General features: G+C 58.3%; 51 protein-coding genes (1 of these 51 running past the window's edge). 23 read left to right on the top strand and 28 right to left on the bottom strand.

Annotated features, from left to right (window positions below; translation table 11 throughout):
- The 6 genes from AFK24_RS19160 to ligD form a co-directional block, all read left to right on the top strand.
- Nucleotides 1-792, top strand: the 3' portion of a protein-coding gene (locus tag AFK24_RS19160) for a hydroxymethylglutaryl-CoA lyase (protein WP_065834727.1). The gene continues 147 nt to the left of window position 1, outside the view; only the last 792 of its 939 coding nucleotides appear in the window; its start codon lies beyond the left edge, outside the window; it ends in the stop codon at nt 790-792.
- Nucleotides 793-894: 102 nt separating this feature from the next.
- Entirely contained in the window at nt 895-2,232 is a 1,338-nt protein-coding gene (locus AFK24_RS19155; RefSeq protein ID WP_065834726.1) for an MFS transporter, read from the top strand.
- Between the two features lie 20 nt (nt 2,233-2,252).
- Entirely contained in the window at nt 2,253-2,630 is a 378-nt protein-coding gene (locus AFK24_RS19150; protein ID WP_240500416.1) for a type II toxin-antitoxin system HigB family toxin, read from the top strand.
- Entirely contained in the window at nt 2,627-3,109 is a 483-nt protein-coding gene (locus AFK24_RS19145) for a helix-turn-helix domain-containing protein (protein WP_205884875.1), read from the top strand. Before AFK24_RS19150 ends, AFK24_RS19145 begins: the two co-directional genes overlap by 4 nt.
- 121 nt (nt 3,110-3,230) lie before the next feature.
- Nucleotides 3,231-4,136: a Ku protein gene (locus tag AFK24_RS19140; protein ID WP_065834725.1), complete on the top strand. Its 906-nt coding sequence runs from the start codon at nt 3,231-3,233 to the stop codon at nt 4,134-4,136.
- A gap of 26 nt (nt 4,137-4,162) precedes the next feature.
- Entirely contained in the window at nt 4,163-5,743 is a 1,581-nt protein-coding gene (ligD, locus tag AFK24_RS19135) for a DNA ligase D (protein ID WP_065834724.1), read from the top strand.
- On the opposite strand, the gene AFK24_RS19130 is transcribed toward ligD, so the two are convergent.
- Nucleotides 5,731-6,075: a hypothetical protein gene (locus tag AFK24_RS19130; protein WP_065834723.1), complete on the bottom strand. Its 345-nt coding sequence runs from the start codon at nt 6,073-6,075 to the stop codon at nt 5,731-5,733. The two genes, ligD and AFK24_RS19130, sit on opposite strands and share 13 nt — an antisense overlap.
- Before the next feature lie 193 nt (nt 6,076-6,268).
- On the opposite strand from AFK24_RS19130, the gene AFK24_RS19125 reads away from it, so the two are divergent.
- Together AFK24_RS19125 and AFK24_RS19120 are read left to right on the top strand one after the other, a co-directional pair.
- A complete protein-coding gene (locus AFK24_RS19125) occupies nt 6,269-7,537 on the top strand; it encodes an NTP/NDP exchange transporter (RefSeq protein WP_065834722.1) in 1,269 nt (422 codons plus the stop codon).
- A gap of 10 nt (nt 7,538-7,547) precedes the next feature.
- Nucleotides 7,548-8,522, top strand: a complete 975-nt coding sequence (locus tag AFK24_RS19120) for an aldo/keto reductase (RefSeq protein WP_080482212.1) — start codon at nt 7,548-7,550, stop codon at nt 8,520-8,522.
- Nucleotides 8,523-8,775: 253 nt separating this feature from the next.
- Here AFK24_RS19120 and AFK24_RS19115 read toward each other — a convergent pair whose 3' ends face one another.
- Nucleotides 8,776-10,089 (bottom strand): MFS transporter, encoded by a 1,314-nt coding sequence (locus AFK24_RS19115; RefSeq protein WP_065834720.1) that lies wholly within the window; start codon nt 10,087-10,089, stop codon nt 8,776-8,778.
- A 354-nt stretch (nt 10,090-10,443) separates the two neighbouring features.
- On the opposite strand from AFK24_RS19115, the gene AFK24_RS19110 reads away from it, so the two are divergent.
- Both AFK24_RS19110 and AFK24_RS19105 read left to right on the top strand, forming a co-directional pair.
- Nucleotides 10,444-10,932: a (2Fe-2S)-binding protein gene (locus AFK24_RS19110; RefSeq protein WP_065834719.1), complete on the top strand. Its 489-nt coding sequence runs from the start codon at nt 10,444-10,446 to the stop codon at nt 10,930-10,932.
- A gap of 13 nt (nt 10,933-10,945) precedes the next feature.
- Entirely contained in the window at nt 10,946-14,500 is a 3,555-nt protein-coding gene (locus AFK24_RS19105) for a molybdopterin cofactor-binding domain-containing protein (protein ID WP_065834718.1), read from the top strand.
- 84 nt (nt 14,501-14,584) lie between these two features.
- Here the strand turns inward: AFK24_RS19105 and pssA are convergent, their stop codons facing one another.
- Together pssA and AFK24_RS19090 are read right to left on the bottom strand one after the other, a co-directional pair.
- Complete coding sequence (gene pssA, locus AFK24_RS19100; protein ID WP_065834717.1) at nt 14,585-15,928, bottom strand: CDP-diacylglycerol--serine O-phosphatidyltransferase; 1,344 nt, start codon at nt 15,926-15,928, stop codon at nt 14,585-14,587.
- 384 nt (nt 15,929-16,312) lie between these two features.
- Nucleotides 16,313-17,470 (bottom strand): glycerophosphodiester phosphodiesterase, encoded by a 1,158-nt coding sequence (locus AFK24_RS19090; protein WP_065834715.1) that lies wholly within the window; start codon nt 17,468-17,470, stop codon nt 16,313-16,315.
- A 248-nt stretch (nt 17,471-17,718) separates the two neighbouring features.
- Between AFK24_RS19090 and AFK24_RS19085 the strand changes: the two genes are divergently transcribed.
- Nucleotides 17,719-19,062 carry a sensor domain-containing protein gene (locus AFK24_RS19085; RefSeq protein WP_065834714.1) on the top strand — a complete coding sequence of 448 codons (1,344 nt, stop codon included), beginning with the start codon at nt 17,719-17,721 and terminating at the stop codon, nt 19,060-19,062.
- 12 nt (nt 19,063-19,074) lie between these two features.
- On the opposite strand, the gene AFK24_RS19080 is transcribed toward AFK24_RS19085, so the two are convergent.
- Both AFK24_RS19080 and AFK24_RS30065 read right to left on the bottom strand, forming a co-directional pair.
- A complete protein-coding gene (locus tag AFK24_RS19080; protein ID WP_065834713.1) occupies nt 19,075-19,524 on the bottom strand; it encodes a DUF2442 domain-containing protein in 450 nt (149 codons plus the stop codon).
- Nucleotides 19,521-19,949: a DUF4160 domain-containing protein gene (locus AFK24_RS30065; RefSeq protein ID WP_080482211.1), complete on the bottom strand. Its 429-nt coding sequence runs from the start codon at nt 19,947-19,949 to the stop codon at nt 19,521-19,523. Before AFK24_RS30065 ends, AFK24_RS19080 begins: the two co-directional genes overlap by 4 nt.
- A gap of 317 nt (nt 19,950-20,266) precedes the next feature.
- Between AFK24_RS30065 and AFK24_RS19075 the strand changes: the two genes are divergently transcribed.
- The 3 genes from AFK24_RS19075 to AFK24_RS19065 all read left to right on the top strand — a co-directional run bounded on the left by AFK24_RS19075 (nt 20,267) and on the right by AFK24_RS19065 (nt 23,023).
- Nucleotides 20,267-21,202 carry a 2-hydroxyacid dehydrogenase gene (locus AFK24_RS19075; protein WP_065834712.1) on the top strand — a complete coding sequence of 312 codons (936 nt, stop codon included), beginning with the start codon at nt 20,267-20,269 and terminating at the stop codon, nt 21,200-21,202.
- 128 nt (nt 21,203-21,330) lie between these two features.
- On the top strand, nt 21,331-22,026 hold the full coding sequence (locus AFK24_RS19070; RefSeq protein ID WP_065834711.1) for a fumarylacetoacetate hydrolase family protein: 696 nt from the start codon (nt 21,331-21,333) through the stop codon (nt 22,024-22,026).
- Between the two features lie 82 nt (nt 22,027-22,108).
- The gene (locus tag AFK24_RS19065; RefSeq protein ID WP_065834710.1) at nt 22,109-23,023 is read left to right on the top strand and encodes a helix-turn-helix transcriptional regulator; all 915 of its coding nucleotides are present in this window, start codon (nt 22,109-22,111) and stop codon (nt 23,021-23,023) included.
- A 268-nt stretch (nt 23,024-23,291) separates the two neighbouring features.
- Here the strand turns inward: AFK24_RS19065 and AFK24_RS19060 are convergent, their stop codons facing one another.
- The gene (locus tag AFK24_RS19060; RefSeq protein ID WP_065834709.1) at nt 23,292-24,221 is read right to left on the bottom strand and encodes a LysR family transcriptional regulator; all 930 of its coding nucleotides are present in this window, start codon (nt 24,219-24,221) and stop codon (nt 23,292-23,294) included.
- A gap of 52 nt (nt 24,222-24,273) precedes the next feature.
- On the opposite strand from AFK24_RS19060, the gene AFK24_RS19055 reads away from it, so the two are divergent.
- From AFK24_RS19055 to AFK24_RS19045, 3 genes are all read left to right on the top strand, one after another.
- Nucleotides 24,274-24,999: a CTP synthase C-terminal region-related (seleno)protein gene (locus AFK24_RS19055; RefSeq protein WP_065834708.1), complete on the top strand. Its 726-nt coding sequence runs from the start codon at nt 24,274-24,276 to the stop codon at nt 24,997-24,999.
- A gap of 214 nt (nt 25,000-25,213) precedes the next feature.
- Nucleotides 25,214-25,780 (top strand): YbhB/YbcL family Raf kinase inhibitor-like protein, encoded by a 567-nt coding sequence (locus AFK24_RS19050; RefSeq protein ID WP_065834707.1) that lies wholly within the window; start codon nt 25,214-25,216, stop codon nt 25,778-25,780.
- A gap of 99 nt (nt 25,781-25,879) precedes the next feature.
- A complete protein-coding gene (locus AFK24_RS19045) occupies nt 25,880-26,374 on the top strand; it encodes a MarR family winged helix-turn-helix transcriptional regulator (protein ID WP_065834706.1) in 495 nt (164 codons plus the stop codon).
- 63 nt (nt 26,375-26,437) lie between these two features.
- On the opposite strand, the gene AFK24_RS19040 is transcribed toward AFK24_RS19045, so the two are convergent.
- The 3 genes from AFK24_RS19040 to AFK24_RS19030 all read right to left on the bottom strand — a co-directional run bounded on the left by AFK24_RS19040 (nt 26,438) and on the right by AFK24_RS19030 (nt 29,444).
- Entirely contained in the window at nt 26,438-27,856 is a 1,419-nt protein-coding gene (locus tag AFK24_RS19040) for a short-chain fatty acid transporter (protein WP_065834705.1), read from the bottom strand.
- 158 nt (nt 27,857-28,014) lie between these two features.
- Nucleotides 28,015-28,671: a CoA transferase subunit B gene (locus AFK24_RS19035; RefSeq protein ID WP_065834704.1), complete on the bottom strand. Its 657-nt coding sequence runs from the start codon at nt 28,669-28,671 to the stop codon at nt 28,015-28,017.
- Between the two features lie 71 nt (nt 28,672-28,742).
- Nucleotides 28,743-29,444 carry a CoA transferase subunit A gene (locus tag AFK24_RS19030; protein WP_065834703.1) on the bottom strand — a complete coding sequence of 234 codons (702 nt, stop codon included), beginning with the start codon at nt 29,442-29,444 and terminating at the stop codon, nt 28,743-28,745.
- Nucleotides 29,445-29,571: 127 nt separating this feature from the next.
- Here AFK24_RS19030 and AFK24_RS19025 point away from each other — a divergent pair, with 127 nt between their 5' ends.
- From AFK24_RS19025 to AFK24_RS19010, 4 genes are all read left to right on the top strand, one after another.
- Nucleotides 29,572-30,480: a LysR family transcriptional regulator gene (locus AFK24_RS19025; protein ID WP_065834702.1), complete on the top strand. Its 909-nt coding sequence runs from the start codon at nt 29,572-29,574 to the stop codon at nt 30,478-30,480.
- Nucleotides 30,481-30,601: 121 nt separating this feature from the next.
- Entirely contained in the window at nt 30,602-31,972 is a 1,371-nt protein-coding gene (locus AFK24_RS19020) for a gluconate:H+ symporter (protein WP_065834701.1), read from the top strand.
- Nucleotides 31,973-32,192: 220 nt separating this feature from the next.
- A complete protein-coding gene (locus tag AFK24_RS19015) occupies nt 32,193-32,468 on the top strand; it encodes a hypothetical protein (protein ID WP_065834700.1) in 276 nt (91 codons plus the stop codon).
- Nucleotides 32,469-32,602: 134 nt separating this feature from the next.
- Complete coding sequence (locus AFK24_RS19010; protein ID WP_065834699.1) at nt 32,603-33,208, top strand: LysE family translocator; 606 nt, start codon at nt 32,603-32,605, stop codon at nt 33,206-33,208.
- Nucleotides 33,209-33,216: 8 nt separating this feature from the next.
- On the opposite strand, the gene ssuE is transcribed toward AFK24_RS19010, so the two are convergent.
- The 16 genes from ssuE to AFK24_RS18930 form a co-directional block, all read right to left on the bottom strand.
- Entirely contained in the window at nt 33,217-33,798 is a 582-nt protein-coding gene (gene ssuE, locus AFK24_RS19005) for an NADPH-dependent FMN reductase (RefSeq protein ID WP_065834698.1), read from the bottom strand.
- A gap of 272 nt (nt 33,799-34,070) precedes the next feature.
- On the bottom strand, nt 34,071-35,159 hold the full coding sequence (locus AFK24_RS19000) for a polysaccharide biosynthesis/export family protein (protein WP_065834697.1): 1,089 nt from the start codon (nt 35,157-35,159) through the stop codon (nt 34,071-34,073).
- Nucleotides 35,160-35,314: 155 nt separating this feature from the next.
- Nucleotides 35,315-36,727, bottom strand: coding sequence for an undecaprenyl-phosphate glucose phosphotransferase (locus AFK24_RS18995; protein ID WP_065834696.1), 1,413 nt, complete (start codon nt 36,725-36,727; stop codon nt 35,315-35,317).
- Nucleotides 36,728-36,740: 13 nt separating this feature from the next.
- Nucleotides 36,741-37,958, bottom strand: a complete 1,218-nt coding sequence (locus AFK24_RS18990; protein WP_065834695.1) for a glycosyltransferase family 4 protein — start codon at nt 37,956-37,958, stop codon at nt 36,741-36,743.
- A 138-nt stretch (nt 37,959-38,096) separates the two neighbouring features.
- Nucleotides 38,097-39,215: a glycosyltransferase family 4 protein gene (locus AFK24_RS18985; protein WP_065834694.1), complete on the bottom strand. Its 1,119-nt coding sequence runs from the start codon at nt 39,213-39,215 to the stop codon at nt 38,097-38,099.
- 124 nt (nt 39,216-39,339) lie between these two features.
- A complete protein-coding gene (locus AFK24_RS18980) occupies nt 39,340-40,650 on the bottom strand; it encodes a hypothetical protein (RefSeq protein ID WP_065834693.1) in 1,311 nt (436 codons plus the stop codon).
- 79 nt (nt 40,651-40,729) lie between these two features.
- A complete protein-coding gene (locus AFK24_RS18975; protein ID WP_065834692.1) occupies nt 40,730-41,992 on the bottom strand; it encodes a glycosyltransferase family 4 protein in 1,263 nt (420 codons plus the stop codon).
- Entirely contained in the window at nt 41,989-42,990 is a 1,002-nt protein-coding gene (locus AFK24_RS18970) for a glycosyltransferase (RefSeq protein WP_065834691.1), read from the bottom strand. Before AFK24_RS18970 ends, AFK24_RS18975 begins: the two co-directional genes overlap by 4 nt.
- 84 nt (nt 42,991-43,074) lie before the next feature.
- A complete protein-coding gene (gene rfaH, locus AFK24_RS18965; protein WP_065834690.1) occupies nt 43,075-43,590 on the bottom strand; it encodes a transcription/translation regulatory transformer protein RfaH in 516 nt (171 codons plus the stop codon).
- Between the two features lie 4 nt (nt 43,591-43,594).
- Entirely contained in the window at nt 43,595-44,395 is an 801-nt protein-coding gene (locus tag AFK24_RS18960) for a WbqC family protein (RefSeq protein WP_240500415.1), read from the bottom strand.
- A gap of 37 nt (nt 44,396-44,432) precedes the next feature.
- Complete coding sequence (locus AFK24_RS18955; protein ID WP_065834688.1) at nt 44,433-46,649, bottom strand: polysaccharide biosynthesis tyrosine autokinase; 2,217 nt, start codon at nt 46,647-46,649, stop codon at nt 44,433-44,435.
- Nucleotides 46,650-47,102, bottom strand: coding sequence for a low molecular weight protein-tyrosine-phosphatase (locus AFK24_RS18950; protein ID WP_065834687.1), 453 nt, complete (start codon nt 47,100-47,102; stop codon nt 46,650-46,652).
- Nucleotides 47,092-48,027: a glycosyltransferase family 2 protein gene (locus tag AFK24_RS18945; RefSeq protein WP_065834686.1), complete on the bottom strand. Its 936-nt coding sequence runs from the start codon at nt 48,025-48,027 to the stop codon at nt 47,092-47,094. Before AFK24_RS18945 ends, AFK24_RS18950 begins: the two co-directional genes overlap by 11 nt.
- Nucleotides 48,028-48,030: 3 nt before the next feature.
- Nucleotides 48,031-49,545, bottom strand: coding sequence for a lipopolysaccharide biosynthesis protein (locus AFK24_RS18940; protein ID WP_065834685.1), 1,515 nt, complete (start codon nt 49,543-49,545; stop codon nt 48,031-48,033).
- 5 nt (nt 49,546-49,550) lie between these two features.
- Entirely contained in the window at nt 49,551-50,672 is a 1,122-nt protein-coding gene (locus AFK24_RS18935) for a DegT/DnrJ/EryC1/StrS family aminotransferase (RefSeq protein ID WP_065834684.1), read from the bottom strand.
- 66 nt (nt 50,673-50,738) lie between these two features.
- The gene (locus AFK24_RS18930; RefSeq protein WP_080482210.1) at nt 50,739-51,527 is read right to left on the bottom strand and encodes a hypothetical protein; all 789 of its coding nucleotides are present in this window, start codon (nt 51,525-51,527) and stop codon (nt 50,739-50,741) included.
- Nucleotides 51,528-52,584: 1,057 nt separating this feature from the next.
- Here AFK24_RS18930 and AFK24_RS18925 point away from each other — a divergent pair.
- Both AFK24_RS18925 and AFK24_RS18920 read left to right on the top strand, forming a co-directional pair.
- Nucleotides 52,585-53,763 carry a cysteine desulfurase family protein gene (locus tag AFK24_RS18925; RefSeq protein ID WP_065834683.1) on the top strand — a complete coding sequence of 393 codons (1,179 nt, stop codon included), beginning with the start codon at nt 52,585-52,587 and terminating at the stop codon, nt 53,761-53,763.
- A gap of 57 nt (nt 53,764-53,820) precedes the next feature.
- Nucleotides 53,821-55,629 carry an aminopeptidase P family protein gene (locus AFK24_RS18920; protein WP_065834682.1) on the top strand — a complete coding sequence of 603 codons (1,809 nt, stop codon included), beginning with the start codon at nt 53,821-53,823 and terminating at the stop codon, nt 55,627-55,629.
- A gap of 58 nt (nt 55,630-55,687) precedes the next feature.
- Here the strand turns inward: AFK24_RS18920 and AFK24_RS18915 are convergent, their stop codons facing one another.
- Both AFK24_RS18915 and rhtA read right to left on the bottom strand, forming a co-directional pair.
- Entirely contained in the window at nt 55,688-55,981 is a 294-nt protein-coding gene (locus AFK24_RS18915) for a hypothetical protein (protein ID WP_065834681.1), read from the bottom strand.
- 179 nt (nt 55,982-56,160) lie between these two features.
- Complete coding sequence (gene rhtA, locus AFK24_RS18910) at nt 56,161-57,048, bottom strand: threonine/homoserine exporter RhtA (protein WP_065834680.1); 888 nt, start codon at nt 57,046-57,048, stop codon at nt 56,161-56,163.
- Between the last annotated feature and the right edge of the window lie 623 nt (nt 57,049-57,671).

Below are 57,671 nucleotides of genomic sequence, written 5' to 3'. Positions count from 1 at the left end.
GGATCTTTCGTTTCTCCCAAGGCGATTCCGGCCCTGCGCGATGGCGATGAAGTGTTTCGTGGCATTCATCGTCAGGCGGGCGTCACCTACGTCGCGCTGATTCCCAACCTCAAGGGCGCGCAACGTGCGCTGGATGCGGGCGCCGATGAGCTGAATCTGGTGATGTCCGCCAGCCAGACGCACAACCAGGCGAACATGCGCATGCGTTGCGAGCAATCCCTTGCAGCATTTGGCGATGTGGTGGCGTTGGCTCGCGGTACTTCGCTGAGCCTCAATGGGTCAATCGCCACCACCTTTGGTTGCCCGTTCGAAGGACCGATCAGCGAAGACCGTGTGCTGCAAATCGTCGATGCCTATCTGGAACTGGGCATGCAAGGCATCAGCCTGGCGGACACCACCGGCATGGCCAATCCACGTCAGGTCCATCGGCTGGTCCAGCGGGTGTTGACCCGGATTCCGGCAGCGGCGTTGACCTTGCACTTTCATAACACGCGGGGTCTTGGCCTGAGCAATGTCCTGGCCGCGTATGAGGCTGGCGCACGACGATTCGATGCGTCCCTCGGCGGCCTCGGCGGTTGCCCGTTCGCGCCGGGTGCATCCGGGAATATCTGCACCGAGGACCTGGTAAACATGTGCGAGGAAATGGGTATCCAGACCGGTATCGATTTGCCGCACCTTTTGCAGCTTTCCCGGCAATTGCCGGACCTGCTGGGCCATGAAATGCCCGGTCAGGTCGCTAAGGCAGGACGCAACAGCGACCTGCATCCAGCGCCGACCAACCTGCCGGGTTGAGTCAACGCACTACCGTTAGCGCTTGAACGGGGCCAATGCCCCTTCCTACCAGACAACAAAAACAAACGGCCTCCTTAGAAGGGGCCGCCTGGAGACACGCACATGACCGTTTCTGTTTTGAACGCAGGCAGTACGCCCGCGCAGATCGCCGACGCCGAGAAATCGCTGGTTCGCAAAGTGGCATGGCGGCTGATGCCCCTGATCATGGTGTGCTACCTGTTCGCCTTTTTCGATCGCATCAATATCAGCTTCGCCAAGTTTCAGTTACAGGCGGACCTCAGCCTTAGCGATACTGCTTATGGTCTGGGCGCCGGGTTGTTTGTGGTCGGTTATGTGCTGTTCGAAGTGCCGAGCAACATCATGCTCTACAAGGTCGGCGCGCGGCGCTGGATCGCTCGGATCATGATGTCGTGGGGTGTCGCGACGGCCTTGATGGTATTCGTCAACACCGAATGGCAGTTCTATGTGCTGCGTTTCATTATAGGCGCCATGGAAGCCGGTTTCGCTCCGGGCGTTTTGTATTACCTGACCTTGTGGTTCCCGCAGACCTACCGTGGGCGAATCACCTCGATCCTGTTCCTGGCGTCGGCGTTCGCCGGACTGGTCGGCGCGCCGGTTTCGGGCCTGGTGTTGGGGCACATGGACGGCTTGCTCGACATGCGCGGCTGGCATTGGCTGTTTCTGTTGGGCGGCTTGCCATGCATCGGCCTGGGCCTGTTGGTGCTGCTGGTGCTCAAGGACAAAATCGCCGATGCCCATTGGCTGACTTCCGAAGAAAAAACCTACCTCTCCAGCCGCATTGCCCAGCATGAACCGAACAAGCATGGCGGCTCACTGCTCAGCGCGTTGAAGATGCCCGGCTTCCTCATGCTGGGGCTGATTTACTTCCTGATCCAGGTGGCGTCCTACGGCCTGAACTTCTGGGCACCACAGCTGATTCGCAGCGCAGGCACGGAAAGCCCTGTGATCATCGGCTTGCTGACGGCGATTCCATACATCTTCGGCGCGATCAGCATGATAGTGATCGGTCGCTTGTCCGACTCCAGCGGCGAACGGCGTAAATACGTCTGCGGGCTGGTCGTCCTCGGTGCCGTGGGTTTCTTCAGCGCCGGCATTTTCGCCCAGCACACGGTGTTCCTGATCATCTCCCTGGCCATGCTGGGTGCAGGCATCGTCGCCTCGATCCCGGCATTCTGGACCTTGCCACCAAAACTGCTGGCCGGCGCAGGTGCCGGTGCTGCCGGTGGCATCGCCCTGATCAACACCCTGGGCCAGTTCGGCGGCATCGTCAGTCCGGTCATGGTCGGGCGCATCAAAGACCTGACCGGCAGCACCACGCCAGCACTCTACGTCATTGGCGTCTCCACGCTGCTTGCCGCCGCGCTGCTGATGTGGGGCTTGCCGGCGAAGTTGCGGACGCTGGATAAGAGTGAGGGCTAGCGATTCGGGATTTCGAGTGGTTGACATTTTGGCAACTCGCCGTTAGGGTTGCCAAAACTTCAACAGGGATGCTGATGCGAATTTTCAAGAAGATTGCTTTCGATGAGGCGGCCAGACGTCATCCGAACGATGCTGCGAACCTGGACGCCACCTATCGTCTGCTTCATAAATCGGTAGCTGAAACTTCTGTCGAATTGAAAAGGACATTCAACACGCTTGATCGCTTTACCCACAGAAACGGGTGGTACGTGATCGATATTGGTGGAAATAATCTGCGGGTTATTGCAGCGATTGAGTTCACCAAACAGCTGGTTTTCGTTAAACATATCTATACCCATGCCGAATACACGAAGGCCAACAAGTGGTATCAAACGCAGAAAACGGGGGTTAGACCATGAGTGCTGCAATAGCCGAACGTATCGTAGATAACGCTGCCATACGCGAATTGGCTCAACGCATGGCAACGCTCCGCCTGGACATGGATCGCCACGGCGCGCATTTCATCCACCACATCGAAAATCCGGCCGAGTATCAGAAAGCGCTGGCATTGATGGATGAGTTAACCGACGGTCAGGCCCTGACTCCAGTCGAAAGCAACTTGCTTGATATCTTGTGTGACACAGTTGAGCTCTACGAAAACAGGGCACCGCAGCTGTCTGCGTTCAATGCGCGTGTTGAAGGGCTGAGCGAAGTGGACCTGATCAAGGCGTTGATGCTGCAGAACAAGCTGACAGGTGCCGATCTTCCCGAGATCGGTGATAAAAGCGTGGTGTCACGGATTCTCAATGGGGAACGAAAACTGACCGTCGAAATGGTTGCTCGCCTGGCGGCCCGTTTTCATATCGATCCCGGTGCGTTCATTCCTCGCGCCGCTTGAGGCCTGTTTCAGCAAACCCGCTCCGGCGGGTTTTTTCTTGTCTGTGACGCCTGTCGTTCCTTCGAAACTTTTGCCGCGCCGCGCCTGTCACTTTTAAACACCTCAGACAGGGAATCAGGCGATGGCAAGGGCAATCTGGAAAGGCGCGATCAGTTTTGGGCTGGTGCATATTCCCGTCGCGCTGGTGTCGGCGACGTCTTCGCAAGGCGTTGATTTTGACTGGCTCGACAAGCGCAGCATGGAGCCGGTGGGCTATAAACGCATCAACAAGGTCACCGGCAAGGAGATGACCAAGGAAAACATCGTCAAAGGCGTGCAGTACGAGAAGGGCCAATACGTGGTCCTCAGCGAAGAGGAAATTCGCGCGGCGCACCCCAAGTCGACCCAGACCATTGAAATCTTCGGCTTTGTCGACAGCAAGCAAATCCCTTTGCAACACATCGAAACCCCGTATTTTCTCGCCCCGGACAAACGTGGCGAGAAAGTCTATGCGTTGCTTCGCGAAACCCTGAATGAAACCAAAAAAGTCGCCTTGGCCAATGTGGTGCTGCACACCCGCCAGCATCTGGCGGCGGTGATGCCGCTGGAGTCGGCGATGGTTCTGGTGATCCTGCGCTGGCCCTCGGAAGTGCGTGGCCTGGACACGCTCGAACTGACCGATGCGGTCACCGACGTCAAACTCAGCAAGGCGGAGCTGAGCATGGCCAAGCGCTTGGTTGAGGACATGAGTGCTGACTGGCAGCCGGAGGATTATCGCGACACCTTCCAGGACCAGATCATGCATCTGGTGGAAACCAAGGCCCGGGAAGGCAAACTTGAAACGGTGGAAACCGATACCGAGGACACCGAACGTAAAAGCGCTGACGTCATCGACCTTACCGAGCTGCTCAAACGCAGTCTGGCGGGTAAAAGCGCGGGCAGTAAAAGCGCGGCCAAACCGGCCGGCAAACCCGCGACCAAGACGGCCGCCGAAGCCCCGGCCAAACGTCGGGCGCCTGCGCGCAAGAAAACCACCAAGGCTTCCTGACAACAGGCTTGAACGGAGGATCGACCATGGCCCAACCGGTGAGTGAATACGCACGCAAGCGCAACTTCGACATCACTTCCGAGCCAGCGGAGTCGCCTGCCCGCGCCAAGGGCAAGGACGCCGCGAAGGCGTTGAGCTTCGTCATTCACAAACACGACGCGCGTAATTTGCATTACGATTTTCGCCTTGAGCTGGGCGGTACTCTCAAAAGCTGGGCAGTGCCGAAAGGCCCGAGCCTCGATCCGGCCAACAAGCGCCTGGCGGTGCAGGTTGAAGACCATCCGCTGGGTTACGCCAATTTCGAAGGCAGCATTCCCGAAGGGCAATACGGCGCCGGAGATGTGATCGTCTGGGACCGGGGGATCTGGCAACCTCATGGCGATCCCCGTGACACCTATAAACAGGGCAAGCTCAAATTCACGCTGGTCGGGGAAAAGCTTACCGGTGACTGGACGCTGGTCCGCACCCGGCTCAAGGGCAGCAGCGACAAGCCGCAGTGGCTGCTGATCAAGGAAAAGGATCAGGTTGCCCGCTCTGGTGATGAATACGACATCGTCCAGGATCAGCCGCAAAGTGTGGTAAGCGGCGCTTTGGTGGGCAAGGAAAAATCAGTCGAACATCCACCCGGACAGCCAGCCAAAGCCAAGCGCAAAACGTCGGCCGCTTCACCGAATAAGACAGCCAGCGCAAAACCAGCTAAATCAGCGAAAAGCCGCATCGACGTGGCGGGTGTCAGCATCAGTCATCCAGACCGGGTGATCGACGCCGAAAGCGGCATCCACAAAGTGGACCTTGCCCACTATTACGCAACCGTCGCCGACCGGATCCTGCCGCACTTGAAGAACCGGCCGGTAGCCTTGCTGCGCTGTCCCGAAGGCGTGGAGGGCGAACAGTTTTTCCAGAAGCATGCCGAGCGCCTGAAGATTCCCAATATCAAGCAGCTCAAGCCCGGACTGGACCCCGGTCATGCGCGACTGATGGAGATCGACACAGTGCAGGCTCTGGTGGGCGCTGCGCAGATGGGTACTATCGAACTGCATCGCTGGGGTGCCAGCAGTGATCGGATCGAAACGCCGGATCACATCGTGCTGGACCTCGATCCCGACGACAAGCTGCCGTGGCGCAGCATCATCGAAGCGACGCAAATGACGCTTTCGGCGCTCGACGAATTGGGACTCGAAGCGTTCATCAAAACCAGCGGCGGCAAGGGTATGCACATCATCGTGCCCCTGGCGCGGCAGGCGGACTGGGACACCGTAAAAGCCTTCGCCAAGGCCATCGCCGAGTTCATCAGCCAACAATTACCCGAACGCTTCACGGCAACCATGGGCCCGAAAAACCGGGTGGGGAAAGTGTTTATCGATTACCTGCGCAACACCCGAGGCGCAAGTACGGTGGTTGCCTATTCGGCCCGTGCCCGGCCAGGTTTGCCGGTTTCGGTGCCGGTCGCCCGTGATGAGCTGGAGGGTTTGACGTCAGCCCGGCAATGGAATGTCAGCAACCTGCAGGAACGTTTGAGGGCGCTGAAAACTGACCCGTGGGCCGGATATCAGAATCGTCAGCGCATCACTAAAAAAATGTGGGTGCAGCTGGGTCAGCAGCCCTGACCCGGCTGCCCGTGAGTATCAGCCTGTTCTGCGGGATAAAATTCACCCGTCATATCCATTAATGCCAAGCGCTGGCGAATGGCTTCTTCGATGCTGCGAATCGTGGTCTGGTCATCGATATTCTCCACGTGCAGCCATAAACGATTGACGTTCTGCCCATGGGTGCCTTCGCTCATCATGTCGTGAGTGAATAGCTGCTCGCCGCGCCACAGGCACAGCTTCGGCTGATGAGCGTCTTCTACTTGCGGGACTTCAGCAGACGATAGCCAGATTTCATTGATCATGCGCAGATCAACCGTGGCCAGTTGCTCGGTGGAAATGACGTTGCTCATAAGGGGATGCGCTCTTGAGGGCCGATGCAGGTCTGACGTGCGTGTCCGGCAGTCGTTCAACATGCTTGAGCTGAACCGGACGACCGTGTTTTGAACCGACCCGCTCAGGCACGGTCGACCAATCAGTAGCCGCACGGGAGAACGCGATGCCAATCCACGAATCTTTGCCCGATATGTACGCCGGATTGTCGTCATGCCCGTTGCCGCCACGTTGAAGTGGGTCAAGGTAGAACCTGCTGAGAAGGTCGCCTTGCTGCTGGGTTTCGCCTTTCATTTCTGCGTGCTGGCCAGCTATTACCTGGTCCGGCCGTTGCGCGATGCGCTGGGGCTCGAAGGCGGCGCCGATAAATTGCAATGGCTGTTCACCGCGACGTTCGTGGCAATGCTGGTGATGGTGCCGCTGTTTGGCGCGCTGGTTTCCCGATTGCCGCCGAGACGCTTTGTCCCTTTGCTCTATCGCCTGATCGCGTTGTCGATGCTGGTATTCGGAGTGCTGATCGCCAATCACATTGCCCCCGTGGCAGTCGGCCGGGTGTTCTTCGTCTGGATCAGCATTTACAACCTGTTCATCGTCTCCATTTTCTGGAGTGTGCTGGTGGACCGGTTTTCCAGCGAGCAAGGGCGACGGCTGTTCGGCTTCATTGCGGCGGGGGGCACGCTTGGCACCTTCATCGGGCCCTTGCTCGCGGCAACCATGGCGACCCGTCTTGGCCCGATTGCCTTGACCTTCGCCGCCGCACTGCTGCTTGAAGCGGCGGTGCAGTGCTATCGGGCGCTGCTGAGTCGGACCCAGACGCAGGATCGGGACGTGACCAAGGATGAGCAGCGCATGGGTGGCAGCATGCTGGCGGGCGTGACGCTGATCATGCGCTCGCCGTATCTGTTCGGGATGGTGCTGTTTATGTTGCTGCACACCAGCGCGGCGACCCTGTTGTATTTCGAGCAGGGTCGGATTGTCGCTGGCAGCTACGCTGATGTGGCGAGCCGCACGCAATTTTTTGCGACGGTCGACCTGATTGTGTCGGCATTGACGCTGGTCTTTCAGTTGGTGCTGACGGCACCGTTGATCCGCTTCGTTGGCATCGGCGGTGCGCTGGTGGCGCTGCCTTTGGCGACGGTGGCGGCTTTCACCGCAATGGCCCTGGCGCCAGCGCCCGCTACCGTCGCGCTGGCGCAAGGGCTGCGTCGTGCTGTGGAGTTCGCCATTGTCCGGCCCGGTCGCGAAGTGCTATGGACTGTGGTGAGCCGGGAGGAAAAGTACAAGGCCAAGAATGTCATCGAAACCGTGGTGTATCGGGGCGGCGACGCCGCGAGTGGCTGGTTGTCCGTTGGTTTGACAGCGCTGGGTACGGGTTTCGGGCTGTTGGCTATGGTTATCGTGCCCTTTGCCGGGCTTTGGGCCTGGCTGTGTTTCTGGCTGGCAAAGCGACAGGCGCACCGGGCGACCACGAACGACAGATAAGGGGAAACTCATGTCCGACCCTGCTGTTTTCACACGCAGAAGAATTCTCACGCTGGCGGCTGGCCTATCAGCGGCTTTCGCGTTCGACACGGCAGCTGGCGAGTCCAGGCCACCGACCATTCCTTCGCCGACTTCACCTTCGACCTTGCCGACAGGAGCCAGAAAAATGCTGACCCGCGCCATTCCCTCCAGCAACGAGCCGCTGCCTATCGTCGGTTTGGGCACGTATCGCGGTTTTGATGTGGCAACCTCGAGCGCGGCCTATAAAAGCCTGCCCGCCGTCATCGATGCACTGTTCGCCGCCGGCGGCACGCTGATCGACAGCTCGCCCATGTACGGTCGCGCGGAACAGTCGACTGGCGAGCTCTTGTCTATTCATCAACCCCGTTCGCCTGCATTTCTCGCCACCAAGGTCTGGACGCGCGGTCGCAAGGAAGGGATCGCGCAGATGGAAGAGTCGTTCAGGTTGCTGCGCACCGAGCGCATCGACCTGATGCAGATTCACAATCTGCTCGACTGGAAAACGCATCTGCCGACTCTGCGTCAGTGGAAAGAAGAAGGCCGCATTCGCTACATCGGCATCACCCATTACACGTCGTCGGCGTATGCCGATGTCGAAGCGGTGCTCAAGGCCGAGCAGCTGGATTTTCTGCAGATCAACTATGCGCTGGACGACCGGGCCGCCGAAGCGCGTCTGTTGCCCCTGTGTCGCGAGCGCGGCGTCGCGGTGATCTGCAATCGGCCGTTCGGCGGCGGTGGTTTGCTGGGTCGACTCAAGGACAAACCGTTGCCGGGCTGGGCGGCGCAGGTTCAAGTGACGAGTTGGGCGCAGCTGGCACTCAAGTTTCTGCTCGCCCATTCGGCGGTTACCTGCGTCATTCCGGGCACTGGCAATCCGCGTTATATGGCGGAAAACGCCGGCGCCGGATTCGGCCCGATGCTGACCGATGCCCAGCGGCAGCAGTTGATTGCGTTGGTGGGGTAGGGGCAGGTAACGCCGTCGTAGATAGCTGCGATTTGAGCACATCAGACACTATGTGCAGCAAACATAGAACATTAGGTAGGAGGGGACTTGTCCCCGAAAGGCGGTAGTTCAGACAGCGTTAATCTTCCGGATTTTCGTTGTCAGGACCATCGCCTTTCGGGGACAAGTCCCCTCCTACCGGTCGTTAGATTTTCATTAGCGAACGTGTTCGCGAGGCAATCTGCGTCTCGCCAACAAGTTGGCCCCACAACCTTCAGCGATTTACCACCTTCGCCGGCAACGCCACCACCAACAAGCTGCTCATGACCAGGCAAGCGGCGAAGAACCACATGACGCCAGCACTGCTGCCGGTGACGTCCATGGCGATGCCCATCAGTGAATTGCTCACCAGGCCGGCGATGTTCGCCAATGAGCAGGCCAGGGCGAACCCGGTTGCGGCGGCGCGGCCTTTGAGAAAGGTCGCCGGCAGGCTGAAGAATGCTGGCAATGCGCCGAATATTCCCGCTGAGGCGATCGCGAACAGCAGCACGGTTGCCACCACGTCGTGGGTGAAAAAGGTGCTGCCGGCCATGGCCGCCGCGCCAATCAGGTACGGCACAATGATGTGCCAGCGCCGTTCCCGATGCCGGTCCGAACTGGCGCCGATAAACAGCATGCCCAGTAGCGCGGCAATGCTCGGCAGCGCGGTCAGCACACCGATATGGAAGGTTTCAGTCACGCCCGCATTGCGGATGAACGTCGGCATCCAGAAGCCCATGGCATAGGCGCTGAGCAGCATCGAGAAGTCGATGCCGCCGAGCATCCAGACCTTGAGATTGAAGAAACCGTCGCGAAAGCTGTATTTGCTGCCCTTTTCATCGGCGGCATCCAGGGCCAGTTCGCTTTCCAGCAGGCGCTTTTCCGTGTCGTCCAGCCAGCGGGCCTGGCGATGATTGTTCGGCAGCAGCCAGAAGGTCAGCACCCCCAACAGGACGCTCGGCACCGCTTCGAGCAGAAACAGCCATTGCCAGCCGCGCAGTCCGGCGGCCTGGTCGAAGTGGCTCATGATCCAGCCGGACAACGGGCCGCCGATGATGCTCGACAGCGGCAGGCCGAGCATGAACAGCGCAATGATGCGGCCCCGTCGATACGTGGGAAACCAGGTGGTCAGGTAAAACAATACGCCCGGCAGGAAGCCGGCTTCGGCCACGCCAAGCAGAAATCGCAACACATAGAACTGCGTGGTCGTGGTGACCAGCATCGTGCATGCCGAAAGCAGACCCCAGGTGATCATGATCCGGGCGATCCAGATCCTCGCGCCGATCCTTTCCAGGACCAGATTGCTGGGCACTTCGAACAGGATGTAACCGACGAAAAACAGCCCGGCGCCCAGACCGAATGCGGTCTCGCTGAAATGCAGTTGATCGAGCATCTGCAATTTGGCGAAACCGATGTTGATCCGGTCCAGATAAGCCGCCAGATAACAGAAGCACAGGAACGGGATCAGCTTCCAGGTGATTTTTCGGTACAGCGCTTTGATGGGGTCGTTGACGTTGGTCAATGTGCTTTTTACATCTGCTGGGGGCATGGATTTGTCCTGGAAGCGGCGGGGGTGATCAGCAAGTGGCCGCCGAAGATAGAAGGATTGTTGAACAAAGGTGAGAAGAAATGTACTCGCGGTTTGAGTGATGCGTCCTTAAAAGAAGTAGGAAGCGTCTGTAGTAACAATGTTAATACCCGTAAGTAGCGGCTTGAGGCCAGGAAACTCACCCGAAAGCTTGGGCTTGCCGCTCAGGCGCCTGAAAAAGTACAGGGCGATCTGGGTTTAAATAGCGGCTTTCATCAGAGCAACTTCTATCAAATGCTCCATCGCTGCTCATATTTCATGAAGTAACCACTTCACAAACGCCACGGAGGGCTTTTTGAAAAGGGAGAGCAATCCATGGGCGAGCCCGTCATGGCACCTGAAAGGACCGTGACCTTGCGGGTCAATGGCCAGACCGCTGCTGTCACCGCCATGCTTGATACACCGCTGTTACTGGTGTTGCGCAATGACTTGCAACTCAACGGCCCGAAATACGGCTGCGGGTTGGGGGAATGCGGCGCGTGCACGGTGACCATCGACGGGATTGCCGCGCGCGCTTGTGTGTTTCCCCTGAGCGGCGCCCAAGGGCGGGAAATCACCACCCTGGAGGGCCTCGGTAACCGCCAGCGTCCACATCCGGTGCAACAGGCATTCATCGACGAGCAGGCCGCGCAATGCGGCTACTGCATGAACGGCATGATCATGACCGCCAAGGCGCTGCTTGATCGTATCCCCCAGCCTACTGACGCAGAGATTCGCCACGAGCTGTCGGGCAATCTCTGCCGCTGCGGCACCCACCTTGAAATACTTCGTGCGGTGCGGCGTGCCGCGCGCCAGACGTCTTGAACGGATCACCCTCATGCCTCAAGCCTTGCTGAACCGTGACCAATTGCTGGCCAAGACCGGCGTGCTGCTGATCATCGACACCATCGAACCGTCCTCGGCACCGCTGGCCAAAGGCGGTGTGCCGGTGCTCAAACCGCCAGAGAAGGCGCTGTTCATCGCGGTCAACGATGACGGCCATGTCTATGCATTCAATGGTCATGTCGACCTTGGCACCGGGATTCGGACCGCGTTGGCGCAGATCGTCGCCGAAGAACTGGATGTGGCGCTGGATCAGGTGTGCATGATCCTGGGCGACACCGCCAATGCACCGGATCAGGGGCCGACCATTGCCAGCGCGACCATCCAGATTGCCGCGATCCCCTTGCGCAATGCCGCAGCAGAAGCGCGCCGCTTTCTGCTGCAACGCGCGGCTGAGCGTCTGGACGTCACGCTGGAATCGTTGAGCATCGAACGTGGAGAGGTGACGGCGGGTGATGGCAGGACGCTGAGCTTTGCCGAGCTGGTATCGAATGAGCACGACGAACTGGGTATTTCTGGTACTGCACCGCTGAAAGATGTCGCGACCTATCGTCTGGTTGGCAAGGGTGCGGCGCGGCTGGATATTCCCGGCAAAGCCACTGGCGAGCTGACCTACGTGCATGACATGCGCTTGCCGTACATGCTTCACGGTCGAGTGATTCGTCCGCCTTATGCGGGCCTGGACAGTGGCGACTTCGTCGGTAACAGCCTGCTGGAAGTTGACGAAGCGTCGATCGCCCAGGTTCCGGGTGTAGTCCGGGTGGTGGTGATTCGTGATTTTGTCGGCGTGGTTGCGTTGCGTGAAGAACAGGCCGCCAAGGCTGCGCAGCTGCTCAAGGTCACCTGGAAAGACTGGAATCACAAGTTGCCGGACATGGATGATGTTGCCCAGGCGATCCGCGCCAACCCCCGCGTGCAGCGGGTAGTGCTGGATCAGGGCGATATCGAAAACGCACTCGCCCAAGCCAGCCAGCGCATGCCGCGTCGCTATGTCTGGCCGTACCAGATGCATGCCTCCATCGGCCCATCGTGCGCGCTGGCGGATTATCAGCCAGCGGGCTTGCGCGTCTGGTCCGGCACGCAGAACCCGCACCTGCTGCGCGCTGACCTGGCCTGGCTGCTGGAATATCCCGAGGAGCGCATCGAGATCATCCGCATGGAAGCTTCTGGCTGTTACGGGCGCAACTGTGCCGATGATGTGAGCGCTGACGCCGCTTTGCTGTCCCGCGCCGTTGGTTTGCCGGTGCGCGTGCAGCTGACTCGCGAACAGGAACATGTCTGGGAACCCAAGGGCGCGGCCCAGCTGATGGAAGTCGATGGCGGCTTGAACGCCGACGGCGGAGTGGCCGGTTATGACTTTCAGACCAGCTATCCGTCCAACGACGCGCCAACTCTGGCGTTGTTGCTGACCGCTCGCGTCGAGCCGGTGGCGGCGTTGTTCGAGATGGGCGATCGCACTTCGGTTGCGCCTTATGATTTCGAGCATATGCGCGTCACCATCAACGACATGGCGCCCATGGTCCGCGCGTCGTGGATGCGTGGGGTGTCGGCGCTGCCCAACACATTTGCCCACGAATCCTATATCGATGAGCTGGCCTTCGCGGCGGGGGTTGATCCTGTCGAATATCGTCTGCGTTATCTGCATGACGAGCGCGGCGCAGAGTTGGTCAGGGCCACCGCAGCCCGCGCACAGTGGACACCACGCATCGAGCCTAAGTCGATACCTGAACAGGACAACGTGTTGCGCGGACGCGGCTTTGCCTACGCGCGTTATATGCACAGCAAATTTCCCGGTTCCGGCGCAGCGTGGGCGGCGTGGGTGGCCGACGTTGCAGTGGACAGGCTGAGCGGCGAAGTGTCGGTGACGCGCGTGGTGGTGGGGCATGACGCTGGCATGATGATCAACCCGGCGGGGGTGCAACATCAGATTCATGGCAATGTCATCCAGGCCACCAGCCGCGTACTCAAGGAGCAGGTGACTTTCGAACGATCTACGGTCGCCAGCAAGGAGTGGGGCGGTTATCCCATCCTGACCTTCCCGCAGGTGCCGGACATCGATGTGTTGATGATGCCGCGCCAGAATGAGTCGCCGCTGGGGGCGGGGGAGTCGGCCGCGGTACCCAGCGCGGCCGCCATTGCCAATGCGATCTACGACGCCACCGGAATCCGCTTTCGCGAACTGCCGATCACTGCCGAGCGGGTGCTGGCTGCGCTCAACGGTGCAGATGCCAAAACCGAGGGCCATGCACCTGTACCTCTGAAAGCCAAACGCTTCAGAGGATTGTTTGGTTCGATCATTTTGGCATTCGGCGCATTGCTGGGCAGCGCATGGCCCTGGCGAGCGGAAATTGCACCCATCGCGCCACCCGACCCGGGCACCTGGTCAGCCGCTGCTCTGGAACGTGGTCGATTGCTGGCGGCGGCGGGGGACTGCGCGGTCTGTCACACCGCGCCAGGCGGGGCAAGTAATGCGGGCGGGCGAGCCCTGCAAACACCATTTGGCACCCTTTACACCCGCAACATCACTCCGGACGCGCAAACCGGGATCGGTAACTGGTCGTATCCGGCCTTCGAGCGGGCCATGCGCGAGGGTATCAGCCGCGATGGCAAGCATCTGTATCCGGCATTCCCTTACACCGCATTCAGAACTATCACTGATGCCGACATGCAGGCGCTCTACGCCTGGCTGATGGCGCAGACACCCGTCAGCCAGCCGGCCAGAAGCAACGAGCTGCGTTATCCGTGGAACTTGCGCCCTATGCTGGCTGGCTGGAATGCGTTGTTTTTGCGCAAGGGGGAGTTCAAGGCTCAAGCCGATCGCAGCGAGCAGTGGAATCGCGGTGCGTATCTGGTCAACGGCCTTGGGCATTGCGCGGCCTGTCACTCGCCGCGTAACGCGCTGGGGGCGCAGAAAGACGGTGCGTGGTTTCTGGCTGGTGGCACAGTGGATGGCTGGCAAGCGCCAGCGCTTAACGGCCTTTCGCAAGCACCGACGCCCTGGACCGAGGAGCAACTGTTCACCTACCTGAGCACCGGCTATTCCGAGGCCCATGGCGTGGCGGCCGGTCCCATGGGGCCGGTGGTCAGCGAGCTGGCCAGGTTGCCCACCGCTGACATTCGCGCCATGGCTGATTATCTAGTTTCGCTGGATGCATCGGCCTTGTCCCAGCGGCAGCCTGACGACGCATTGATGCCCAAGCCGACGCTGGCGTCATTGAACCGGGGCAAGCGCATTTTCGAAGGCGCCTGTCAGGGTTGTCATGCGGATGGAAAAGGGCCGAAGTTGTTTGGTGTCAGTCCATCACTGGCCAGCAATACCAACCTGCACAGCCAGCAACCCGACAACCTGCTGAAGATTATCCTGAACGGCATTCCGACCCCGGCGACTCAGGATCTGGGATACATGCCGGGCTTCAAGGACAGTTTGTCGGATACGCAAATCAGCGAATTGACGGCGTACCTGCGCAACCGATTTGCGCCGAATCAGCCCCAGTGGCTCGGCGTAAGGGCGAAAGTGGCCCAGTTGCGGGCCAATCCGGGAACGCATTGAACGCATGACCTGAATGACTCCGGTTTCACGGACTTACCTCCGACAGGTAGGAGGGGACTTGTCCCCGAAAGCTTCAGGCGCGCCTCACAGGATGCGATACAGCAACCGCTCGGCACGCACCCGGCTAACCCGGCGCAGAAAGGTTCTGACAGCGACCGGATATTCCATGAGGGTATCCAGTTCGTCGTATTTGCCGACGCGTTGGGTGTTGCGCATCAGGCTTTCGATTTCGGCTTGCCGTGCGCCGGTCCATTGGCCTTTGGGGTCGTCAATCAGCAGGCCGTTTTCCAGGTCCAGATTGAAGGCCCGCGGGTTCAGGTTATTGCCGGTCAGCAAGGTGTAGCGGTCGTCGATCCACATGCCCTTGAGGTGAAAGGTGTTATCGCCTTCCTTCCACAGATGCAGATTCAATTGGTGACGGGCGATGGAGGTTTTGTGCTTCTGGGCAAAGCGCCGCAAGCTGATTTCGTAAAGGTACGGCAGCGCGGAAATGACCTTGAATGGCTCATCAGGCGGGATGAAGAAGTCATTGGCCTTCTTGTCGCCAATGATGATGTCGACTTTTACGCCACGCTTGAGCGCGCGGTTGATTTCCCGCGTCACCGCCAGCGGCACGTTGAAATAAGGCGTGCAAATGGTCAGCTGGGTTTTGCTGGCCGCGATCAGTTCGAGGATCGTGCGATTGAGCGGGTTGCGTGGGCCGACTCCCAGCAAGGGAATGATCCGCAACTCACCGTTCTCCGCGACGCCGGCTGAAGTGTCGTATACGGCGCGCTTGAGATGGTTGCGAAAGGCACGGATTTCGCCACGCAGGCTACGGGACGTCGGTGGCGAAGGCAGGTCCAGGCGATGCACCGCGCCGGACGGCAGAATGTCGCGCTGCACCATATCCTGAAACGAGTCGGCCAACGGCTTGCTGTCCACTACGTGATAGCGGTCCAGACGGTATTTATCAAGCTTGTGCAGGTACACATTATTGATGCTGGCGCCGCTGTAGATCACCGCGTCATCGATCACGCTGCCTTTCAAGTGCAGGACTCCAAACAGCTCGCGGGTCTGCACCGGCACACCGTAGATCGGCACTTCCTCGTCATATTCCAGATTCTGCGCCTGATACCAGGTGGAATTGCCCGGCTGGCGTCCCGCGCCGATCAGGCCACGCTGCGCTCGGAACCAGTCCACCAGCACCACCACATCCAGCTCGGGCCTGGCGGCTTTGGCGGCGTACAGTGCGTCGAGTATTTCCTGGCCGGCTTCGTCCTGCTGCAAGTACAAGGCGATGATGTAAATACGCCGGGTCGCCGAGGCGATTTTCTCCAGCAGGCAGCGACGGTAATCAGCGGCAGTGGGCAGAATCGTGAGGGCATCGCCGGGCAAGACAAAACCGCGCAGCGCTGCAAGGGTAGAGCGTCGGAAGTTGGACCGCATAAGCCTCTCGAAGGGGTAAACCAACAGCGCACGAGCTTACACCAGAGTCGAGGTCAGGTCGTGGATGCTCTGCCGATGATCGCCAAACCTCTGCTTCGTGGGAGCGAGGCCGGCACATCTGCCGAAGCTCCAAACCAGAACCGACGCCTTCGCGAACAAGTTCGCTCCCACAGTTGCGTTCCGGTGAATCTGTGGGAGCGAGGCTTGCCCGCGAAGAGGCCGGTACATGCGCCGAGGTTCCAAACCAGAAACGACGCCTTCGCGGGCAAGCCTCGCTCCAACGGGCCGTAGACAATCTGGAATATTGCCTTCGCGAGCAAGTTCGCTCCAAAGAATCGCATTCAACCAGTGGTTTATGCGTCGTCAGATGAGCGCACCAGCCCCTCAGTAGCCGTTGCGCTTCAAGATTGCATCCATGCTTTCTTTCGCCGGCCGACCATAGAACTTCAGCAACTGCGAAGCACGGTTGGTAAAGAAACCATCCACGCCGTCATCGCTGACTTTCTTGAAATCCATTTCGTCATCGACGGTATAGGGATGCACCACCAGCCCCTTGTCGTGGGCCATCTTGTTCATCCAGGGTTTGACCAGATCCATGTAGCTCTGATCGCCACCGTGGGTGAGCTTGGTTGAAGGACCGGTGCCAATCGCGCCATGGGCCTTGGCCCAATCCATCCAGGCGGCAAACTCCGCTTCGGATTTGACCTCCTGCGCGCCGTAGTAGCTGGCCTTGTCCTTGAAGCCGGAATCCTTGAATGCCACGCTGGATTTCGGTTCGATCGATCCTTCACCGATCCACAACAGCAGTACTTTCGGTACTTGCGGCATTTCTTGTTGCAGCAGTTCCAGACTTGGCTTCTCGAAAGTCTGCAACACCACACGGCCCGGCATGTGCGCCACGTTGACATGACCTGCGCCTGCTGCCGGCCGCGAAGTCAGCCAGCCACGCTTGTCCAGATTCTTTTTCAGGTCGGCTTCAATGCCGGGAAACTGCGCAGGAACTTTGGTTTCGATATACAGGCCGGGCTTGTTGCTGCCACCTTCGGCGATGTCGATCACTTCATCCAGGGTCAGGATCTGCAACCCGGCATAGCTGGCGCGCGCTCGGTCGGGGTAGGCCTTGTTGAACCAGGATCCAGCGTCGAGCTGCTTGAGTTCGGCGAGGGTAAAGGTGCTGACCGGATCCTTGGCGCGCGCGGGGAAAACTTCGGCGACGTTGGTGGTGCGTACCAGTGTGTCGTCATGCAAGGCGATCAGCACGCCGTCCTTGGTGCGCTGAATGTCCATTTCGAGATAATCCGCCCCCAGTTCACGGGCCAAGGTATAGGCCGGAATGGTTTCTTCCGGCGCGTCAAACGAGGCGCCGCGATGGGCAATGACCGCAGGCCATGGCAAACCGATTTTTTCGCTCAATGCCTTGCCCGGTGCTTCGGCCGAAACCGCAACTGCCGATGACAGCATCAAGCTTGTGAATACACTCGCGGCCAACAGGTGGACAATCGGCGTTTTACGGAACAGGTTGTTCGACATTCCTTTCAACATGGGCGTGTAATTCCTTCTGATCGTCATGGATGACTGTCTTGATCCGCGCAAAGCTTTAACAGCATCAGGCAGGCCCAGCAAGGCGCCTGTCGCTTACGGATGAGTCATGTCGCACTCAAACGCAGGGTTTTCGAGAGGGTTGTAGCTCATTGGCACGCATTTGGGCACTATGAACCTTCATTTGTTATCAGCTTGCATGGCAAATGAGTCCACCCCGTGAACGCGAGATCTTCCAGGCAGTCTTTTTTATGGAAACCAATACTTACGCGGCGCTGGTGGGTTTCGTCGATATGCTCATGGACGCCATTTGCGTAGTCGACTCGCGAGGCCGTTATGTGTATGTCAGTGCCGCCAGCGAGCGGATTTTCGGCTATTCACCCGCCGAGCTGGTGGGCAAGCAGATGCTCGACCTGGTTCACCCGGATGACCGGGAGCGCACGTTAGCTGCGGCTCGGGATATCATGACCGGCCAGCCCAAGTTGCATTTCGAGAATCGCTACATTCATAAAGACGGGCATGTCGTTCACATCATGTGGTCGGCGCGTTGGTCCGAGGTGGACCGTTTACGGATTGCGGTAGCCCGTGATATCACTGAGCTAAAGCGTTCAGAGGCCTTGCGCCAGGCACTGTTCGATATTTCCGAAGCGGCTCATACGGCGGGGGATCTGGTCGAACTGTTTCGGCACATGCATGAAATCATCGGCACATTGCTGCCTGCGCAGAATTTCTCGGTAGCGCTGTTCGACCCGCTGCGTGCGCAGTTGAACTTCCCCTATCACATCGATGAACAGGACCCGTTGCGGCAAAGTCCGGTGGCACAAACCCTGGCCCTGGAAATAGCTGCCACGGGTGCCGCTGTGCTTTTTTGTGGGCAAAAGAAAGCTTCGCTGTCGCAAACCCTGATCAGCCTGATGGACGACAATTCATCATGCTGGCTCGGTGTGCCACTCAACGCGCAAAGCGGAACCATTGGCGCGTTGATGGTTAAAGGCCACAGCGGCGAAGGACACTACAGCGAACAGGATCAGGAGCTTTTGCAGTTCATCGCCAATCAGGCAACCGCCGCCATCGAGCGTCAGCGGATGCACGAGCGTCTGCAGCAGATGGCGCAATTCGACCCGTTGACCCACTTGCCCAACCGGATGTTGTTGCATGAGCGGCTGCTCGGTTCCCTGGAACACGCACGGCTTAGCGACGGAAAGCTGGCGGTACTTTATCTGGACCTGGATAAATTCAAGCTGGTCAACGACACGTTCGGACATGCCGCAGGTGACGCACTCTTGCAGGAAGTCGCCCGGCGCCTTATTCAATGCGTCCGTGAAACGGACACGGTCGCGCGGATTGGCGGGGACGAATTCATCGTTTTGCTGGACCGTATCAACAAGGAAGAAGACGCCAATATCGTCGCCCGCAAAATCCTCGTCGGCCTCAATGAACCGATTAATTTCAACGGCGTTGACTGGCCGATAATGCCCAGCATCGGCGTCGCCCACTTCCCGGACGACGGCGCGGACCTCGCGCAGCTGTTCAAATACGCCGACGAGGCGATGTATCTGGCGAAGAAAAACGGCGGCAACCGGTTTCAGGGATGAAGCCAGTGCTCATCAGCCGGTAACCAGCTTGCGGGGTCGCCCGCCTTTCGCGCCGTTTTGCCGGGCGGCCTGAGCTTTGGCGCTGCTGCTGCGGCTGCCATTACGGGCGGCGATCATGCAGGCGGCCATCTCCATCAGCGGCACGCTGGCGGAAATCAGCCCGGCGATCGACACATGCAGATCACGTGCTTCCAGACACACAGCACTGCCACCGAAACCCAACTCCAGGCTTTCAAGCTCCTGAATGCTCAAGTGGGCCAGTTCTGGGTAATTCCTGACCGGCAACGCGATTGCACACTGATCGGCAAACCCGATCAGCAAGGCTTTCTGTGCTGGCAGGAACTCCACCGTGGATGCCAGCAGGCCGGCATTACGCCGCTTGCGCCCTTGTTCCCTTGCCTGTTGCAGCCCTTGTTCGGTGATCACTTCATCGAACAGATCGACGGCTTTCACTGTTTTCATAATTCAATCTCCAAAAATGCAGGCTCGCCTGCCAGTCGTAAGCGGGTTCGATAAGCGCTGGCGTCGAAGTCTGCCGACAAGATCGCCAATGCTTGAGCCGGTTGCATTTGCGGGCTTACCACTTGCGCCGAGTTCATGTCCCACTGCTGATTCTCCAGGCAAAGCGTCTGTCGACTTCGCCACCAACATTCCCTTGCCTTGCGCAGAACATCTCGGCGGCGTATGAGCCGCCGAAGCTCTTCAAGCTCCGCGACACAGGGTTCGTTTTGCGCCGGTACCACATCCCAAAGCCGAACGCCGTTATGCCAGAAGCTGAACAGGAAACGTGCGTCCCACTCATGATTCCCGACATGCACATGAGGAGGGCAATGTTCGTTTCGGGTTAATACCGCGATGGTCAGTCCTTTGTGTTTGCCTATGCGCATCAATAACCCATCTGTTAGGTTTAGAGTTTACGCCCAAAAAAAAGTGACGCAAGGGGGGGCTGCTGTCCTTGCAGGGATTGAGCGCAACCAGAGTTCAGCGCAAATCCGTAGCGCTGACCAGGTTGCAGGCGATACAAGATTTAACGGCGCAACGAGGCGGTCAATGTCCGTAGCGCTGCGCTGATATTTCTGACTTGAGCTGTTTTTAACGCCTACATGCTCTGTATCCCTGCCAGGAATCTGGCAAAGACCTCTGCCCAAGCGCGCAGAGTCGCGTTACTGTTTGGGTCTTTCAGCGGATTTTTCTGGAGCCCAGCATGACAACGACGGTCCTGGTACTGGTCGAAAGTGTTAACGAGTATTTGCCGATTCTGGAAAACAGTGGTTTCCGGCTGATTCTTGCGCCAACGCCAGCGATGCGCGCCGAGGCGATTGCGACGCGTGGCGCGGAAATCACCGCAGTGCTGACTCGCGGGCCGTTGGGATTTGAAGCGCACGAGATGGACGCTTTGCCCGACTTGAAGATCATTTGTGTGATCGGCGCCGGCTATGAGCGTGTCGACCTGCCTGCGGCCGAGGCGCGGGGCATTGTCGTGACCAATGGTGCCGGGGTGAATGCGCCAACGGTGGCCGATCATGCGATGTCGTTGCTGTTGTCCATCGTGCGCGATATTCCTCAGGCCGATGCGTCGGTGCGCCGCAGCGAGTGGCGCAAGCTGACCCGGCCATCGTTCGAGGGCAAGCGTCTGGGTATCCTGGGTCTTGGCGCGGTTGGCATGGCTATCGCTCGTCGAGCTGCGGGCTTTGACATGCTTGTGAATTATCACAGCCGCTCGCCGCGCAATGATGTGGATTACACCTACTGCGCGACGCCGCTGGAATTGGCCAGTGCTTCGGATTTCCTGATCGTCGCCACACCCGGCGGGGCGGGCACCCGGCACTTGATCGACAGCGCGGCCCTTGATGCTTTGGGGGCTGAGGGCTTTATCGTCAATATCGCCCGCGCCAGCGTCATCGACACCGATGCGCTGCTCCAGGCCTTGCAGCAGCAGCGCATCGCTGGCGCGGCGCTGGACGTCTTTGATGATGAGCCTCAGGTGCCCGACGCACTCAAGACCCTGAATAACGTGATCCTTTCGCCCCATGTAGCAGGATTGTCGCCGGAAGCGTCCCGTGGGACTGTGCAGCTGGTCGCGGATAATCTGCTGGCATTCTTCGCTGGCAAGCCGGTATTGACGCCGGTGCACAGCTGATCGTTCGAGCTGCACTTGCGTTGTTTCGTCCATAAGCCCGGTGGATCTGTACAAGCCGTTCGCCCGGAAAATGCCCAGACTCTGCTCATCGCCTGATTCTTTCAGGCACTGCCCTGAAGGAGAGGACCATGAGCGAGTTTGTCATTGCACCTGTTGAAACCCCGTCGTTGGCCGTTGAGGGCACGACCAGCCGGTTTCCCATCCGCCGGGTGTTTTGTGTCGGTCGCAACTATTCCGAACATGCCCGGGAAATGGGTCACGATCCAGACCGTGAACCGCCGTTCTTCTTCATGAAGCCTGCCGATGCAGTGGTTGCCGCCGAGGGCAGCATCGCCTATCCGCCGCTGACCCGGGATCTGCATCACGAAGTTGAATTGGTAGTGGCGATTGGCAAAGACGGTGTTGATATCGCCCCGCAAGACGCGCTGGACCATGTTTGGGGTTACGCGGTCGGGCTGGATTTGACCCGGCGTGACCTGCAAGGTGTGGCGAAGAAGGCTGGGCGTCCATGGGAATGGGGCAAGGCGTTCGATCAGTCAGCACCGGCCACGCCTCTGGTGCCGGCCAGCCGCATCGGTCATCCGGATAAAGGTTTGATCTGGCTGGACGTCAACGGTGCCGAGCGTCAACGCGGCGATCTGGCGGATCAGATCTGGTCAGTCAAGGATGTGATTGCTTATATTTCCCAGTCTGTGGCGCTCAAGGCCGGCGACCTGATCTACACCGGCACCCCAGCGGGCGTTGCGGCGTTGCAACCTGGCGATGTGCTCACCGGTGGCGTCGAAGGCATCGGGCAGTTTTCCCTGACCGTTGCAGCGCGCTGAAGCACGACGAAGCAGTTGGTCCGACCGTTGCCCTTGCACTACCATGCAACGGTCTTGGCCCAGCGAATCAGGTGCGTCACCGATGGTCAGTCTGTCCAGCATCCCTACCTACGATATGCAGCAGCGCAGTGATCGTGACGATTTTTACATCCGTGACAAATCTGCCCGGCCTGCGCTGACAACGCCCCATCGACATGAGTATTTCCAGATCCAGATCAACCTGGGTGGCGACACCGTGCAGCACATCGGCGGGGCGGTTCGACCGTTCCCGCGCAATACCCTGGCGTTCATCCTGCCGCATCGGCTGCACGTGATTCCCCATCCTGATGATGGAAATTTCATGCTGATCAATTTTTCCCAGGATTTTCTGCTGCAACACCTGCACTGCGACTCGCTGGACCTGGAAGACGTGCCCATGGAAGAAGCCCCTGAACTGGCGCCGTTTCGCTTTCAGGAACATCTCGATTTCATCTTCAACGACGACCAGTTCGCAAGGCTGCAAGGCTTGCTGCAAACCATGCGTGACCTGGACCGCACACGCCAGTTGGGCACCGGCATGATGCTGCGTGGCTGCCTGCTGCAATTGATTGGACACGTCTGTGATCTCTATCAGGACCAATTGATGGCGCTTTCGACGGGCAAGGCGCACAAGCGCGGTCGACGCGATGCCTTGGGTCGCGTCATGGATTACATTCGCCAGCACCTCGACAACCCGGCCATCAGCCTTAAGGACGCAGCTGCCGCAGCGTTTCTGTCGCCCAACTATTTGACCCATCTTTTGCGCAAGGAAACCGGCAGCAGTTTCTCGGAACTGGTGCTCGAACGGCGTATGCGCCTGGCGCGCAGTCACTTGAGCAACAGCACTCAATCCATCAGCCATATTGCCCAGGCCTGTGGTTTCGCCGATGAAGCCTACTTCTCGCGCCGATTTCGTCAGGTAAACGGCATGCCGCCGGGGCAGTTTCGGCGGCAGGTGCGCGAAGGATCGCAGTGCTGAATACCCGTGGAACCGGATTTATCCGGGAAGACTCGGCGCGATTCTGTGGGACCGGATTTATCCGGGAAGACGTCGGTCCAGTCAGCGAGATAGTCGGAACCGATCCCGGCCCCTTCGCGAATAAATTCGCTCCCACGATTTTGAAATCGATGGGGTCTTGTAGGAACGGATTTATCCGGGAGGACGTTGGTTCAGACAACACGTCGGCGGCGTCTGGGGGTTGCTCCCAAACATAGAATCTCCCACAGGTTTAACGCACCCAGTGCTCTCACAGCTGCGGCAAGCGAATCCCCCGCGTCAACTCGGTAAACAACGCCGACACCGAGCGCAGGGCGCGGCAATCCGGGCGGGTCAGCAGCCACAGAGCGCTGTCATAACCGGCCAGAGGTTCACCCAGCGTTTGCAGCTGTGGACTGTTGGCCAGCTGAAAGTCCGGCAGCGCCGCAATGCCCATTCCCGCCTTGACCAACTCGGCTACCGCCATCATCGAGCTGCAACGATAGGCGAGATTGATGCCGGGCAATTGCTGTCGCCGCCAGGTGACGGTGGGATGGTCGGGGAGAAAATCGTCGGGAGCGATCCAGTCCATCAGGGCAGGCTCGTCATGGCCGATCCGCTGCAGATAATCCGTACTTGCACAAAGCACGTAGGACACCGTTCCGAGCCGGTTGCCCACCAGATGCTCCGGCGGACTGGTGGTTAGCCGCAAGGCGATGTCGGCGTCCCGGCGGCTGAGGTTGGCGAACGTGCTGGAGGTGTTGAGCTCCAGCTTGAGGGCCGGGTAACCGGGCATGAAACGCGTCAGCGCAGGCAGCAACAGGCTTTGCAACACCGCTTCGGTACATGTCAGGCGCACCGTGCCGCTGACCACTTCGCGACCCTGTTCCAGGCTGATTTGCGCCAGTTCCAGCGCCTGCTCGGCATCTTCGGCCTGCTTGGCCAGGGTTAGCGCCGCTCCGGTCGGCCGGTACCCGGCTCGGTTCTTGTCGAACAGCGCACTGCCCAGTGCTGCTTCAAGCCGCCGCACCGAGCGGAACACGGTAGAGACATCGACCTTGAGCAGTTCGGCGGTCCGCGCCAGCGTCTTGCCACGCACCAGCGCCAGGATCAATGCGAGGTCAGAATGATTGAGTCGATAGTGCGCGGGTGCATTGATCACTTGTCTGAATGCCAATTTTGCTTGCGTGAACGCCAGCATATAGTCCCGGGCGGGCGATCAACAATAGATTGCCACCATCAGGGAGCAGGGCATGGAACAGGTGAGTCAGGCGGGCGATACGGTACGCATTGCCTTGGTCGGGGATTACAACGCAGGTGTGCCGGCGCATCGGGCGATTCCGCTCGCGCTGGAGATGGCCGCCAGTGCCGCAAACGTGCAAGTGGATTACAGCTGGGTACCGACGTCGCAGGTCCAGGATGGCGCTGGACTGACCGGTTTTGACGGAATCTGGTGTGTGCCGGCCAGTCCTTATCTGGACATGAACGGCGCGCTCACGGCGATTCGATATGCCCGAGAACGGCCGCTGCCGTTTCTGGGCACTTGCGGCGGCTTCCAGCATGCGTTGATTGAATACGCTCGCAACGTATTAGGCTGGCAGGACGCCGAGCACGCGGAAACTGCACCTGACTCAGCCAACGCGATCATCACACCGCTGACTTGCTCGCTGCTGGAGGTTGTTGCTGACATCTGTTTGCGCCCCGGTTCCTTGATTGCCCAGGCGTATGGAAAACTGGATATCGCCGAGTGCTATCAGTGTCGCTATGGTCTGCGGGCGGAACTGCAACAGGAGCTGTTTGCCGGGGCGCTGGGCGTCAGCGGCAGGGATAAAAACGGCGAGATCCGCGCCATCGAACTGCAAGGCCATCCGTTTTTCGTCGCCAGCCTGTTCCAGCCCGAGCGCGCTGCTCTGGCGGGAAGTCTGCCGCCGCTGGCTGCAGCTTTCCTGGGCGCCTGCCTGGAGTGCCGCCGTCGCTGATCTCGCTCTGACCTGTTGGCGCGAGGCTTGCCCGCGAAGGCGTCAATTCAGACGATAAGTATGTCGACTGGAATTCCGACTCGCGGGCAAGTCTCGCTCCAACGAATGGCTTCAAGGCTGTTTGCAAAAAGTCGACTCAGAGACAACGCTTCTGTAAATGGCGGGGTAGGGCTATCGTCCTCTACATACTGTTGCCATGAGCCGGGGAAGTCACATGCTGAGTCGTCTGTTGGGTCGAGTGTTGCGCGGGCGCAGTGCGACCGAAAACAAACTGATCTGGAACCAGAAAGCGGTGGCGTTTGCGCCGGTCAACATTGACCTGCGCAGTCCGGCATTCGCGTCGATGCAGCAGATTCCGGTATCGCATGTGGGTTCGGCCGCAGGCGGTAATTTGTCGCCAGCCCTTGAGTGGAGCGGTTTGCCGCCCGGCACCAAAGAGCTGGCATTGATCATCGAAGACGGCGATGCCGCGCTGCCGTTTGCCTTCGTGCATGCCATTGCCGTCGGTATCACGCCGGAACTCAACGGTTTGCCGGTCGGCGCGTTGAGCAGCGCTTCTCGTGGGTTGGTGACGCTGGGGCGCAACAGTTTTGGCAGCACCACTTATTCAGGGCCAAGCCCGTTACGCGGCCACGGTCCGCACCGCTACAGCTTTCAGTTATTGGCACTTGATCGCGCCTTGTATTTCGAAAGTCCGCCGAATCGCACGCAATTGCTCCGGGCGATGACCGGGGCGGTAATTGGTCGGGGCCGACTGGACGGGGTTCATGAGCGATCTTGATGTGTTCAGCTTTCACACTGTGAGTGTCGCAATGCGCCAGGCTGTGCCAGCATTCCGGTCTGTGCCACTTCCGACTGATGTTTCCCGGCAGGAAATTTTATGAATCATCGCCCCGATACTGCACCTGAGCTGCACATTCCCGACAGTTTGCGGGTGCCACCCAAAGTGCTTTGTCACGCCACCAGTTTGCGCAAGGCAACCCGGCGTATTTCCCAGCTCTACGATGCCGTCATGGCGCCCAGTGGTTTGCGTTCGACCCAGCGCTCGATCCTGATCCAGATTGCCCGCCACCAGGCCCCGGCGATGACTGAACTGGCGGCGATTCTGGTCATCGATCGCTCGGCGCTTGCGCAGAATCTCAAGCCGCTGGAGCGTGACGGGCTGGTGTCGGTCGAGGTCGATGCCGACGACCGACGCAGCCGTCGTGTGCGGCTCACCCAGTGTGGCGTGGATAAACTGCTCGAATCCCAGGCGTTGTGGGAAGAGGCTCAGCAGTGTTTTGAAACCAGACTCGGCAAACAGCAAGCCTGTGAACTGCGTGAGTTGCTGGGCAAGGTTGCCGCCCTGGATTACGGCGATGAGGCAGTTGATTAACCCGGATTGCCCGAGTTGCCACGCCTGGCACATGCATGCGCAAGGCGTGGCTGCGAACTCAAGTCACGGCATCATCGGCGGGATATAGCTCAACGTCTTACCCAGCGCCCACAACAGAAACAGTACCAGCGGCGTATGCACCAGCAACTGCACGAACGAAAAGCCGATCAGGTCGCGGGCTTTCAGACCCAGCACGCCCAGCAGTGGCAGCATGTAGAACGGGTTGATCAGGTTCGGCAAGGCTTCGGCAGCGTTGTAGATCTGCACCGCCCAGCCCAGGTGGTATTGGAGCTCGTTGGCGACTTGCATGACGTAGGGCGCTTCGATGATCCACTTGCCGCCACCCGACGGGATGAAGAAGCCCAGGACTGCCGAATAGACACCCATCAGCAACGCATAGGTATCGTGGGAGGCGATGCTGGTGAAGAACGTCGAGATGTGATGCGCCAAGGTTTGCGCGTCGCTGCCTTTGACCGTCGTCATCAATGCTGCAATCGAGCCGTACAGCGGGAACTGGATCAGCACGCCCGTGGTGGTGGGCACGGCGCGGGTGACGGCGTCGAGAAAGCTGCGTGGACGCCAGTGCAGCAGCGCGCCGAGCATGATGAACAGGAAGTTATACGTGTTCAGGCCGGAAATCGCGGTGATGGCCGGTTTGGTCGAAAACTCGTTGAACAGCCAGCCGGACGCCAGCAATACCATCAGGATAATCAGCAGCGGACTGTATTCCAGCCATTCGCCGGGACGGCTGCGCGGCGGCAGGGCTGGCAGGCTGAAAGCCGGATCGACGCCGCAGGCCTTGGCATCCTTGGCGCTATTCGGACCGGGGGCCGTGGCATAAGCCACCACCAGCGAGACGATGACCAACACCGCCAGCATCACGCCGGACTGCCAGAGGAAAATCGTTTCGGTGAACGGAATGACCCCGGTAATGGCCAGGATCGACGGAGGCAGGCTGCCGGGGTTGGCTTGCAGTTGCGCCGCCGATGAAGAAAGGCCCAATGCCCAGACCGCGCCGAGGCCCAGATACGCCGCCGCACCGGCAGCGCGATAATCCATGCGCAAGTCGGTTCGACGGGCGAGCGCGCGCACCAGCAGACCACCGAAGACCAGCGACAGGCCCCAGTTCAGCAACGAGGCGACCATGGATATCAGCGCCACCCAGGCCACGGCCGAGCGGCCATTTTTCGGGATGCGCGCCAGACGGTCGATCAACTTGACCGCTGGCGGTGAGCTGGCGACGACATAGCCGCCGATCACCACGAAGGCCATCTGCATGGTGAACGGGATCAGGCTCCAGAAACCGTCACCGAACGCCTTGGCCGCCTCGGCGGGGCGGGCACCCATGGCCAGGGTCGCAACCGTGACGATGACCACCGCCAGCGCAGCAAATACCCAGGAGTCAGGAAACCAGCGTTCCGCGAATTTCGCGCAACGCAGGGCAAAACGGGCATAGCGGCTTTCTTCGATATCGGCGGCCACGGGGTTTACCTCTTGGATTTATTTTTAGGGGGTGAAACCAAAACATGTAGGAGCGAGCTTGCTCGCGATGCGTTATATCCGCCGACAAATGTGTGGGCTGACATATCGCTATCGCGAGCAAGCTCGCTCCTACAGGTCAAAACTAGTATTGCGGTCGCTTAAAACGTCATTTCCACGACATCATCCGGAACAATCAACTTGCCAGCGGTCTTGGCGATGATTTCTTCAACGCTGACCCCCGGCGCACGTTCGCGCAGGATGAACGCGCCGTTTTCGATTTCCAGGTAAGCCAGGTCGGTCAGCACCTTGCGAATGCAGCCAGCGCCGGTCAGCGGCAGGCTGCAACGGCCCAACAGCTTGGACTCGCCGTCCTTTGACGCGTGGGTCATGGTGACGATGATGTTGTCGGCGCCAGCCACCAGATCCATGGCGCCGCCCATGCCTTTGACCAGTTTGCCGGGAATCATCCACGAGGCGATGTTGCCTTCCACGTCAACTTCGAAAGCGCCCAGGACGGTGAGGTCCACGTGGCCGCCGCGGATCATGGCGAAGGATTGCGACGAGTCAAAAATCGATGCGCCGATACGTGCGGTCACCGTTTGCTTGCCGGCATTGATCATGTCGGCATCGATGGTTTCTTCGGTTGGAAAAGCGCCCATGCCCAGCAGGCCGTTTTCCGATTGCAGCATTACGTCGATATCGTCAGGCACGTAGTTGGCGACCAGGGTCGGAATGCCGATGCCCAGGTTCACGTAATAGCCATCTTTGAGTTCGCGTGCGACGCGTTGAGCCATTTGTTCGCGGGAAAGTGCCATGGTCTGAAATCTCTTTGTTGTTTTATCGCAGCCTGCACAAGCAAGCGCCGGAAGAACGCAAAGCGATGGCGTCAGGCTTTGCGTACGGTGCGCTGTTCGATGCGCTTCTCGAAAGTCCCCTGGATCACCCGATTGACGTAGATGCCAGGCGTATGGATTTCGGAAGGCAGCAGCACGCCCGGCTCGACGATTTCTTCAACCTCGACCACGGTAATCCTGCCTGCGGTGGCGACCACCGGGTTGAAGTTCTGTGCGGTGTGGCGATAGACCACGTTGCCGAAGTGATCGGCTTTCCAGCCTTTGACGATAGCGAAGTCGCCAGTGATTGCCTCTTCAAGAATCACATTGCGGCCATTGAACTGACGGGTTTCCTTGCCTTCGGCCACCGGTGTGCCGTACCCGGTTGCAGTGTAGAAAGCGGGAATGCCGGCGCCGCCGGCGCGCATTTTCTCAGCCAGGGTGCCTTGGGGAGTGAGTTCGACTTCCAGTTCGCCGCTGAGCAACTGGCGCTCGAACAGGGCGTTTTCACCCACGTAGGAGGCGATCATCTTCCGGATCTGCCGGTCTTCGAGCAGGATGCCCAGGCCAAAGCCATCGACGCCGCAGTTGTTGGAAACAACGGTCAGGCCTCGGACGCCCATGCGTTTGATTTCTGCGATGAGGTTTTCCGGGATGCCGCACAAGCCAAATCCACCGGAAAGCACTGTCATGTTGTCGGTCAGCCCAGCGAGGGCTTCTTGATAAGTCGCAACTCGTTTGTCGAGTCCAGCCATGATTGATCCGCCTTTTATAGTTGTTACCGACTGCCTGGGCGTCGGAGGAGCGTTCGCTGCATCTTCTCTCGGGACCAATGATTTGTTAATTTTGTTTTTCTGATGGATTAATAAAGAAAACAAATATATGAACGTGAAGCAGCTTCGAGCTTTTCTGGCCGTGGCGCAGCATCTGAGCTTCGCCCAGGCGGGGGAACGGCTGCACCTTTCGCAACCGGCCCTGAGCCTGACCATCAAGAGTCTAGAAGAGGATTTGGGTGGGCAGCTGCTCAGTCGCACCACGCGCAGCGTCAGCCTCACGCCGGAGGGCGAAACGTTGTTGCCGCTGGCGCGGCAGTTGCTGGCCGATTGGGATAACGCCGAAGAGCTGCTGCGTCAGCGCTTTACCTTGCAACTGGGCAGGGTGTCGGTGGCGGCGATGCCTTCTTTTGCGGGCAACCTGCTTCCCGGCGCGCTCAAGGTGTTTCGCAGCCGCTACCCACGGGTAAACGTGGCGGTGCATGACCTGATCAACGAAGAAGTGCTGGAGATGGTTCGTCATCGGCGGGTGGAGCTGGGCATCGGCTTCGAGCCCGAGGCGGGCAACTCGCTGGTGTTCACGCCGTTCTATACCGACCGCTTCGTCGCCGTAGTACCGCTGGATTCGCCCCTCGCCCAACGCGCCGAGCTGAGCTGGGAGGAGTTGTTGAAAGAAGACTTCATTGCCCTGCAACGGCCTTCCGCCGTGCGTCTGCTGCTGGAGCAGAGTCTGGAAGCGCAGCACGGAAAATTGTCGGTGGCGTTCGAAAGTCATCAATTGTCGACGGTCGGACGCATGGTGGCCAACGGGCTCGGGGTCAGCGCTGTACCGTCGTTGTGCATTCAGCAGATGCAGGAATTGGGTGCGCGCTGCATTGCTCTGGTCGAACCGCGTATCGAGCGGCGCATCGGTCTGATGATGCTGGCCGATCACAAGCTATCGGCCGCTGCCCAGGCGCTTCGGGATGTCTTGATCGAATGCGCGCAGTCGCAACAGCCCCGGCTTGAAGCGCTCTAGAGCAAGGGTCGGCTGGCAAAACTGTCACAAAATTCACATTGGTCCCAAGGGCCTTCCGGTATCGTGCAGCAAAATTACAACTAAATGTTTCTGCCGAAACCCGTGAAAAGGAGTCAACCCTTTGGATGCGTCTTCAGCCGCCTGGCTTGTGCATGACACCCGTATGATTATCTGTTGCCTGATTGCCATCGCCACAATCATCGTCCTGATCAGCGCCACCAAACTTCCGCCTTTCCTGTCAATTCTGATCGGGACGTTCATTGCCGGCGTCGGTGCCGGTTTGCCTCCAGAAGAAGTGGCCAAGGCGTTTAGCAAAGGCGCTGGCGCGATTCTGGGCGAGGCGGGTTTGATCATCGCGTTGGGGGCAATGCTCGGGGCGTTGATGGCCGAATCCGGCGCGGCGGATCGTATCGCCACCACGTTACTGGGGTTCGGCAAGGGTCGCGCGCTGCCGTGGGTCATGGCGCTGGTGGCCATGGTGATTGGCCTGCCGCTGTTTTTCGAAGTCGGCCTGGTGTTAATGGTGCCGATCATTTTCGTGATGGCCCGGCGTTCCGATCAGCCGTTGTTGAAAATCGCCATTCCGGCACTGGCGGGCATGACTACCTTGCATGCCCTGATGCCGCCGCATCCTGGACCGCTGATTGCAGTCAGTGCGTTGCATGCCGATCTGGGCCTGACCATGTTGCTGGGATTCTGCATCGCGGTTCCGGCGGTGATACTGGCTGGCCCGCTGTACGGCAACTGGCTGTCCAAACGCCTTGATGTCAAAGAGCCCGCTGAACTGGGGGAATTGTTTTCAGCCAAGCTAACGGCCAAGCGCCAGCCGAGCTTCGGTGTTTCCCTGCTGATTATCCTGCTGCCAGTGATTCTGATGCTCGGTAGTACGTTGGCAAAAGTCGCCATGGACCCGCACAGCACTGCGGCGCTGACCTTGAAGTTCCTCGGTGAACCTTTGGTTGCACTCGGTCTGGCGGTGGTAGCGGCGGTGATCTGCCTGGGTTGGGCCAACGGGATTTCCCGAGAAGATGTGGGCGGCACTTTGCGTAAAAGCCTCGCGCCAATTGCGGTTTTGCTGCTAACCATTGGAGCGGGCGGCGGCCTCAAGCAAACCTTGCTGGACGCTGGCGTGAGCCAGACCATCAGCAAGGTGGCCGAAGGCGCGCACATGCCGTATTTGCTGCTCGCCTGGCTGATCGCGGTGGCGCTGCGTCAAGCCACCGGTTCGGCAACCGTGGCAACCACCACCACTGCAGGCATTCTGGCGCCGATGATGGCTGGTCTGGCTACGACGCAAAGCTCGCTGGTGGCCCTGGCGATTGGCGCCGGTTCGGTGTTCTTCTGCCATGTGAACGACGCAGGCTTCTGGATGGTGCGCGAATACTTCGGCCTCAAGCTCAAGGAGACCATTCTGGTCTGGTCCGTATTGCAGACCATTGTCTCGGTGGTTGGCCTGGTGGGGACGTTGCTGTTGTGGCAGTGGTTGACGTGAAGTTGCAACCCAGGGGCCGTTGGAGCGAGGCTTGCCCGCGATAGCATTTTTACGGGTAGCACAGAAGTGATTGGATGATCGCCTTCGCGGGCAAGCCTCGCTCCTACAGAAGCTAATTCCTCCCCCCGACAATAACGACTATCAAGAGCAGTGATTTCTGCAAGAACGGTGGCGGGCGTAGCCTTGGTTCATTCCCGAACGAGTCATATTGGAGACTCCCATGAACCGTATTCTCGCCGTTGCCCTGTTACTTTCCGTCGCTGTTGTTTCGGGTTGCTCGACCCACCACGCTGTCGAACTGCGCCCTTACACCGCGGAAGAAACCCATCAGTTGGCCCTTGAAGACCTGAACCGTCGCGGTTTGTCGTTCGACGAGTATCAAGCCAGAAAAGCCCAGTTGATGTCCGAACCTACGCTGCAAGCGGTGCGTGCTTTCGACAATCACGGTGAGATCAGCGTCGAACGCGCGGAAGTCAGCCAGGATCGTCAAGGTTGAGTCTCTATAACAGTCGCGAGCAGTCGCAGTAAATCACAGACTGTACTGCTCCAACTTTTACCCAACTGTTCGTGTGTTTTGAGCTGACGCTCCGCTAGGGTTGCTGGCCTGCCCTTAACTCCACGGATCGGTTCATGACGCTCTCTTTCGATTTACTGCTGGCCTTCGCACTGTTTGCGTTTGTCACCTCGGTTACACCCGGTCCGAACAACATGATGTTGTTGGCTTCTGGTGTGAACTTCGGCTTCAACCGTTCGATCCCGCATATCCTCGGTATCAGCTCCGGCTTTTTCAGCCTGGTGCTCGCAGTCGGCCTGGGTTTGGGCGCAGCGTTCAAGACCTACCCGTTGCTGTACACCGTATTGCGTTATGCCGGCGCCGCTTATCTGCTGTACCTGGCCTGGAAAATCGCGACCTCCGGCCCGGCTTCGGATGCAGATGGCCATGAGGGCAAACCGCAAACCTTTCTGCAAGCGGCGGCGTTTCAGTGGGTCAACCCCAAAGCCTGGGTCATGGCGGTGGGCGCGATCAGCACTTACACACCATTGCAGGGTTACTTCACCAACGTCGTGGTGATTTCTGCCATTTTCGCCTTGATCAACGCGCCGAGTGTCTGCGTCTGGGCCGGATGCGGCAGCCTGTTGCGCAACGCCCTGCGTGATCCGTTCTGGCTGCGGGTTTTCAATGGCGTGATGGCAACCTTGCTGGTGGTGTCGTTGTATCCGCTATTGGAAGGCTGAGTCGACGTTTACAACGCCAGGCGCAGATGTCCGCCAGCCTGCTTCTGTCGCGCTTGCAGGCGATGTTGCAGGCCGAGATAGAAATGCTCCAGGCCTTCATGCAACCGTTCGGTCAGTATCTCGTCCAGCTCGCCGCCCTGTTCGTTGTCGGCGTAGCTGATCTGCGTGTCGATGGCGAAAATCCCATGCAGAACTTCCTGGCATTTGAGTGCGGACAGCACCGGTTTGAGTGCGTAGTCCACGGCAAGCATGTGGGCGATGCTGCCGCCGGTTGCCAATGGCAGCACGACCTTGCCGTGCAACGAGCGCTCCGGCAGCAGATCCAGCAGGGTTTTCAGCGCCCCGGAGAACGACGCCTTGTAGACCGGTGTGCCGATCAGCAGGCCATCGGCCTTTTTAACCGCTTCGATAAAGTCGATCACTTGCGGGCTGTCGAAATGCCCGAACAGCAAATCTTCTGCGTTGAAATCACGGATGCGCAACGTGGTGACATCCACGCCATGGTTCTGTAGCCAGCGACGTGCGTGTTCAAGTACAACGCCGGAACGGGATTTGAGAGCGGGGCTGCCGGAGAGTGAAACGACTAACATGCGGTATTCCTTACTAAAGCGTCTGTGTGATAAAGCAGCATGCATGCCAGCTCTCTGAATAAACCTAACTGACTGAATTTAAAGACTTAATATCGAATTCTCAAATCTCTGGTGAATACGCGCAGTGCTGCATGGATGATTAACTGTTGAATGACTGTTGCCTGGGCAACACTTGGCGGCCTTGCTTGCCCGCCAGATCGCAGGCAAAAAAAATCCCCGCAGTCGGCATATGCGGGGATGTTCTGTAGCTCTGTTGTGTAAGTGCCGAGGAATCAGTTGCGGAACGCAGCGCCGGTCTGAATGACGTTGGCCGAGCCCAGCAGTTGACTGACGAAGCGGCTCCAGCGAGTGATGTTGGCCGGGCCTACGAACACCACATCCTGAGCGGCCAGTTCGAAGTCTTTGGCCAGAATGTAGGCGGTCGGTTTTTCGGCATTGAGGTGGTAGACAGTGGCACCGACGTTCGCCTGATTGTCGGCTCCGCGAATCACATACACCGCATCACCGTCAGCGCTGTCCGGGCTCAGGCCGCCGGCATTACCCAGGGCTTCAAGCAGTGTCACGCTGGTGGTGCCGAAGGAAATGACCTGCGGTCGCTGGACTTCGCCCATGACGTAGATCTTGTTCTTCGAGTTGCTGTTCAGGTGCAGGTAATCGCCGTTCTTGAGAAAGATTTTGCTCAGCTGCGAGTCTTTGCGGTTAAGTGCATCGACGTCGATCACGTAGTCCTTGCCATCGCGGCGCAGGGTCAGACCTGCGAGGTTGGCATCGGTCAGGTCAAGACCAGCAGTACTGATTGCCTGGACCAGACTTAACGGGATATTGGTGATCGATTGCGGGCCGGGGGATTTGAAGGAGCCGGAGAGCAATACGCGTTGGCTGTTGTAGCGCAGGACTTTGACGTCGACCTTGACCTCGGTGTACTGCGGCGACAGGCCCATGCGCAGTTGTTCGCGGATCTGCCCGACTGTTTTGCCACCTGCCTGGATTCTGCCGACATACGGGAAATAGAGCGTGCCGTCGCTCAATACTTCCCGGCTGTTGGCATCGAGTTGGTCCTGGGAACCGGGTGCGGTCAACTCTGGGTGTTCGAAGACGATCACCAACAGTGTGTCACCTGGGCCCACGATGTACTCGGGAGTCTTGTAGTTCAGCAGTTCGGTTGGCAATGCCTTGGTGGCGGCCGTTGCTTGCTGTCGCTGCTGTTTCAGCGTTAGCGGAGTTATGTTGACCAGATGGACATCCGGACCGTCCGGGTCTTTCTTTTCAACGTCACTTGGAGTCATGTGCTGCCCGGGTGCGAAAGCGCAGCCTTGCAAAATCAGACTGGAGAGCAGCACAACAGCTAGGGTTAGCTTCATATAATTCTTCCTTCCTAAAGGTGCGCTTGGCACCACAGTGATTTCATTGCTTCCCTTACCAACACCGACATTGACTTCATGTGTGATTTTGCGGATGTGCGCACCTCCCGCGGAGCTTGTAGCCCCGAGCATTGTTCTTGTGGGAATGATTGGGTTCAGAAGGCGTTCTTGTTCAGAAAGCCTTTGAACAGGGTCAACAGAATGATTTTCAGATCGAGCCACAGTGACCAGTGCTCGATGTATTCCAGATCGAATTCGACGCGCTTCTGCATCTTGTCCAGGGTGTCGGTTTCGCCGCGCCAGCCATTGATCTGCGCCCAGCCGGTAATGCCTGGCTTGACCTTGTGGCGCAGCATGTAACCGTTGACCTGCTTGCGGTATTGCTCGTTATGCGCCACCGCATGCGGGCGCGGACCGACGATGGACATGTCGCCGCGCAGCACATTGAAGAACTGGGGCAGCTCATCCAGCGATGTGCGCCGCAGAAACGCGCCCAGCGGCGTGATGCGTGAGTCGTTGCGCGTGGCCTGGCGTACCACTTCGCCGTTTTCCTGCACGCTCATGCTGCGAAATTTCCAGACCATGATCGGCTTGCCATCCAGGCCGTAGCGACGCTGGCGAAACAGCACCGGGCCGGGGGAGGTGAGCTTGATCGAAATGGCAATCAGCAGCAGCGGCAGGGCAATCATCAGCAGGATTACGCTGGACAGCAGAATGTCCTCGATGCGTTTGACCAGACTCCACGCGCCGTCCATGGGCGAGTCGAAAATGCTGATGCTGGCCAGGCCATTGATGCTCTCGCTGCGGGCGTGCAGCAGTTCGAACATGAACACGTCAGGAATCACATACACCGACGCCGTGGTATCGCTCAGGCCTTTGACCAGATCATGCAAATGCGGTTGGCCGTCGATCCCGAGGGTGATGTAAACCTTGTCGATACGGCCCTGGCGCGCATCTTCGATCAGTTGGTTCAGATCCCCCAGCACCGGAACCTGAGGCTCGATACCGTTGGCATCCAACTGCTGTGGCTGCACATCGTAGAAACCCAGCAATTGCAGGCCCATCCAGGGCGCGCCGGAAATCGATTCCGCCAGGCGCTCGCCGACGTGGCCGGTGCCGACGATGGCCACCCGACGGGTGTTGAAACCGCGCCGCCGCAAACCATGCAGGACGCTGCGAATCAACAGCCGATAGCCGCAGAGCACCGCCAGGACCGAGGCGAACCAGGTCATCTGACTGTCATCCGGCAGTTGCGCATGGTTGAGCAGCAGGTAATCCACGGACAGCAGGATGACGAAGGTCAGCCCCCAATAATTGAACACCTTGGTCAGCTCACGAAGGATGCGTTCGCCGCGCCACGAGCCGTACATCTGGTGAAATTCGCTGAGCCAGTGGAAGACCAGCACCGCCAGCAGGATCTGCAGCCAGGCTTCGGCGCTGGATACCGACGGATCCTGCTGGCTTTGCCAGTAACCGCCAAGCACGATCACTGTCAGATCCAGCAGGCGATGGGCAACCGACAACAGGGATTGATGCGCATGAAGAATGCCGCGAACTTGCGTACGCATAGACGTTGCTCGCTCAGACAGATTTGATCGGGACGACACGTGCACTCAGGTCGCTGTTGACCAGGATCGGGGTGGCTTGCGGCATGCGGTATTGCGCCGGTTGACGTGCCAGACGTGCGGCGGCCAGGCGGCTTTCGACGAAATATTTGATCTCTTCCTCGAAACGCTCGCAGGAAAAACGTTCGGCGTTCTCCCGGCAGGCCTGGACGGTGATCCGCGACTGCGCGGCTTCGAACTCGCCCACGGCGGCAACCACGGCAGCCATGGTTTGCTGATGAAAAAACACGCCGGTCGGTTGCGGATGATCCAGACCGCAGACGGTTTCCAGAGCGCCACCCTTGGCGAACGCGATCACTGGCGTGCCACAGGCCTGGGCCTCCACGGGGCTGATGCCAAAGTCTTCTTCGGCAGCGAAGACAAAGGCCTTGGCGTTGCGCATGTGCTCCAGTAATACCGCGAATGGCTGATACCCGAGCAGCGTGACGTTGGGTGCGTTAATGGCTTTGGCTCTGGCCATTTCCGGGCCGTCGCCGATCACGATCAGGCGCTTGTCCGGCATGGCCGCGAACGCCTCGATGATCATCGGCATGCGTTTGTAGGGGACCATGCGCGACGCGGTGAAATAATAGTCCTGCTTAATGTCCTGGGGCGTGAAATTGACGGTATCCACCGGTGGGTAAATCACCGTTGAGTCGCGACGATAGGCCTTGGAAATCCGCCCGCCGATGAAGTACGAATTGGCAATGAAGTCGTCCACGCCAGCTGACGTGCGTTGGTCCCACATGCGGATGTAGTGCAGGACCATGCGTGCCAGTTTGCTCTTGAAGCCGGTGCTCATTCCGGACTCCAGCAGATATTGATGTTGCAGGTCCCAGGCATAGCGAATGGGCGAATGCACGTAGCTGATGTGCAATTGATCAGGGCCGCTGAGCACGCCTTTTGCCACGGCGTGGCTGCTGCTGATGATCAAGTCGTAGCCCGACAGGTCCAGCTGTTCGATAGCCAGCGGCATCAGGGGCAGGTAGCGTTGATAGTGCGTCCTGGCTTTGGGCAGGCGTTGGATAAAAGTGGTTTTGGCGACCTTGCCGCCAAGATGGGCGCGATCCTGGTCGCTGAGAAAGTCAATCACGGAAAACAGATCGGCCTCGGGCCAGACGTTCAGCAGCGACGCCAGTACGCGCTCGGCACCGGCGTAAGTCACCAGCCAGTCGTGGACTATAGCTATTCTCATTGGGTTTCCCTTCTATTGGCACATGCTCCACTTCAGACGCGGGCAGGCTGCGTCTCGGCGTGTCGTTGTTGAGTTGTTTGCCCTGGTGAGCCAGGCGTTATCCATGCAGTGAAAGCACTGACCGTTTCCCTCGGCGCCTCAAGACTTGCCTGAAGAAGAGTCTGTGACCGCCCCTCGAGATGTCGGCGCGGAAGTGGATTGCGCGTTGATCAGCGCGTCGATGCGTTGCGATACCCGGCGTGCTGATTCCTCCCAGGAAAAGCGCCGGACGTTGGTCAAACCACGACGCCGCAAGGATTGCCGCAGGGGCAGGTCGGTCAGAATGCGCTCCATGGCCGCGGCCATGTGGCTGACGTCCAGCGGGTCGAAGTACAACGCGCTGGCTTGCAGCACTTCCGGAATCGACGCGGCGTTGGCGGCCAATACCGGGCAACCGCAGGCCTGGGCCTCAAGGGGCGGAATGCCGAACCCTTCATACAGCGAGGGGAAGACGAAAGCTGTTGCGCCCTGATACTGCGCAATCAGTTCAGCGTCGTTGAGTCGTCCCAGAAAGCGGATACGCGGATCGCGGCTGGCCAGACGTTGCAGGTTGGGGTCAGCGAAAACATCGTTACCGCCACCGACGATATGCAGTTGAATGTTCTCCTGACCGCGCAGGCTCAGGAACGCCTGGATCATGCGGTTGAAGTTTTTGTGGGCGCTGGGCGAAGAAACCGCCAGCAGGTATTCAGGTTGATCGACAGCAGAATGTGCCGGTACGAACGCGTCGCTGACCGCCGCCGGGATGACGTAGATCCGGTTTTCCGGGAAGCCATAAAAGCTTGCAATCTCGCCCTTGGAAAACTGGCTCACGGTCATCAGCGCCTTGAGCCGGGACAGCAGCACCGGGGTGAGGGTGCGGTAAGCGGTGCGAAACGCTCGGGAATAACTTTGTGGGTAGCGTATGTAATTGATGTCCAGATGGGTTGCTATCTGATTGCTGTACCAGATCGGCGCGGTACTGGTCAGCGAGACCAATAACGGGTTGCCATGGCGGTACAGGTACAGCGGCAAATCCAGTTGTTCCCACAGGTGGCCGCTGTTGCGACCGATGCATTGTACGTTCAGCGCTTTCGCGCTTTCGTGCAATTTGATGTCGTGGGGAGCGACGAAAACCACATCGTCTCGCAGCTGTTTGAGGGCCAGGCAGGTCTGCTCGGCGAAACGCTGCACTCCGCGTATTTCCTGGGTCAGAAAACGGGCATTGATCACAATCATTGGGGCGCGACCTGAAAAGAGAATTGGGTCGATTGACTGGTTCGCGCAAGCAGGCCTTGACCGATGGGCTGCTCGCACTGCGCGATACCTGGGCGCTGTGCGCCGTAGTTATTGGACTAATAACTCATTGGGCAAACAGCGGTGGCTTACTGCCCAGACTGATGATTTTCGGAAATTCGTCGATGGGCACCTGGGCCGAACAGCGGCTGTCGTTGCAATCCCAGGCAATGCCGGTATCGATCAACCCTTTACCCGGCTTGCCACTGTCAATCAGCAGGACGTTGCCGCGCTGTACGCTGCTTGCCTCGACCCGAATCAAGCGCGGTTCACCGGTTGTCCAGGCCACCAGCGCCTGCTCCGAGCCTTTGGCAAAGCGCAGCAGATAGGTTGAATCCAGCTCGCGGCTTTTTTCGGCGTCGTAGCGGTAATCATGCAGAATCGGGCTGATTGCCTTGAGGGTCAGGTATGACGGCTTCAACGACAGATCCTGTTTGAGCAGACCGAAGTTCTGCTCCGGATCATTGATGTCATTGCCATCGTTGAACAAGTCGTACCACCACAGCCCTTTGATATCCGGCAGCGTCTGGGCGAGGAAGAAACTGCGCGCCAGGTAGGCGGCCTGGGTCTGTTCGCTCAAGCCGCATTTACCGGTGTTGCTGGGCCAGCCCATCTCGGTCAGATACAAGGGCACCGGCCGCGAAGCCAAGGCCCTGAGATCAGCGTCCACCCAGCGCAGCCAGGCGATCCAGCGTTCCGGGGTATGTCGCTCCTCATGCCGGCAATGCACATAAGGATGCAGCGAAAGACCGTCCGCTTGGTTGAGTACGCCGGCCTCCACCAGTCGGTCGGCGAAACCCAGATCCATGCCCAGGCTGGTCACCGCGCCGGCAAGAATCGTCACCGGTTTTTTCTGCTGACGGATGCGCTGCGCGGTTTCTTCCACCAGGTTGCTGTAGTCCCTGGCGAAACCCGGATCCACGGGGTTTTCTTTATCCCACTCATTCCAGATTTCGTAAAAGTCCACGCTGTCGGCCAGTTCACGGGTCACGAATGACACGTAGTTGCCAAAACCTTCCTTGACCAGTGGAGTACGAGGCTTGGCGTAGTTGCCGTAATAGGTATTGCCGTAACCCAACACCAGCAAGGGACGCAATCGATGCTCCTGGGCCTTGCTCAAATAGGCTTGCCAGGCCGGGTCAATACGCAACATGCCGCGTCGGGGTTCGGCGGTCGACCAGTAAGCATCATCGCGTACCGAATCGACTCCGGCTTCTTCGAGCAGTTGCAGTGCCTTGGCCGACGAACTGCTTTTGTTCATCAAGTGAGTATCGACGCCGATGATGAATCGCTCATCGGCGATTGCCATACAGCTCATGAACAGGCAAATCACAAGCATCGTCAGCGGTCGCGATCGGGCGATGGGCGGCTTGGGCATATTTTGTCTCAATGAAGAGGCACGGTCCGGAGCGCTTGCTCAGGTGAGTCACGGGCCGATGGATAACACTTCCTTATGTCTAGCGATTGACCTGGCCGGGTCCGGAAACCGACGGCTCATCGTGCCGTACGATCTTGTCCAGCAGGGTCTGGGCAAAAATACTCTGGTAGCTGTCGAGCATCAGATCCATGTCCAGCAGCGAAGCAACGCTGACTCGGGCCTGGGAACTCAAGCGTGCCAGCAAAGCCGGTTGCTGGTGCAGTTTGAGCATGGCCAGCCCCAGGGAATCCGGATCGTCGGGGCTGCACAACAGACCGTTGAGCTGGTCCTGGATGATCTCTTGCAGGCCGCCCATGCGACTGGCAATCACCGGCTTTGCGTAAGCGCAGGCCTCGACGGCGACCATGCCGAACGGTTCATTCCAGATCGACGGCACGATGGCCACATCGATCTGTTTATAAAACACCTCGGGTGCTTGATAACCGACAAAACTGATACGGGGCGCCTCAGCTGCCAACGCCTTGAAACGGGCTTCGTCATCAAGTTGTCCGCGACCGGCAATTTGCAGCGTTGCGTCAAAGGGCAGCGACTGGAATTGTTCGATCAGCCAGCGCACGCCTTTAGGCTCCGAGAGGGTGCCCATGAAGCCAAAGCGCAGCGGCGCTTTCTTGGGTGCCGGGTCCGGATTTGTTTTTGCCTTCACCGGCAGGGCAGGGCAAGGGCTGGCGTTGTGGACAACAAAGCCACGGGCGTTCTTGAAGTAGCCGTTGTCCTGCAGGGTGTCGAGCATGAAGCGGCTGACGCCTACCACCGTATCGACCTGTGCCGAGCGATCATCATGGCCTTTACGAAAATGTTCGCAGCGGCTGCATTGGTTGCGGCAGCTTTCGCCGTCTTTGAACATGGTGCTGCTCGGGCAGAGCAGATACAGATCGTGCAACACCTGCACGATCGGTTTGCCGGCGGCGGTGATTTCATCCCATGCCGACACTGACCAGCCGGTGAGGTTGTGACAGACCACCAGGTCGGGCTTCTCGATCTTGATCACTCGCCTTACGTATTCGCGCATGCCGCCGTTATACCGATCGCGAAGATGCCAGCCCAACCGCGCCAGTTTCCCAGGGCGCTGATCCCTGAAATGCCAATAGAAGTTGCGCAGTCCGGCGCGATACACCCTGACTTGATTGATCATCTCCTCCTTGAGGCCGGACTCGGCTCCGGTCGCCAGTACCGCGACCTTATAGCCCCGCTTGTACAGGCCTTCGACGGTGCGTTGCAGGATGATCTCTGCTCCGCCACCGATATTGGGTGCGTAAAGGCTAGAGATGAATAACAACTTCATAGGGGATAGGAGCGGTTCAGGCCCAGCACGCCTGCCTCGCCATCCTGAATGGCCTTTTCGATCAGGTTGAGGCGTTGTTCTGCACCACGGCGTTTGGCGATCAGGCGTAACAGGCGGAAGAACATCCAGCGGTTGAGGCTGTACAGCACCGACGATGAAGCCCAGATGTTTTTGTCGAACCAGGCCTGGTTGCGGGCTCCGTAATAAGCCCTGAGGTCCGAGCCGCCAAGCAGGAAACTCTCGTAAATATTGCTGGTGCGCGCTTTGATGTTCCATGAATCTTCAAGGTCGTCGAGCAGCGCGTCGGGCACCAGGAAGATGCGTCCGCCACCGGCGGTGATCCGCCAGGTGTATTCACTGTCATCGGCATACAGCATCAAGGCATCAAGGGGCAGGCCGATGCGCTGATAAAGGCTGCGATGGGCAAGCAGGCCGCCGTAGGTGGCGAAGGGCAATTGCACCATCGGGATCTTGTCTTGCTTGCGCTGGGGATGCACCCAGGGGCGACGGCGCCAAAGCTTGTAGGGCAGTTGCGCAATGTGAAAACCGAAGAAGCTGGAGCGGCGCTGAATGGCGAAACGACCGGGCACCCCGGCGGCAATGTCGGCCTGATGCGTTGGGCGAAAACCGAGCACCGCTGACTTGTCGCGGCCATCGATTTCTTCCAGCTGACGCAGGCATGTGTGCAAAGTCGCGATGGCGTTGTGAGTCGGTGCGTTATCGTCGTCCATCAGCCAGATATATTCGGCACCGGCATCCAGTGCGGCCTTGATGCCCACCGAATAACCTTTGGCTGAACCGGTGTTGTTATCCAGATAGATGATGTCGACCTGGCCGGGCCAGGTAGTGCGCAGGTTTTCCAGCGGGGCAACCGACGCGTTGCTGACGATGATCACACGGTCAATCAACGGGCTTTCCAGCGAGCGGCTGACAAGGGTGTGCAAATAGTTGAAACGGTCACCGTAGGTGAGCGTCACCAATGTCGTGAGTTGAGTCATGCTGAGGTTCCGTCCGGAATAGAGATGAAGGTAGTGCCGCAACCCCGGTGCGCGTGAATAACCGGGGCTTGGCGAAACGTTGCCTTAGACCCTGGCTTCCATCCGCAACAGACTGCTCATCGGCAACACCACTTTCTGTTCCCGTTGCAGCAGGTTAAGCAGGATCACGGCACGCTCGGCGCCATCAGCAGCAAGGAAAATCGCCTCGATATCACACAGTTCACCGGCCTTGATCATCACGCGCTCGCCTTGTCGGAAATCGACTTTGGCGACGGGTTCATGCAAGCGTTGGCGGATCTGTTCGATGAGTTCATCCTGGACCGGAACCGGATGACCGCCGAAGGTGACGATGCGCGCCACGCCACGGGTCGAACGAATCGGGTACCAGTTGTCATGCACCTGATCCATGCGGATGAACAGATAGCCCGGGAACAACTCTTCTTCGCTCGCCACTTTCGGCGTGCGCTTTTTCGGCTCGCCTGCCTTCAGCGGCCGATAGCATTCGAAGCTCTGCCGCTGCAAATGCTCTTCTGCGCGCGCCTCCTGACGCGGCTTGGTCTGGATCAGGTACCAACGGGCGGGGCTATTGAATTGAGACATACATTCACTCCACTGCGGTGCGTGTGAACGAGGGCTTTGTGGCGTCCTGCTGGCTGACGAGTTCGGCCAGCAGGTCCTCTTGATTCCCACCGGCGCCATCGCTGACGGTGAAGCAGGCGAGCATGGCCTGGACCTGTTCGACGCAGTTGAACATCAGCACGTCGATGATCGACAGATTGGGTACGAACGGCTTGCCGAGTTGCCGGTAGACCACTTCATCCATTTTGAAAAAGCGCACCAGCAGACCATTCCTGGCGAACAGGTCGCGGTCGTACAGTTCGGCACCACCGATGGGATTGAGAAAGGTCGTGGCGGCAAAGGTGTGGGCGATGTTGATCACCCGGTCCTGCTTGTCGGTGCACGAGTTCAGCTTCAGGTCCGAGCCACGCAGAATCGGCGTCACGATGTGCAGATACGCGCACAGTTCGCGGATGACGTGCTCGGCGTACAGCGCGAGATTCTGCTGCGGGAAGCGGATCAGGCGCGTCACCAAAGGCATGACCTGTTCGAAGTACGGCGCCTTGCGGTAGTTCTGGGTAATGATGTTGATCAGGCGTTCGGCTTCGTCGCTGAAGGTGTCGATGAACTGGCGCTGCATGATCGGCAGCTCGAAGCGATCCTTTTTCAGCGGGAAGGTAATCAGCTTCGCCTCGCCGTTGTTCAGAATGCGGTTTCGATTGACCCAGCCGGAACGGATATATTGCAGATCGTCTCCCAGGACGAAGACATCTGCTGCTGCGATCAATTGAAAATAGCCCAGGTAGGGGAAGAGGTATGGCTGCATCATTGCTATGGTCCTGGCCATGCGTAACTCCTTAAGTGTGTTGGGTGATCTTTGCTCGTTATTTGCGTACTGGACTGTAGTCGTATCCGTAGGCGGCACAGTCATAATCTGCGGTCGAGGCCTTGCGTAGCACGCCATTGAATATGGCGCCCTTGATGACTACACCGTTTTGACCAAGTCGGCGCTTGCAGGCTTCGATTTCCTTGACCGAAGTCAGACCGAAACGGGTGACCAACAGGCATGTGCCGGCCTGGCGACCGACGAGGGTGGCGTCGGTCACGGCCAGGATCGGCGGCGTGTCGATCAGCACCAGGTCATACAGCGGCGAGAGCTCGGTGAGCATCTTGTTGAAGTTGTCATGCATCAACAGCTCCGAAGGGTTGGGCGCCGCGAAACCGCAGGAAATGAAGTCCAGGTTGCGCACTTCGGTGTGATGGATGACTTCGGTGCTTTTCAGGCGTGCAGCCAGCGTGTCGGACAGACCGTGCTTGGGTTGCAGGCCGAACACCTTGTGCAGGTAACCCTTACGCATATCGGCGTCGATCAGCAGCACGCGCTTGCCGGTCTGGGCGATGATCACTGCCAGGTTGCTGGAAACGAATGACTTGCCGGCGCCTGGCGACGGGCTGGAAATCATCAGCACATTGTTGCGTGCTTCGAGCATCGCGAAATGCAGGCTGGTACGCAGGCTGCGCAGGGATTCCACCGCCAGTTCGGTAGGTGCCGATACGCTCAGCAGTCTGGATTCCTTGCTGGTCGTGCGGCTTTGATTGTTCTTTTCCAGGCGTTCCTGTTGGCGCGAGTAGGGCAGGGATGCGTACACCGGCATGCCAATGTTTTCGATGACTTCAGGGTTGTCCACGCCGCGATAGAACGCCTGGCGAACGAACACTGTGGCGACCGCGACCAAGGCGCCCAGCAACGTCGCAATCAGCACGATGAGTTTTTTCATCGGCTTGACCGGCTCTTCGACGTTGGCGTCGGCGTTGTCGATGATGCGCACGTTGCCGATGCTGCCGGCGCGCAAAATGTCCTGCTCCTGGCTTTTGTTCAGCATCAAGGTGTAGGTCTGGCTGGTGACCTGCATGTCGCGAGTCAGGCGCAGCAATTCCTGCTGGGTTTCCGGCAGTGTCTCGATCTTTTTCAGCAGGCCCTGTTTTTGCGCTTCCAGCTGGCTCATCTGGCTCATCAAGGCGCGATAGTTCGGGTGTTCGCGGGTGTACAGCCGCTCCAGTTCGACGCGGCGCATCTTGAGCTCCGAGAGCATCGAATCCAGTTTCACGACCTGATCCAGCACGCCCTTGGTTTCGATACTCAGATCCACCGACTTGGCGCTGGTCTGGAAGTTGTTCAAGGCGACTTCCGACGCTTCCAGCTGTTTGCGTACGGCCGGCAGTTGCGAGCGCAGGAAGTCCAGGCGTTGGGCGGCCTCGGCGGAACTGCGTTCGACGTTCTGGCGTACGTAAAGACGGCTGATCTCGTCAACGATCCTGTTGGCCTTTTCCGGGTCCGGGTCCTGCAACGCCAGGTAGATGATTCCCGAGTCTTTACCGGCTTCGGTGATTTTCAGGCGCTCCTGATAATTGAGCGCGGCGGTCAACGTGCGCAGTTTGGAAACCGTGAATTCAGTCCCTGGCCGGGCATTGAGCGTGGCGACCTGGATCTTCGCGCCATGGCCTTCGACGGTCTGGTTCACGGCTCCGCTGAGAATCTGGTTGCGGTCCTTGTCATACAGCGTGAAGAAGCCTGGCTTGCCTGCGACGAGGGTCAGTTTTTCACCCAGCAGATCTTCGGGAACCTCAAGCTGGAAGACGTCGAGCTTCTCGCCGCCCCAGGCGTATTGAGACATGCCGAACCACGGCTCGGCGAATTGGCCCGGACGTTCCGGCTTGAACGTGCGGCTGAGGTAGCCGCCGATCATCGGGAAGTAATCGGGACGCTGCACGATGTTCAGCTTGAGGTCATCCACCACCTTGCCCAGCACTGCCCGCGACTTGATCAGCTCGATTTCAGTAGTCGCCTGGGACACCGACATCGGTTTGTTGGAAACTTCCGGTGTACCTTCGATGCCGATTTTCTTCGGCTCGATCTGGATCATCGCGTTGGCCTGATAGATCGGCTCGGCAAGTATCGCGTAGGCCAGCCCGACCAGGCAGAACAGCCCGACGATCGAGAAGATCAGGCCCTTATGGTCGAATAACGTGCGCAAGATAGTTGCCAGATCGATCCGGGAGTCCTGGTAGTAGTCCAGGGAAGAACGGTTCATAGCGGTCATTTATCTTGTTTCTCCTGACTGAAGATAAGGTAGCCAGTCGTCGACACATCGCGAGAGGTGCTCGTAGGTCTGTTCAAAGGCTAATTTTGGTTGCCGGTAGGGGTCGGCTATTTCCATTTGTTGTTGCCATTTGCCAATCAGAAAAGTCTTGCCGCGAACTTCGGGTGCCAACCTCAAAACGCTTTTGAGTTGCGCGTTTTCCATCAGCAGGATCAGCTCGGCCTGATGCAACATGTCGCGATCCATCTGGCGGGCGCGGTGCCTGAGTGTTGGCACGTGGTGCATCTGCAAAACCGCCTGGGCCAGCGGGTCGATTGGCGAATCAAGCATCGCGTGGGTGCCCGCCGAGGCGATCTGCACATCGGCCGCCAGTACACGCTGGCGCAACAGCGCTTCAGCCATGGGGCTGCGGCAGATGTTGCCGATGCAGATCACCAGGACGTTACTGAACATGGCCCTTGCTTATCGAAGGCATCAGCCGCTTGCCGAGGTTGACGGTGAAATTTCGCGCGACCATCAACAGCGCCTGCAGCTTATGCACCGGCGCCAGAGCAGAAATCGCCAGGCCGATGGTTTGCATAAGGAAGTATTCGTACAGTTCCTGATTGCCCTGCCGGTTGTAGTAATTAGCCAGACTGCTACAGGTTTGCAGGCTCATATGAAGTTTTCGTTTATGGGTACGCATCGAGAAAATGCCACCCGGATGCACGCGGTAGGCGGCGGGTTTGATCTGGGCGAGAAACTTGCCTTTGCCGAAGGCGCCGAGCAGCGACCACCAGCACATGTCATTGAGCGGGGCGACCGGCATCAGCAGCTCTGGCGGCAGGGTGCTGAACATATTGCGAAAACACACGGTCAGGGTCGAAATCGGCCGGGCCTTCTGCAGTTGCAGAGCCGTCGCATCGCTGCGTAACTTGCCCTGCAACTGGATACCTTTCTCGCCTTCGCTGTCGAACGCCACCGCGTCGTGATAAGTGATGACGTAGTCCGGATGGCTTTCCAGGAAGTCCACCTGGATTTGCAGCTTGCGCGGGTCGGTCCAGTAGTCGTCGGCTTCGCAGTACGCGATATAACGGCCCCGGGCTTTGGCAAACAGACCCGGCACGCAGGGCTTGCCATATTGGAACTGATTCACCGTTTGATAGAACGGCCTGATGATCGTCGGATAACGCTCGGTGTATTCGGCGATGATCTGTGCCGTGCCGTCGGTGGAGGCATCGTCGTTGATCAGGATTTCAAAATTGAACGTCGTCTGTTGTGCCAGAAAACTGTCCAGTGTCTGAGCGATAAACGCTCCCTGGTTGTAGGCAGGGCAGACGATGCTCACTAGCGGTGGCTGGGACGGGGCAGTGGACGTTTCTAATGTCTTGTCATCCATGGCTCAGGTACTCGGTTTGCTGAACAAAATGAAAATTCTCGAAGCCAGCGGTTTGTCGCTGGCCGCCACGACGATCAAGGTGATCAGACCGCTGACCGCCAGACCGGCGAACACGCTGAAACGGTCGTCAGCCGCGATCAAGCGAAACAGTGGCTCGCTGATTGCCAGGCCGATGCCGGTCATAAAGCTGATGCGCAGGATGTCGCGTAACCACGTGCCGTGAATGCCCGGCGCCAAGTGGTTGTGAACGATCATCGGCCACACCGCGAACGACACGATGCGCAGGAAAAACCAGGCCAGCGCCGCGCCATAGGCGCCTTGGTAATGAATCGCCAGGAACACCACCGGAACGGTGATCACCGCTGAAACGATGCTGTACCAGACGTGCAGATTCATTCGCCCGTAGGCGTATTGCAGATAGAACTGAAAGGCGCTGACGGCCATGATCGCGCTGCCCAATGCGTACCAGCACAGGATCGAACGGCTCCATTGCGCCGCGATCTGATCGCCGGTCCAGGCGTAGATCAAGGGCTGGGCATGCAAGGCAATCACCGCAGCCAGCGGAAACAGAAACGTGCAGACGAAGCGGTTGGCAGCCAGAAACAGCCGGTGCATATCGTCGCGGCGACCTTCTGCCATCAATACGGTCAAACGCGGCAGCAGGGTTTGCACCAGAGGATTGGCCAGCATCAAGATCCCGGTGGTGATCAGCGCCACCAACGAGAAGTAGCCGTATTGGTCCAGAGGCAGCTGCTTGGACAGCAGCACTTTGTCGATCTGTGTCAGCACGATCCACAGCACCGCCGTGAATGACATGCTCGCCGCAAACGGAATGATCGGTTTGACCAGTCGCCAGTTGAACCCGGTGAGCCACTGCGGCGTCGGCATTTGCTGATAGGCGCGCCCGGCAAACATCAAGGTTTCGATCAGGCCTACTGCGACCTGGAATTCAAAGAAGTCCGCCGGATCCTGGGAGTAGCTGCTGACCAGCAGCAGGCCGCCGAAGTAGCGCAGGGTGGCAATGATGATATTGGCCAGGTTGAGCCAGCCATGTTGCTCCAGGCCTTGGATACCGCTTTTGTAGAGTGTCGAATACAGGCGCAGGGCTATCACCACACCCATCAGGCTGATGCAATGAATCAAGGTTTGCGGCTGCAACTCTTTGGCATTGAGCCATTGCAGGGCAATCCACGGGCTGCTCAGGTAAATCGTGACGCAGGACAACAGGGTCAGCGGCAGAAAAATGATCTCGAACGACCGCAGCAGCTGTCCCGAATTACGTTCGCTGGCCGGCGTACCTTGCTGGTGGGCGACGGCACGCACCAGGCTGGGCGACAGGCCAGCGTCAAGCAATTGCAACCATGCCTGCATCACCGCGAAGAACCCGATCAGGCCGTAGGCCTCGGCACCCAGATGGCCGAGGTAGAACGGCATGATCAGGATGCCTACCAGCAAGACGTAGGCCTGCCCGGCATAGTTCAATGCAGTGTTGCGGATCACGGAGCGTTTCGTTTGCATAGCCACTAGATGACCTGAGCGAGCACAGGGCTTTGGTAATGGGCGTTGCTGAAGCTGCATTCGTCGATGATGGTGTTGATCACCTTGTCCTGATCAGCGCGTTGCAGGCCGGGATAAATCGGCAGGCATAGCACGCGCTCACTCAAGGACCGGGATTCGGTTTGCGGGATCTGCGGCTGCAGATATTCGAGGGTATCCAGCGATGGGTAGAAGTACCGGCGCGGATTGATATCCCGGTTGTTGAGTGCGGCACGCACACGCAGCAGTTGCTGCTCGTCCCGCAAGCCCACCGGGTAATAGCTGTGGTTGAGCTGGCTGTTGGCTTCTGCCTGTTGCAGGTCCAGGTAGTTTTCCAGTCGCGAGGTGTAGCGGTAGGCAATTTCGGCGCGCTCTTCAAGAATGTTCTCGATGTCATCGAGTACACACAGGCCCATGGCCGCAGAGAACTCATTGAGCTTGGCGTTGATGCCGATACCGTCGATCTTGTCGACGTCGGCAATTCCGAAGTTGCACAGCAGGTAGGCACGCTTGGCTATTTCATCATCGTTGGTGATGATCGCGCCGCCTTCGACTGTGTGAAACAGCTTGGTGGCGTGAAAGCTCAAGGTGCTGACATCACCCCAGTTAAGAACAGACTGTCCGGCATGCCGCACGGCGAAGGCATGGGCACCGTCGTAGACGACTTTCAGGTTACGCCTGCGAGCAATTTCCTCGATACGTTCGACGGCGCATGGATTACCAAACACATGCGTGCCGACGATGGCTGAAGTGTCTGGCTCGATGCGGCTTTCAATGTGATCCGGGGAGATGTTCCAGGTGCTGGCGTCGATATCGGCAAAGATCGGCCGGATGCCTTCCCACTGCAACGAGCTGCTGGTCGCGACGAAACTGAAGGGCGTGGTCACGGCGCTGCCGCTCAGGTTCAAGGCGCGATAGGCGACTTGCAGGGCAAGTGTGCCGTTGTTGGTGAGAATGATGTGTTTGACGCCCAGATAATCCTTGAGACGATCTTCCAGCTCCGTTACCAGCGGCCCGTGATTGGTCAACCAACCCCGTGCATAAATGCCTTCTATGTAGGTCTTGAACTTGCCGATATCGCCCAGGTAGGTTTTGGTTACGTTGATCATCGAAGCCTCCATGTCTAACGTTGAACGCGGGAACTGCAAATGCCCTGAAGTTGGTTGCGGCCCTGGTTACTGGCCGAGGGTCGATTTCGGAGGCTGAGTGCCGGTCTTGTCGCTGACCCGACGTGCGCGACGCTGGTTGAATTGCAGAATCAGCCGGGTGGCCAGACTGCCCGCATGAGGATCGCCGAAATGAAAGATCGCAGTCGCCCGCTTGACGCCGACGCCGCACGCCTTATTGGCGTGTAATGAGCGATAGCCCCAGAACAGGTAGATATCGCCTGGGACCAGCGGAATTGTCTGAGGCTTGAGCCAGCCGCGATCTATGGCCAGCGTCATCAACTTGCGTGTGAAGCGGTTCTGGACCAGCGCCTTTTCAATCACGTTCAGCAGTACGCTGGTGCGTACCTTGCGCAGATTGGGAAACACCATCAGGTCGCCGCGATCACTGCCTTCGGTGGGAATGAATATCGGCACCAGGGCGGTTACGAGGCTGGCGTCAAAGTGAAAGCAGTTGGACTCTTTCTGTCCCTGATTGCCTTGCACGCAACGCAGCACCGGGAAGATTCGATCACTTGCCGACTCCTGGTGAGTCGCTTGCCGGTACAGGGCGCCGACCAGCTGTTTGAAGTCAGGATTGCCCCAGATGCTGCCAAGCAAACTTTGCGACAGTGCCTTCTCGCCGTGGTAGGCAAAATATTCGCCGTAATGCAGCTGTGCGTGCGCGTCCGTAAAGCCGCGCAGTTGTTGCAATTCAGGTTGGCTGATCACGTTGCGCAACCGAGCAAAGCCATTGGCGTTTATTTCTGCCGCCAATTGCTCTACTTGCTGATCATTCATATGCAATGAAAATGGCATGACTCACACCCTGTGGGTCCGAAGTAAAGGGCTCACCGTATCGGCGGGCCTGTTTTATTCATCTCAAATGGCGCCCTTGCAGCCACGCTACCGCCCAAATCCTGGACATCCGGACTGGTTGAAATCGACTACAGGCATGTAAGTGCTTGAATGAACTTGTTATCTGGCGGAGCAAAGCATCACGCCAAGCTACCGCCATACCGAGCAAACTCAGCAATTTATTCAGTTTCCATCAGACGAAAGACGCCCACCGACGCAAATAACTCGCCGTAGTAATAACTAACGTCTTGGGCAGAACAAGTGGTGTATCGGTCGAACATTCCGGCGTATCGCTCTGGGGCGACGCTGCACTGGCTGGGAAATGTTTGACAGGCATATATATCGATGGGGACGGGCTTTCTGTCAAATTATTTCGTCAAGTTTCTGTTAAATTTTTGATAAGCGGTTACAAATATTCCGTAACTTATTGAATTATATGGGAGTCAAAAAAACATCACGTGCACTGCTACGGTGCGACGACGTTTTTTGGACACATTTACAGTGAGGCGCTTAACGGCTTGTTGCCTGGGATAAGTCGTTTTATTAACGCCAGAAGTTAGTCGCCAAGTGCGTCAACGAGTGCCGTACAAATGCAGTATTGGCACTTCATGTTCAAATGAGTGTGTCTGGAGATCCATTTAACACTCGTTCGATGCATTTATAAAAAACCGTCGGTAATACGTGACGGCTTCAGACTTCTGGCTCTCTCATACCTGTAAAGGGCGCACACGGGCAGTCAACCGGAGGCTGGCGGGCATGGAATGTGCTTCGTATCTGTAACGGTAGGACATTTCCTGATGTGCTTCATATCGTCCTTACTGACTGAACCCGCGCAAGGTTGTGTCCTTATATTCCTTGATAGAATATATAAATAATAATTAATAATTTTTTGATCTAATGGTTTTGGTGCATCATCACCCCATGGCCTCAGATCCTGGCCTCGCAGATTGCGAATGAGCCAGGGATACCACTAGCGACAACAGCCTGTGTTCCGGGCTGCGCATTTTAGAGTGACCTTATGAAAAATATTGCGCTGTATTTTGACTACGCGGCTACCACTCCTGTCGATGAGCGTGTCATTCAGGTAATGGTCCAGTGCCTGGGCATGTCCGGCAATTTCGGCAACCCGGCGTCCAGCTCGCATACCTATGGGCAGAATGCCCGGTCAGCCGTCGAACTGGCTCGGCAACAGGTTGCAGGACTCGTCGGCGCTGAGGCTGCCCAAATCATCTGGACGTCCGGCGCAACTGAATCAAACAACCTGGCGCTCAAGGGTGTCGCGCAGTCCCATGCGCAGCGCAACGGTCAGACGCGCGGCCACATCATCACCAGCCAGATTGAACACAAGGCGATCCTCGATACCGCGCAGCAACTGCAGGATCAGGGTTTCGACGTAACGCTGCTGGCGCCTGATGCAGATGGTCTGATCACTGCTGATGCTGTGGCAGCCGCACTGCGTCCGGATACCTTTCTGGTGTCGTTGATGCTGGTCAACAACGAACTGGGCACGCTCAATGACATCGCCGGAATCGGCAAACGGGTGCGCGATCACGGTGCTTTGTTCCACGTTGATGCGGCGCAAGGGGCGGGCAAGGTCGGGATTGATCTGTCCGGGCTGGCAGTTGACTTGATGTCATTCTCGGCCCACAAGGTTTACGGTCCCAAAGGTATCGGCGCGCTGTATGTCGGCCCTCGTGCCGAGCAACGTGTACTTGCGCAGATTCACGGCGGCGGTCATGAATGCGGGTTGCGCTCCGGCACTCTGGCTACTCACCAGATCGCCGGGATGGGTGCAGCATTCGCGTTGGCCGCAGAGTTATTCGAAGAAGAAGTTGCCCATATCCAGCGTTTGAACCTGCGGTTGCGTGAGTTGCTGGCCGATGTGTCAGGTCTGCACTTCAATGGCAGTCGTACCGAGCGCATTGCTCATACCTTGAGCCTGACCTTCACCAACAGTGACCTGGATATCTCGGCGCTGGGTCACGGTCTGGCGTTTTCCTCCACCTCCGCATGTAATTCGGCCAAGAACACGCCGTCCCATGTTCTGCTTGCCCTGGGGTATGACGCACAAGCCGCCAGTCAGACCATCCGCCTGAGTCTCGGTCGCTTTACCAGTGAGCAGGATATCGATCATGCGGCCGGTTTGATCCGGGCCTCCCTCGTGCAGCCTGCGTTCTGGGCGGTTGCTCAGTATTGAGTGGTGCTCCATTATCTGCCCCGATAGCGATCACTTTTCGGGACAGCAGGAGAATCCATGACTATGCAATCGACAACCAGCGGTGTGGTGTCGCAACGTTTGGCACAAACACGGGCATTGATGAGCCGCGAGCGAATCGATGCTTATCTGGTGCCTTCGGCTGACCCGCATCTGTCCGAATACCTGCCGGGCTATTGGCAGGGTAGGCAATGGCTGTCCGGCTTTCATGGATCCGTAGGCACGCTGATCGTCACTCAGGACTTCGCAGGTCTTTGGGCCGATAGCCGCTACTGGGAACAGGCAACTAAAGAGCTGGCAGGCAGCGGCATCCAGTTGGTGAAGCTGGTTCCAGGTCAGCAGGGGCCGTTGGAGTGGCTGGCCGAGCAAGCCAAGGCTGAAACCGTCGTTGCTGTGGATGGCGCAGTGCTGGCCGTGGCCTCCTCACGAACCCTGGCCAGCAAACTCTATGATCGGGGTGCCCGACTGCGTACCGATCTGGACTTGCTGACGGAACTGTGGGAAGACCGCCCGGCATTGCCAACCAACCTGATCTACGAGCATTTACCACCACAGGCGTCGGTGGCCCGCGGCGAAAAACTCACTCGACTGCGCAAGGTCATGGCAGAGCGGGGTGCTGACTGGCATTTTCTTGCAACGCTGGATGACATCGCATGGTTGTTCAACCTGCGTGGCGCTGATGTTTCCTACAACCCGGTGTTCATTTCCTTTGCGTTGATTGGCCCCAACAGCATCAGTCTTTTTATTGACTCCACCAAGGTCGAGGCAGGCATCCGCCAAAGCCTGGAGTCAGATGGTGTCACCTTGCTGGAATATACGCAGATCGGCGCAGCGTTACGCGCAGTCCCCAAGGACGCTCGCCTGTTGATCGACCCCGCACGGGTGACCTGTGGGCTGCTCGATTACCTGGACAGTGAAGTCGCTTTCGTCGAAGGCTTGAACCCGACCACCCTGTTCAAATCGCAGAAAACCGAAACAGACACCCAGCATATTCGTCAGGCAATGGAGCAGGATGGTGCGGCGCTGTGCGAGTTTTTCACCTGGCTGGATTCGGCCCTGGGCCACGAACCGGTCAGCGAGTTGACCATTGACGAAAAACTCGGTCAGGCGCGTCAGCGGCGTCCGGGTTATGTCTCTGCCAGCTTTGCCACCATCGCCGGATTCAACGCCAATGGCGCTATGCCGCATTACCGGGCCACCGAGGAAGCATTTGCGCAGATCGAAGGCGACGGCTTGTTGTTGATCGATTCGGGCGGTCAGTACCTGGGCGGTACTACTGACATCACACGCATGGTGCCGGTCGGTACGCCCTCTGCCGAGCAGAAGCAGGACTGTACCCGGGTGTTGAAAGGTGTGATTGCTTTGTCCCGCGCGCATTTCCCGCAAGGAATCCTGTCACCTCTGCTGGATTCCATTGCTCGTGCGCCTATCTGGGCGGGCGGTGTCAATTACGGTCATGGCACTGGACATGGCGTGGGCTACTTCCTGAATGTTCATGAAGGTCCGCAAGTCATTGCCTATCAGGCGCCGACTACGCCGCAAACCGCGATGCTCGCAGGCATGATCACTTCAATCGAACCGGGCACATATCGCCCAGGTCGGTGGGGGGTTCGGATTGAAAACCTGGTGATCAACCGCGAGGCGGGCAAGACTGAATTCGGAGAGTTTCTGAAGTTTGAAACGCTGACTTTGTGCCCTATCGACACTCGATGCCTGGATATCGCCTTGTTAGCCGAGGATGAGCGTGCGTGGCTCAATGATTACCACGCCGAGGTACGGGAACGTTTGACGCCTTTGTTGCAAGGCGCTGCTCTGGAATGGCTGAGCACTCGCACTGCCAGGATCTGACGGGAGTTCCTGCGCTTTGGCAGCGGGCCAAGGCGCACTTGGACCGGCAGTCCTGCGGCTAGGGGTTTGCCGGTTTCTTGCAAACGATGATCATGCTGCGGCTGGTATAGCCGGCTGGATTGAGCCCGAAGGGATAGTCGCCGGGCTCTTCTGCTGCGTCACCGGATTTGGCGATGATCCGGTAGTTCTGCGAAACGCAGGAGCTGGTTGCCATTTCGTAGCATTTTTCCCACGAAGAAGACAGGCCGGAACAGTTGATGTGAATTCCGCGCTTGGTCTGTTTGACCGGTTTTGATGTTGCCGCGCATCCCGTAGCTATCAAGAGCGCCAACACTATAAAAATGTGTTTCATTCCCTTCCTTACCTGAGCATCGACCAGAAGCGGCGCCCAGCCTGAATTCAGTAGCTTGCTACAAGGCGGCGTACTGCCCTGCCTGGATTGCAATCCAGATAAGAGCATCGCCTGGCGCTAAACATGGCTCAACGACGTTACAAATGCTAGCAACATCTCATTTTCAGGCAAAACATCCGTCAATCGGCTGGCACCAGTTGCGATGTTTCTCGTTGGGAAGTGAGTGTCGCGCCGGCTGAAGCCAGGATGATCGCGGCGATCGCCAGCCACTGCAGAAGTGTCAGGTTTTCATGCAGGAAAAGCATCCCGGATAAAGCGCCAAACACCGGTTCGATACTGGCCAGGGTGCCGAACGTTCGTGCAGGCATACGCGTGAGCGCGACCATTTCCAGGCTGTAGGGCAGGGCGGTCGATAGAATCGCCACGCCAATGGCGGTCGGTATCAATGCAATATCGAGCAGCGCAGTACCTGCGTGCACCATTCCGATGGGGGCGATGAATATCGCAGCAATCAATACGCCTAGCGCTGCGGTCTGAATGCCGTTGTCTTCCCCGGCCTTTTGGCCGAACAGGATGTAGGCAGCCCAGCAAACCCCGGCGCCCAAGGCGTAGACAACCCCCGTCAGGTCGAGGTTCGCGCTGGTTTCGCCCATGGGAATGAGCAGTAGCAGGCCGGTGGCAGCCAACGCAATCCAGACGAAGTCGATCGCCTTGCGTGACGAATACAGTGCAACTGCAAGCGGGCCAGTGAATTCGAGCGCAACGGCGATACCCAGGGGCACGCTGCGCAGTGACATATAGAAGAGGAAGTTCATGCCACCCAGCGCGATACCGTAAATGAAGATCGTACGTAGGGATTTGGCAGTGAAGCGCGCACGCCAGGGCCGTAGGGTGAGTAGGAGAATCACGCTCGCGAACACGAGCCTTAGCGTCGTGGTCCCCTGAGCCCCCACTATAGGAAAGAGGCTCTTGGCCAGGGAGGCACCCGTTTGTATGGATGCCATGGCAATCAGTAACAACCCAATCGGGAAAAGGATGGAAGAAAGCTTGCGAGCATCGTTGTTCATTGGAGATCGGGTCCACGGTCATCGGGCAGGTGGTGCAATGGACGACATGATGCTTAATAACTAGCTATTGAGCAATATATTGCTCAATACGATTTTCTTCTTATATAGAAGAGGTTCTAAAGCGAGGCTGAAATGCCTTTTTCCAGAAAGTTCAAATTAACGGTTGACGGCCTCTCGAATCTGTCTATAATTCGCACCTCTTCCGGAGCAGATGAAACGGAAAACTCCTTGGTAATCAAGTAGTTAGCCGGTTTGATTGGCGAGGAAGAGGTTTCGATGAGTTGATCGAAAGCGGTGAAAAAAGGTGGTTGACAGCAGGTTGTAACGCTGTAGAATTCGCCTCCCGCTAACGAGCAACGTGAAGTTGATCGAAGCGCAAGTGGTTGAAGTTGCAAAGGAAACTTTGAAAGCTTCGGAAAATAACCGCTTGACAGTAACGGGTGCTGCTGTAGAATGCGCGCCTCGGTTGAGACGAAAGATCTTAACCACCCGCTCTTTAACAATTGAATCAAGCAATTCGTGTGGGTGCTTGCGCTGTCAGACTGAAGTCAACTGATTATCAGCATCGTAAGTTACTCCGCGAGAAATCAAAGAAATAACCAACGATTGCTGAGCCAAGTTTA

Origin of the sequence: Pseudomonas syringae (assembly GCF_001698815.1) — a bacterium.
Lineage (GTDB): Bacteria > Pseudomonadota > Gammaproteobacteria > Pseudomonadales > Pseudomonadaceae > Aquipseudomonas > Aquipseudomonas syringae_A.
The sequence above is the reverse complement of the archived record's forward strand: the minus strand, read 5'-3'. Positions and strand labels throughout refer to the sequence as shown.

Coding starts and splice junctions, on each gene's coding strand:
- AFK24_RS19155 (WP_065834726.1), top strand. CDS start 895: ATGACCGTTTCTGTTTTGAACGCAGGCAGTACGCCCGCGCAGATCGCC.
- AFK24_RS19145 (WP_205884875.1), top strand. CDS start 2,627: ATGAGTGCTGCAATAGCCGAACGTATCGTAGATAACGCTGCCATACGC.
- AFK24_RS19140 (WP_065834725.1), top strand. CDS start 3,231: ATGGCAAGGGCAATCTGGAAAGGCGCGATCAGTTTTGGGCTGGTGCAT.
- ligD (WP_065834724.1), top strand. CDS start 4,163: ATGGCCCAACCGGTGAGTGAATACGCACGCAAGCGCAACTTCGACATC.
- AFK24_RS19130 (WP_065834723.1), bottom strand. CDS start 6,075: ATGAGCAACGTCATTTCCACCGAGCAACTGGCCACGGTTGATCTGCGC.
- AFK24_RS19125 (WP_065834722.1), top strand. CDS start 6,269: ATGCCCGTTGCCGCCACGTTGAAGTGGGTCAAGGTAGAACCTGCTGAG.
- AFK24_RS19120 (WP_080482212.1), top strand. CDS start 7,548: ATGTCCGACCCTGCTGTTTTCACACGCAGAAGAATTCTCACGCTGGCG.
- AFK24_RS19115 (WP_065834720.1), bottom strand. CDS start 10,089: ATGCCCCCAGCAGATGTAAAAAGCACATTGACCAACGTCAACGACCCC.
- AFK24_RS19110 (WP_065834719.1), top strand. CDS start 10,444: ATGGGCGAGCCCGTCATGGCACCTGAAAGGACCGTGACCTTGCGGGTC.
- AFK24_RS19105 (WP_065834718.1), top strand. CDS start 10,946: ATGCCTCAAGCCTTGCTGAACCGTGACCAATTGCTGGCCAAGACCGGC.
- pssA (WP_065834717.1), bottom strand. CDS start 15,928: ATGCGGTCCAACTTCCGACGCTCTACCCTTGCAGCGCTGCGCGGTTTT.
- AFK24_RS19090 (WP_065834715.1), bottom strand. CDS start 17,470: ATGTTGAAAGGAATGTCGAACAACCTGTTCCGTAAAACGCCGATTGTC.
- AFK24_RS19085 (WP_065834714.1), top strand. CDS start 17,719: ATGGAAACCAATACTTACGCGGCGCTGGTGGGTTTCGTCGATATGCTC.
- AFK24_RS19080 (WP_065834713.1), bottom strand. CDS start 19,524: ATGAAAACAGTGAAAGCCGTCGATCTGTTCGATGAAGTGATCACCGAA.
- AFK24_RS30065 (WP_080482211.1), bottom strand. CDS start 19,949: ATGCGCATAGGCAAACACAAAGGACTGACCATCGCGGTATTAACCCGA.
- AFK24_RS19075 (WP_065834712.1), top strand. CDS start 20,267: ATGACAACGACGGTCCTGGTACTGGTCGAAAGTGTTAACGAGTATTTG.
- AFK24_RS19070 (WP_065834711.1), top strand. CDS start 21,331: ATGAGCGAGTTTGTCATTGCACCTGTTGAAACCCCGTCGTTGGCCGTT.
- AFK24_RS19065 (WP_065834710.1), top strand. CDS start 22,109: ATGGTCAGTCTGTCCAGCATCCCTACCTACGATATGCAGCAGCGCAGT.
- AFK24_RS19060 (WP_065834709.1), bottom strand. CDS start 24,221: ATGCTGGCGTTCACGCAAGCAAAATTGGCATTCAGACAAGTGATCAAT.
- AFK24_RS19055 (WP_065834708.1), top strand. CDS start 24,274: ATGGAACAGGTGAGTCAGGCGGGCGATACGGTACGCATTGCCTTGGTC.
- AFK24_RS19050 (WP_065834707.1), top strand. CDS start 25,214: ATGCTGAGTCGTCTGTTGGGTCGAGTGTTGCGCGGGCGCAGTGCGACC.
- AFK24_RS19045 (WP_065834706.1), top strand. CDS start 25,880: ATGAATCATCGCCCCGATACTGCACCTGAGCTGCACATTCCCGACAGT.
- AFK24_RS19035 (WP_065834704.1), bottom strand. CDS start 28,671: ATGGCACTTTCCCGCGAACAAATGGCTCAACGCGTCGCACGCGAACTC.
- AFK24_RS19030 (WP_065834703.1), bottom strand. CDS start 29,444: ATGGCTGGACTCGACAAACGAGTTGCGACTTATCAAGAAGCCCTCGCT.
- AFK24_RS19025 (WP_065834702.1), top strand. CDS start 29,572: ATGAACGTGAAGCAGCTTCGAGCTTTTCTGGCCGTGGCGCAGCATCTG.
- AFK24_RS19015 (WP_065834700.1), top strand. CDS start 32,193: ATGAACCGTATTCTCGCCGTTGCCCTGTTACTTTCCGTCGCTGTTGTT.
- AFK24_RS19010 (WP_065834699.1), top strand. CDS start 32,603: ATGACGCTCTCTTTCGATTTACTGCTGGCCTTCGCACTGTTTGCGTTT.
- ssuE (WP_065834698.1), bottom strand. CDS start 33,798: ATGTTAGTCGTTTCACTCTCCGGCAGCCCCGCTCTCAAATCCCGTTCC.
- AFK24_RS19000 (WP_065834697.1), bottom strand. CDS start 35,159: ATGAAGCTAACCCTAGCTGTTGTGCTGCTCTCCAGTCTGATTTTGCAA.
- AFK24_RS18995 (WP_065834696.1), bottom strand. CDS start 36,727: ATGCGTACGCAAGTTCGCGGCATTCTTCATGCGCATCAATCCCTGTTG.
- AFK24_RS18990 (WP_065834695.1), bottom strand. CDS start 37,958: ATGAGAATAGCTATAGTCCACGACTGGCTGGTGACTTACGCCGGTGCC.
- AFK24_RS18985 (WP_065834694.1), bottom strand. CDS start 39,215: ATGATTGTGATCAATGCCCGTTTTCTGACCCAGGAAATACGCGGAGTG.
- AFK24_RS18980 (WP_065834693.1), bottom strand. CDS start 40,650: ATGCCCAAGCCGCCCATCGCCCGATCGCGACCGCTGACGATGCTTGTG.
- AFK24_RS18975 (WP_065834692.1), bottom strand. CDS start 41,992: ATGAAGTTGTTATTCATCTCTAGCCTTTACGCACCCAATATCGGTGGC.
- AFK24_RS18970 (WP_065834691.1), bottom strand. CDS start 42,990: ATGACTCAACTCACGACATTGGTGACGCTCACCTACGGTGACCGTTTC.
- rfaH (WP_065834690.1), bottom strand. CDS start 43,590: ATGTCTCAATTCAATAGCCCCGCCCGTTGGTACCTGATCCAGACCAAG.
- AFK24_RS18960 (WP_240500415.1), bottom strand. CDS start 44,395: ATGGCCAGGACCATAGCAATGATGCAGCCATACCTCTTCCCCTACCTG.
- AFK24_RS18955 (WP_065834688.1), bottom strand. CDS start 46,649: ATGACCGCTATGAACCGTTCTTCCCTGGACTACTACCAGGACTCCCGG.
- AFK24_RS18950 (WP_065834687.1), bottom strand. CDS start 47,102: ATGTTCAGTAACGTCCTGGTGATCTGCATCGGCAACATCTGCCGCAGC.
- AFK24_RS18945 (WP_065834686.1), bottom strand. CDS start 48,027: ATGGATGACAAGACATTAGAAACGTCCACTGCCCCGTCCCAGCCACCG.
- AFK24_RS18940 (WP_065834685.1), bottom strand. CDS start 49,545: ATGCAAACGAAACGCTCCGTGATCCGCAACACTGCATTGAACTATGCC.
- AFK24_RS18935 (WP_065834684.1), bottom strand. CDS start 50,672: ATGATCAACGTAACCAAAACCTACCTGGGCGATATCGGCAAGTTCAAG.
- AFK24_RS18930 (WP_080482210.1), bottom strand. CDS start 51,527: ATGCCATTTTCATTGCATATGAATGATCAGCAAGTAGAGCAATTGGCG.
- AFK24_RS18925 (WP_065834683.1), top strand. CDS start 52,585: ATGAAAAATATTGCGCTGTATTTTGACTACGCGGCTACCACTCCTGTC.
- AFK24_RS18920 (WP_065834682.1), top strand. CDS start 53,821: ATGACTATGCAATCGACAACCAGCGGTGTGGTGTCGCAACGTTTGGCA.
- AFK24_RS18915 (WP_065834681.1), bottom strand. CDS start 55,981: ATGAAACACATTTTTATAGTGTTGGCGCTCTTGATAGCTACGGGATGC.
- rhtA (WP_065834680.1), bottom strand. CDS start 57,048: ATGAACAACGATGCTCGCAAGCTTTCTTCCATCCTTTTCCCGATTGGG.